The organism is Achromobacter sp. Root83, from assembly GCF_001428845.1.
GTDB lineage: Bacteria > Pseudomonadota > Gammaproteobacteria > Burkholderiales > Burkholderiaceae_B > Achromobacter.
In genome coordinates, this window is the sequence record NZ_LMIU01000022.1 from 515,091 (window position 1) to 570,374 (window position 55,284).

The following is a 55,284-nucleotide window of genomic DNA, read 5'->3' on the forward strand; positions in this document are numbered from 1 at the left end:
ATCGCGTCGCGGGCGTTGGACAGCAGGTTGTGTATCACCTGCCGCAACTGGGTCGGGTCGCCTTCGATGTCGGGCAGGTCGGCCCCCAGGCTCACGTCCAGATTCAAGGCTTTTTCGGTCAGGCGCGGCGAGCCGCCGTCGGGTTCCCAGCCATACAGCGAGAGCACGTCCGCCACCAGGGCGTTGAAATCGATGCGCTGCATGACGGCCGGCGGCGTACGCGCATACTCGCGGAAGTCGTCCACCATCTGCTTCAACGACGCCACCTGATTGACGATGGTGTTGGTGGAGCGCTCGACGATCTGGGCCTCGGCCGGCGGCAGCTTGCCTTCCAGCTTCATGGCCAGGCGTTCGGCGGAGAGCTGGATCGGGGTCAGCGGGTTCTTGATCTCGTGGGCCAGGCGGCGCGCCACCTCGCCCCAGGCCACCGTCCGGTTGGCCGAGATCACTTCGGTGATGTCGTCGAACACCACCAGGTAGCCGTTGCCGCGCCCGTCCACCCGCAGATGGGTGCCGCGCGCCAGCAGCGTGAGCGGCTGCGGCGCGATGAGCCCATCGCCTTGGACCGGGCCGATCTCGAACTGCTGCTGCCAGTGCTGGCGTTCAGAGCCGACCGCCGCGTGGGTGGAAAAGGCCTGCCGCACGATATTGGCGAACTCCAGCATCCCGTCCACGGTCTCGAGCGGACGGCCGATGACCGAGCGCAGGTCCGCCCCAAGGATGGTCTGGGCGCCCTGGTTGACGGTGGTGACGCGGAACGACTCGTCGAACACCAGCACCCCGGAGGACAAGTTGGAGAGCACGCTTTCCAGGTAGACGTTGGAGCGTTCCAGCTGCTGGCGATTGCTTTCGACCATGCGCCGCGCCTCGTCGAGCTGGCGCGTCATGGCATTGAACGAGCGGGTGAGCTGGCCCACTTCGTCGCGCTCGGGGGGTTCGGGCAGCGGCCGGTAGTCGCCCACGCCCACGGCCTGCGTGCCGCCCGCCAGGCTGAGCAGCGGACGCACCAGACGCTTGGACAGCGACAGCGCCACCGCGATGGCCCCGAAGGCGGCCAGCAGCAGGGCCAGCGTCAGGGTGATGCCATAGAGCTTGCGCAGGCCCAGCCGCGACAGCGCCAGTTCCTGGTAGTCGCGAAAGCCCTGCTGCACGAGGTTGGCGTTGTGCGCGATCTGCTCGGGCACCGGCTGCAGCAACTGCAGCCAACGGGGCTCCGAGGCCGGCCCCAGCAGATTGTCGTACCGGTCCGGCCCGTTGAGCGGAATCACCACGCGCAGGTGCAGGCCGCCTTCGGCGCCCGCCGTCACGGGATCATCGGCCTCGGCCGCGGAATATCCGCGCGACAACCGCAACTGGTTCATGACGGTGGAAGGGGGCATGGCGGGCAGAAGCTGGCCGTATTGGCTGGTCGAAAACGCCACCATGCGGCCGCTGCCGGTGAACACCATGGCTTCCTGCACGCCATTGGCCTCGCGCAGGCGCGTCAGGGCAAGCATCACGCCGCTGTCGGTGCTGCGATTGAGCTCCATGGCCATGGACCGCGCGCGCACGTCCAGGTCCGCCAGCAGCGAATCGAGCGCGGCGCGGCCCAGGTTCAAGCCGGCTTCGAGGGCCGTGTCCACGCGCACGTTGAACCAGGATTCGATCGACCGCGACATGAACTGCACCGACACGGTGTAGATCAGCGCGCCGGGCACCACGCCGATCAGCGCGAACGCAAGCGAAAAGCGCGCGGTCAGCCTGGCGCCGAACTGCCGGCGGCGAATCTGCCGGGCCAGCCGCACCGTCAACGCCACCACCCAGATGAAGAGCGCCAGCGCAAAAATGCCGTTCAGAACCAGCAGCGTGTCGTAATAGCGGGCAAAGCGCGAGGCGTTTCCGGTGGACCATGCCAACAGGCCCAGCAGCGCCAGGCCGCTCACGGCGCCAACCATCAGGGCCAGCCGAAGCAAGAGCCTCATTTGGGATTCTTCTCCTTGTCGCCAAGCCTGAACGAGAAGTCCATCCACGGGGTGCCCTGCGCCCAGGAACTGCTGTTCAAGGCATTGACCTGGAACGGCCGGGGCAGCAGCGAGGTGTCCAGGCGCAGGCGCAATTGCCCGCCGTAAACCACCCCTTCGTCGAAATCGGCCGCATCCGCCACCCGCCAATTGCGGATATGGCGGATCACGCTCATGGCGTCATCCAGCGAGGCTACCGGGAAAGACAGTTCACCCACGCCGGCGCGCCACTGGCGAGTCAGCGCGTTGTACACCACGCGCCAGGTCCGGGACGTGTCCACCAGGGATGCATCGAACCAGTACCAACGTTCGCGGGTAATGGTCAGGTCGGCGGTGAAATACAGCGGCACACCGCGTTGGGCGGCGTCCCGCAACTGCTGATTCAGTTCAAATTCGATGTCCGCGTCGATTTCGAGATTGCCCTCGCGAATCACCGGCTCCACCCTGGCGACCCGGGGTTCGGACGCATGAGCTGCGCCACCCGGCGCTATGGAAACCAAGGCAGATACCAGCAACAACCCAAGAATTAAGCGCGAAATAATGGACATACGGCACCGGAACTACGTCATGCCCCTATTCTTGGCGATTCAGGACTGCTTGGCAAACAAGGCGTAGAAAAACCCGTCGTGTTGCGCCGCGGGTGTTGCATCGACCGCAACTGGCAGCAATTGACCGGGTGCATCCAGCCGTGTCGCCTCGGGGTGGCGCTGCAGGAATTCCAGGGCCTGGCGCGCGCCTTCGATCGGGAAAACCGAGCAGGTCACATAGAGCAGGCGGCCGCCGGGTGCCACCGTCGACCACAGCGAATCAAGAATCCGGGCCTGCAAGGTGGCCGTGCGGCGCACGTCGTTTTCCCGGCGCAGCCAGCGGATGTCCGGATGCCGGCGCACGATGCCCGAGGCCGTGCAGGGCACGTCCGCCAGCACTGCGTCGAAGGGCTTGCCGTCCCACCAGGCGTCCAGGTCGGCGGCGTCGGCCGCTTTCATCTGGACGCGCTTGCTTGCCAGCCCCAGACGCTCCAGGTTCTGCTCCACGCGGACCAGCCGGTCGGCATCGGCGTCCAGCGCCAGCAGGTCGATATCGGCCAGTTCCAGCAGATGCGCCGTCTTGCCGCCCGGCGCCGAGCAGGCGTCCAGGACCCGCATGCCGTCGGCGGGCGCCAGCAGCTCGGCCGCCAATTGCGCGCCCGCGTCCTGGACCGACCACCAGCCTTCGGCGAAGCCGGGCAATTGCATCACGGGTTTGGGCGTGCCGAGCACCACGCCGGCCTGGCCCACGGGTTCGGCCGCCAGGCCCGCGTCCTGAAACGCGGCCAGCACCTGCTCGCGGCTGGCGCGCCGGCGGTTGACGCGCAGGGTCAGCGGCGCCGGCAGGTTGGCCGAGGCCAGGATCTCGCGCCATTGCTGCGGATAGGCCACGGTCAGTTGCTTGACCCACCAGCCGGGATGGTTCCATTGCGCCTCGGGGCTGTCGGCCACCGCGGCCTCCAGCGCCGCGCGCTCGCGCAGGAAACGGCGCAGGCAGGCGTTGAGCATGCCCTTGAAGGACGCCAGGCTGCGCGTATTGGACGCCGCCGTCACTGCCTGATCCACCACCGTGTGCGGCGCGTATACGGGCATGCCCGGCAAGGCCGCGGCGGCGTCGCCTTCTTCCTTCAGCAGGGTCAGCGACACCAGCAGCAGGGATTCGAAGAGGACGCTCGGGTAACGCTGCACCAGCTCGCGGCCCACGGCGTCGGCCCAGCCCAGGTAGCGCATCGCGTGGAACGACACGGCCTGGGTGGCGGGGCGCAGGGCGGATTCGACATCGGTCAAGGCGTCCGTCAGGGAACGGCCATCCAGCACGCCCTCGACCACCCCCGCGCTGGAAAGAAGAACGGAGGAAAGCGGAGGGGCCAGATGGGGGGAGTCGGAACGCGTGGACATGGTGCGAAATCAAAGGATAAGACCGCTATGGTAGCCGGACCTGGACGAACGGCGGCGGCCACGGCAAACTGGCCGCCTGCCACGGAGTGCCGTCATGACCCTTGCCACGCTGCTGCTCTTCATCCTGGCCTCGGCCGTGACGATCATCACGCCCGGCCCCACGGTCCTGCTCGCCATGAGCAACGGCTCGCGCCACGGCGTACGGGCAGCCTGCTGGGGCATGGGCGGGGCGGTGCTGGCGGACCTGATCCTCATCGGCGCGGTGGCCTCCGGCCTGGGCGTGGTGCTGGCGGCCTCCGAAATCGCCTTCCAGATCATCAAGTGGGCAGGCGCCGCCTACCTGGCGTGGCTGGGCTGGAAGATGTTGCGCTCCGACGCCGCGCTGGTGCTGCCGTCCGCGCAGCCCGGCGCCGCCCGGCCGAAGGGGCCGGCCCTGGGGCTGCGCAGCTTCGTCGTCGCCCTGACCAACCCGAAGGCGCTGCTCTTCATGTCCGCCTTCCTGCCGCAGTTCATCAACCCCGCCGCGCCGCTGCCGGCGCAGTACGCCATTCTGGCCGGCGTCATGGCGCTGATGAATGTCGCGGTGATGCTGGCCTACGCGGCGCTGGGCGCGCAGATGGTGCGCGCATTTCAGGCCGGGGGCCTGCGCTGGCTGAACCGCGTCTGCGGCGGATTGCTGATCGGGCTCGCGGGTACGCTGGCGCTGTACCGCCGCGCGGGGCCCTGAGCGGCAAGGCGCCCAACCGTGAAACGGGGACGCACCATCCGCGGGCGATGCGCCGCGTTACCGTCAAAATAACGGCCCCCCGCCCTGCCGCTAAAATTGCGCACGTTTTGATCACTGGCGCCGACACACGCGCCCACCGAGGTATTCCATGTCTTCCCCCAAAGTCGGCTTCGTCAGCCTGGGCTGCCCGTAAGCCAGCGAAGATACCCGAGGTCAGTTCACGACGGCGGCGGTCGGACTGATTCTGAATCTGACGAATCGGCCTCATTATGTTGGACAAAGGCGGTTGCAGGACGCCTGAAGCAGGCCGAGGCCGCGGAGATCCTGATGGTGTCTAGGCCGCGCGTGTCCGACGTGGTGAACAAGAAGACAGCAAAGTTCACCATCGACGCGCTGGTGGAGATGTTGAGTCGGGTCGGGAAACCGGTCCGGCTGGCGATTGGATGAGCGCCTCCCCCTCTTGCCCTACGGCAATGCCGTATAATTTAAAATTAGCCTTCGCCATCATCGTGGCACGACGGCCTACCCCCTGGGACGCCACATACAGGCCCACCCGACTTTTGAAGAACTATGAAGAATGCAGCTGCCCCGACAGCGCGCAGCGCAGGATGGCAGGCGTCGCATATCAGCGAAGCACGCAGCCGCGTGGGCCTGCCGCAGACGGATTTCGCTGAACTGCTGGGCGTGAGCGTACGCACTCTGCAAGATTGGGAACAAGGACGCCGCACCCCCTCGGGCGCGGCGAAGACCCTGCTGCAGGTGGCGATGCTTCACCCCGAGACCCTGCGAGAGCTGCCCCCGTGGCGCGCTAACGAGCACGCTGAATCTTGAAGCCTGCCGCCCCGGCTTCACCCGACACGAACAACACATCCGCCACGCAACACGCTTGCCGCGCGATTTTTTGGTGAACGACATTGGAAATCCTCGAAACCTCCCGGCCTGGCAAGGGCCCCGGCAAAACCAACAGCGCTGACGCGAACGCGTCCGTCGCCGCCCCCCTGGCCGACACCATCGCCGCCGCCAACGCCGCCGGCCGAACCCCACGCGTGGGGTTCGTTTCCCTGGGCTGTCCTAAAGCCCTGGTCGATTCCGAACGCATCCTGACCCAACTGCGCACCGAAGGGTACGAAGTCACGCCCGACTACAACGACGCCGACGTCGTCGTGGTCAATACCTGTGGTTTCATCGACAGCGCCAAGGCCGAATCGCTGGAAGCGATCGGCGAGGCCATCGCCGAAAACGGCAAGGTCATCGTCACCGGCTGCATGGGCGTCGAGGAATCGGTGATACGCAACGTCCACCCCAGCGTGCTGTCGGTGACCGGTCCGCAGCAATATGAAGAAGTGGTGCGCGCCGTGCATAGCGCCGCGCCACCCAAGAAGGACCACAATCCCTACCTGGACCTGGTGCCGCCGCAAGGCGTCAAGCTCACGCCGCGCCACTACGCCTACCTGAAAATTTCGGAAGGCTGTAATCATCGCTGCAGCTTCTGCATCATCCCCTCGATGCGCGGCGACCTGGTCAGCCGCCCGGTGGGCGACGTGCTGAGCGAAGCCGAACGCCTGGTGAAAGCCGGCGTGAAGGAACTGCTGGTGATCTCGCAAGACACCAGCGCCTATGGCGTGGACATGAAGTACCGCAGCGGCTTCTGGAACGGCCGGCCGGTCAAGACCCGCATGACCGAGCTCTGCGTGGCCTTGTCCGAAATGGGCGTCTGGACGCGCCTGCATTACGTGTATCCCTATCCGCACGTGGACGAGGTGATTCCGCTGATGGCCGAAGGCAAGATCCTGCCGTACCTGGACATCCCGTTCCAGCATGCCAGCCCGCGCATCCTGAAGGCCATGAAGCGTCCGGCCTTCGAAGACAAGACGCTGGCGCGCATCAAGCGCTGGCGCGAGATCTGTCCGGACCTGACGATCCGGTCGACCTTCATCGTCGGCTTTCCCGGCGAAACCGAAGAAGACTTCCAGTACCTGCTGGACTGGATGCAGGAAGCGCAGCTCGACCGCGTCGGCTGTTTCCAGTATTCGCCGGTGGAAGGCGCGCCCGCGAATCTGCTGGACGACCCGGTGCCCGACGACGTCAAGCAAGACCGCTGGGAACGCTTCATGGCCTTGCAGCAGTCCATCTCGACCGCGCGCCTGGCCCTGAAGGTAGGCCGCGAGATCGATGTGCTGATCGACGAAGTGGACGAGGACGGCGCCGTGGGCCGCAGCGCCGGCGACGCTCCGGAAATCGACGGCTGTGTCTACGTCAGTTCGGAAACGCCGCTCAAGGCGGGCGACATGGTGCGCGTGCGCGTCACGGACTCGGACGAGTACGACCTCTGGGCCGACGCGCTGTAAGCGTCGTTCAAACAAGCGCCGTTCAAACCAGCGCCGGCATGCGGAATTCCCGCATGCCGGCGCTGGATCCTCACCTGCCGCCGTCTTGCGGCGCTCAGGTCTTGGCCAGGAAGTCCGACATGTCGTCGGCGTGCTCTTCTTCCACCGCCAATATCTCTTCAAGCATGCGGCGCGTCGTGGAATCCTGCTCGCCCAGATATTCGATCATCTGCCGATAGCTGTCGATGGCGATGCGCTCGGCGATCAGGTTCTCCTTGATCATGTCTTCCAGCGAATTGCCTTCGACGTACTCGGAGTGGCTGCGTTCCAGCAACCCCTTGGGCGACAGGTTCGGCTCGCCGCCCAGCTGGACGATGCGTTCGGCCAGCATGTCGGCGTGCTCCTGTTCCTGCGTGGCATGCGCGGCGAACTCGGCGGCGACGGGCTCCGCATTCAGGCCGCGCGCCATGAAGTGGTGGCGCTTGTAGCGCAGCACACAGACGATCTCGGTGGCGAGCGCTTCGTTAAGCAGCTTCAGCACCGTTTCCCGGTCGGCGCGATAGGTGTCGGTGACGGCGCCGGACTCGATGTCCTGGCGCGCCTTGGCACGGATCGCCTTCACATCCATCTCGAACGGGCGGCTCGCTTGCTGCGGGGTGCGCGTTGCTTGTTCCATATCGTTAGCTCCTCTTGGTCAGTGAAAGCAGGACGACGCTGGACTTCCAGTCGTTTTCGCAAAGTTCAGTCTACCGATCATGGCGGAACATGCTGTGTCCAAACATTGCCCATGACCCCGAATCGCCTGCGATGGCGGCCGTCCGAAGGCCCTCTCAAACCTTGCGTAAACTAACGGCTTCCCGAAAGACCCGTGACGCATTCTGTAACGGGACCGGCAACCTTCCACCCTGTCATGACTCTGAAGAACATCTGCGTGTACTGCGGTTCCAACCCCGGAACCCGGCCCGAGTACATCGAACAAGCCCGCGTGCTGGCTCGCGAACTCGTCAAGCGCGACCTCGGCCTGGTGTATGGCGGTTCGGTGGTCGGCATCATGGGCGTGGTGGCCAATGAAGTGCTGGCCGGCGGCGGCCGCGTGATCGGCGTGATCCCGGAGCTTCTGCTGAAGAAGGAACAGGCGCACCTCGGGCTGACCGAATTGCACATGGTGCAGAATATGCATGAACGCAAGGCCATGATGATGGAAAAGGCCGACGGGTTCGTCGCCTTGCCCGGCGGCGCCGGCACGCTCGAAGAGTTCTTCGAGGTCTGGACCTGGGCGCAACTGAACATGCACCAGAAGCCCTGCGGGCTGCTGAACGTCGCGGGGTATTACGATGCGCTGATGCAATTCGTGGACCACTCCGTCGAAGAAGCCTTCATCCGCCCCCAGCATCGCGACATGCTGGTGGTGGAAGAAGACCCCGCCCTGCTGCTGGACCGCTTTGCCATCTACGAGCCGCCCAACGTCTCGAAGTGGTTTGACCCGGTCAAAGCCTGACCTTTCTCGAGCCCCTAACGGAAGCCCCCGCAATGCCCACCGATTCGTTGTTCCCTTCCTGCACCGAGTCCGTATTGCGCGACTATTTTCACGCCAAGGACGAGAACCGCCCGCATTACATGGCGCGCGCGTTCGCACCCGACGCGGTGCTGAAGATGGCGCTGCGCACGCAGGCCATCGCCTTTCCGCCCGAATCGCACGGCCTGGCCGCCATCGCGGACACGCTCGTGCGCAAATTCGGCCAGACCTACGACAACGTCTACACCTTCTATCTGTCGCGCCCCGACGCCCGCGCATGTCTTCCCGCCTACCAGTGCGACTGGCTGGTGGGCATGACGGAAAAGGCCACCGGCAACGTGCGGGTGGGCTGTGGCCGCTATGACTGGACGTTCCAGCCCGAGCCCTACCGGGCCACGCGCCTGACCATCACCATCGAGACCATGGTGACCCTGCCCGCCCACGACATGGCGGCAGTGTTCGGGTGGCTGCTGGCATTGGACTACCCCTGGACCAGCGCGGCGCGCGTCGTCGCCAGCGCCCCGCCGCTTGAAGGCTTGGCGCCCGTCGTGCAATATCTGCTGCACCCGCACGGCATGTAGCCGGCGAGCCGGCATTGGATTCCTTACTTGAAATACGACATTGCAGCATTTGACTTCGACGGGACCTTGGCCGACACCATGCCCTGGTTCAACTCCATCTTGAACACGGTGGCCGACAAATACGGCTTCCGCAAGATCGACGCATCCGAACGCGAGCAGCTCCGCAGCCGCGAAGCATCAGAGATCCTGAAGTTCCTGAACATCCCGCTGTGGAAGCTGCCGGCGATCATGGCGCATGTGCGGTCCCTGATGCAGGAAATCGACCCCAGCGTCCAATTGTTCGACGGCATTCCCGACGCGCTGGCCCGCCTGAAGGCGGGCGGCATGCGGCTGGCTGTGGTCAGTTCCAATTCCATCGAGAACGTGCGCCGCGTGCTGGGAGACTCGACCGCCGCGCTGTTCGACGACTATGAATGCGGCACCGACCTGTTCGGCAAGGCCGCCAAGATCGATCGCCTGCTCCGGCAGCACGGCACCGCGCCCGAGCGTTTCCTGCTGGTGGGCGACGAAATGCGCGACATCGACGCCGCCCGCAAGGCCGGGGTGCGCGTCGGCTCGGTCGCCTGGGGCTACAACCACCTTGAAGCCCTGCGCGGCCGCGGCCCCGATGAGTTATTCCTGACCGTCTCCGATCTGCCCAATCTGACCTGAACCGGATCCCCGCCATGCACATCGATCCCGCCCACCTCATTGCCGACGCGCACGTTCTGCAAGCGCTTTACGGTTCGTCCGGCGAAGCGTCTCTCAAGAAGGAAGTGGACCACGTGCATCCGCACTACCGCGCGTTCATCGAGGCCGCGCCCTTCGCCGTGCTGGCGACGGCGGGACCGGGCGGACTGGACGCCTCGCCGCGCGGCGACCCGGCGGGATTCGTGACGGTGGAAGACGAAAAGACACTACTGCTGCCGGACCGCCGCGGCAACAACCGCCTCGACAGCCTGCTGAACATTCTTGCGGATCCGCGCGTGGCTATGCTGTTTCTCGTGCCGGGCGTGGGCGAGACCCTGCGGGTCAACGGCACGGCGCGCATCAGCGTGGATCCCGCCCTGCTTTCGCGCTTCGAGATGGACGGCAAGCTGCCGCGCTCGGTGCTGGTCGTCGACGTGCAGAAGGTTTACTTCCAGTGCTCGCGCGCGCTGCTGCGCTCCCGGCTCTGGGATCCGGAAACGCAAGTGCCGCGCAGCGCGCTGCCCAGCGTCGGCCGCATTCTCTCCGACCTGACCGCCGGCACCTTCGACGGCGCCGCCTACGACCGCGACCTGCCCGCCCGCGTGGCGGGTACGTTGTATTGATCCCGCAAACTGATTCAGGACGACGCACATGGCACGCAACGTTGAAATCAAGGCCCAGGTCGACAGCCTGGCCGCCATCGAACCCCTGGCGGCGGCCCTGTCGGGGCAGGAACCCGTCGTTATCGCGCAGGACGACACGTTCTTCGCGTGCGCCAGCGGCCGCCTCAAGCTGCGCGCTTTCGCCGACGGCTCGGGCGAACTGATCTTCTATCGCCGCGCCGACGACACCGGCCCCAAGGAAAGCTTCTACATCGTCTCGCCCACGAATTCGCCGGACACGCTGCGCGAGGCGCTGATCCTGGCCTACGGCGCGACCGGCCGCGTGAAGAAGCACCGGACGGTATTCATGGCCGGCCGCACCCGCATCCATCTGGACCGGGTGGAAGACCTGGGCGAGTTCCTGGAACTTGAAGTGGTGCTGCGCGAGGATGAAAGCGCGCAAGCGGGCATGGAAGAGGCCCATACGCTGATGGCAGGGCTGGGGATCGCGCCCGGACAGCTATTGTCGGGCGCCTACGTGGATCTGCTGGCCGAACGGCGCAAGCCCTGAACGTTCAGGACGGCTGCCAGCCGCGCACGAACACATCCACCGGCTGGCGCTTGCCGCCCGCTTTCTGCAGCTCCAGCAGCCGCAACACGCCACGGCCGGTGGCGATATCGATGCCTGTGCTGTCCACGCGCAATACGCTACCCGGCGTGGCCGCCGTGGCTTCGTCCAGCGCCTGCGCGCGCCAGACCTTCACCGCATCGGGTAGGCCGGGCAGGCGGATGCTGGCGCCGGGAACGGGATTGAACGCCCGCACGCGGCGCGCCAGCAGTTCGGCCGGCTGGGCACAATCCAGCGCGGCCTCGGCCTTGTCCAGCTTGGCGGCGTAGGTCACGCCCTCTTCCGGCTGCTTGCGTGGCGTCAACCCGCCCTGCGCCAGGGCCTCCAGCGCGGCGACGATGGCCTCGCCGCCCGCAAGCGCCAGCGCGTCGTGCAACTGGGCCGCGTTGGTCTCGCCGGTGATCGGCACCACCCGCTCCAGCAGCATGTCCCCCGTGTCCAGGCCCTGATCCATCTGCATGATGGTCACGCCCGTCCGGTCATCGCCGGCTTCGATGGCGCGCTGGATCGGCGCCGCGCCGCGCCAGCGCGGCAGCAGGCTTGCGTGGATGTTCAGGCAGCCCAGGCGCGGCAGGTCCAGCACCCATTGCGGCAGGATCAGGCCGTAGGCGGCCACCACCATGACATCGGGCGCCACGCTTTCCAGCAGCGCGCGGGCCTCCGCGGCCTCTTCAGGATAGCGGCCGTCCAGCCGCAGGCTGCGCGGCTGGGCGACTTCAATGCCCGCGTCCAGCGCCGCCTGCTTCACGGGGCTGGGCGTCAGCTTCAACCCCCGCCCCGCGGGACGGTCGGGCTGCGTCATGACCAAGGGAATGTCGTGACCGGCGGCCCGCAGGGCGTCGAACGCGATACGGGCAAATTCCGGCGTACCGGCAAAAACGATGCGCATGGGATGAAGACCAAAAAATGAGATGGAAGCTCAAAGGACACCGAAGATCCACCAACAGAAGCTCCGCCAATCGCGGACGCCGCGGATCCGGCTCCGCCGGTCCGCAGGCGTCGCCCCCTTGAGGGGGCCCGCGCAGCGGGCAGGGGGTGGGCTCTTCTAGACGCGCAACGCTTCGCGTTCGGCCTTTTTCAGCCGGGTCTTGATGCGGTTCTGCTTCAGGTTGGACAGGTATTCCACGAACACCTTGCCTTCCAGGTGATCCAGTTCATGCTGCACGCACACGGCCAGCAGGCCGTCGGCTTCGAACTCGAACGGCTGGCCGTCGATGTCGAGCGCCTTGCAGCGGATGCGCGACGCGCGTTCGACCTCGTCGTACACGCCCGGTACCGACAGACAGCCTTCTTCGTAGATCTTGTAGTCGTCGCTGCGCCACGTGATCTCGGGGTTGATCAAGGTCAGCAATTGATTGCTGTCCTCGGACACGTCGATCACGACCACGCGTTCATGCACGTCGACCTGGGTCGCGGCCAGGCCGACACCCGGCGCGTCGTACATGGTTTCGGCCATGTCGCGCACCAGTTGACGAATGCGGTCATCGACCTCGGCGACCGGCTTGGCCTTTTTGTGCAAGCGCGGATCCGGGTAACGGAGGATGGGAAGTAAAGCCATTGAAAGGGAATCGCCAGTAGTGATGCTTAGCAATGAGTTTAATTCATTAGAGTCTTGATTTCTAATAGTTTTCGGCTAACTCCGGGATTGCGGGCATTGCTGTGCGCCCGCATTTTTCCGCACCAGCGCGGCCGCGCATAACGGTCCACCCGCCCCCGCGCGGACGGTCCGCGCATGCGACACTCTTGCACCCCCGACGCCTCTTCCGCGCCTGCTCCATGCCGCTTACGCAAACCTCCGCCGAACTGTCCGCCTGGCTGCGGCTGTCCCTGGAGCCGAATATCGGCTCCGCCACCGCCTGCACGCTCCTGAGCGCGCTGGGGCTGCCCGACCAGATCTATGCGCAACGCGCGACCGCGCTGTCGCGCCACGTGCCCGAGGCGCTGGCGCGGCAATTGGCCGCGCCCATGCCGGCCGACATGGCGGCCCACGTGGAAAGCGCTTTGGAATGGGTCGAGGCCCCTGGCCGCCACATCCTGACGCTGGCCGACCCCACCTATCCCCAGAGCCTGCTGACGATCGCCGACCCGCCGATCCTGCTCTACGTGGCAGGCGACCCCGCTTTCCTGCAGGGTCCGTCGCTGGCCGTGGTGGGCGCCCGCAATGCCACGCCCGGCGGGCAGGAAAACGCGCGCGCCTTCGCCCGTCATCTGGCCGCGCACGGCTGGCGAGTCGTCAGTGGACTGGCGCTGGGCATAGACGCGGCGGCGCACGAAGGCGCCCTGGACGCCGGCCCCGAAGGCGCGGGCACCGTGGCGGTCATGGGCACCGGCATCGACCGCATCTACCCGGCCCGCCACCGCGATCTGGCCCACCGCATCGCCGCGCACGGCGCCCTGGTGTCCGAACTTCCGCTGGGCACCGGGGCCCTGCCGCAACATTTCCCCAAGCGCAACCGCATCGTGGCCGGGCTGGCGCGGGGCGTGCTGGTGGTGGAAGCCGCCAGACAGAGCGGCTCGCTCATCACGGCCAGGCTGGCCGGCGAAAGCGGGCGCGAGGTCTTCGCCATCCCCGGTTCCATCCATTCCCCCCTGTCCCGCGGCTGCCATGCGCTGATCCGCCAGGGCGCCAAGCTGGTGGAAACCGCCAAGGACATCACCGACGAGCTGGGCGGCGGCCCGATTCCGGCGGCAGCGGTCCGCCCCGAGGTTGCCGCGCCGCCGCCCGGCCATCCCGTGCTGGATGCCCTGGGCTTTGATCCGCTGCACCTGGATGCCATCCAGGCCCGCTGCGGCCTGGACACCGCCCATCTGCAGACGCAGCTTGTCGAGCTGGAACTGCAGGGCCGCATCGCCCGCCTGGACGATGGCCGCTACCAGCGTTTGAACTAGGGACCGTTCGCGGCTCCTTCTTTCGGTGCGAGCCGGCCGCCGGCCACGCTCGAGTATCCCGCCAAGCAGCGCGCCATGCGATGGCGCTAATATTGTCGGTAGCGCGGCAGTCTTGTTGCGCCGGTCATCCCATACCGATACAGGAAGAGACATGGCATTGCCCTCCCGCGTGAAGATCGTCGAGGTGTCGCCTCGCGACGGTCTGCAGAACGAAAAAGAATTTGTCCCCACCGACATCAAGGTGGAACTGATCAATCGCCTGACCGCCGCGGGCTTTCCCAATGTGGAAGCCGCGTCGTTCGTGTCGCCCAAGTGGGTGCCGCAAATGGCTGATGGCGCCGACGTGATGGCGCGCATCGAACGCCGCCCGGGCACGATCTACTCCGTGCTCACGCCCAACATGAAGGGCTTCGAGGGCGCGCTGGCCGCCGGCGCGGACGAAATCGTGATCTTCGGCGCCGCCAGTGAAGCGTTCTCGCAAAAGAACATCAACTGCTCCATCGCCGAATCCATCGCGCGCTTCGAACCCGTAGTGCAGGCCGCCCGCGAGGCCGGTATCCGCGTGCGCGGCAGCATCAGCTGCGCGCTGGGCTGTCCTTACCAAGGCGAAGTTCCCGTCGAGTCCGTGGTGGACGTGGCCCAACGCTACCTGGCGATGCAGGTCGACGAGATCGACGTTGCCGACACCATCGGCGTGGGCACGCCCAAGCGCGTGCGCGAAGTGATGGCCGCCGTGACCCGCGTGGTGGATCCGGCGCGCATCTCCGGCCACTTCCACGACACCTACGGCCAGGCGTTGGCCAACATCCTGGCGGCGCTGGAAACGGACATCTCCATTTTCCACACCTCGGTGGCCGGACTGGGCGGCTGCCCCTACGCCAAGGGCGCCACCGGCAACGTCGCGACCGAAGACGTGCTGTACATGCTGCGCGGCCTGGACATCGATACCGGCGTGGACTTCGACGCCGTGGTCGATATCGGCCAATGGATGTCGGCGCATCTGAACCGCAAGGGTTCGAGCCGCGCCGGCAACGCGATCGCCGCCAAACGGGCCGCATGACAACTACCCCCGGCACTCCCCCGCCCGAAGACCACGCGGAGCTGCTGCGCGTCATCGGCCCCCTGCCCCTGGCGGGCCAGGCGTGGCCCGACTGGGTGCGCATCCTGACCTGGGTGATCCTGGCCATCCTGGGTGTGCAGGTCGTGACCACCGCGATCCGCGCCCCCTCGCAGCCGTTCGATACCGTCCTGGCCGTGGTGGTGGTGCTGTGTTTCGTCGGATTGCTGTTCGTGTCCTGGCACATGCAGACGTCCATCACCACCATAGACGAACGCGGCCTGCGGCAGACCTGGTTCACGCGGCGCGAGGTGGCCTGGGAGGACGTGCGCTATGCGCGCTTTGTGCCGATGCTTTTTTCGAAGCGCCTGGTGGTGTTCACGCATCGCGGAAAGCCGGTGATTTTCCAGGGAGGCACGCGTGAACTGCGTGCCGCCTTCGTGAAGATCGCGCAAGTCTACCGGCGCGGATAGCCAAAGAAAAAGCCCCCTCGGGGGCTTTTCTATTTTCCGGACTGGCCGAAGACGGCCAGGGCCGTCCCGGCTCAGCGGATCGGCAAGGCGTACAGCAACCCGCCCTGCGTCCATTGCGCATTCAGGCCGCGCTTGATCTTCAGCGGACTGCCCTCGCCCACGTTGCGCTCGAAGCTCTCGCCGTAGTTGCCCACCTGCTTGACGATGTTGTAGGCCCACTTCTCGTCCAGCCCCAGGTTGGCGCCGCTGCCGGGCGTGACGCCGAGGATGCGCTTGATGTTGGGGTTGGCGCTCTCGGCCTGCTCGTCCACGTTCTTGGACGACACGCCGTATTCTTCGGCTTCGATCATCGCCGACAGCGACCAGCGCACGATGTTCAGCCAGGCATCGTCGCCCTGGCGCACGAACGGACCCAGCGGCTCCTTGGAAATGATCTCGGGCAGCACGACGTAATCGTCGGGGTTCTGCAGCTTGGAGATGCGAATCGAAGCCAGGCCCGACGCGTCCGTCGAAAAGACGTCGCAGCGGCCGGACGCGAACGCATTGACCACTTCGTTGAAGGTCTCGATCACGACGGGCTTGTAGCTCACGTTGTTGGCGCGCGCCCAATCGGCCAGCGTGTTCTCGTTCGAGGTGCCGGTCTGGAGGCAGATCGTGGCGCCGTTGATTTCCTTGGCGCTCTTCACGCCCAGCGACTTCGGCACCAGGAAGCCCTGGCCGTCATAGAAGTTGATGCCCGCATGGATGATGCCCAGCGCCGTGTCGCGCTGCTGCGTCACAGTGGTGTTGCGCGTCAGCACGTCCACTTCGCCGGATTGCAGCGCGGTGAAACGCTGCTGCGAATTGAGCGGCACCACCTTGATCTTGTTGGCGTCGCCGAAGACCGCCGCGGCAACGGCGCGGCACAGGTCCACATCCAGGCCCTGCCACTTGCCTTGCGCATCGGGCGCGGAAAAGCCCGCGAAGCCCGTGGTCGTGCCGCAAGCCACCGCGCCGCGCTGGCGCACGACGTCCAACGTTGCCGCCTGCGCACCCTGCGCCGCCGCCATCAATAGCGCCGCGCCCGCCAACCCTTTTGCAATGTTCATGACCTGGTTTCCTGTTCTGCTACCGGGCGCGAAGACGCGCCGAGGCAAGAAGCTTATAGACATGAAGCGCCCGCGCCAAATAACAAGCGCTTATTTAGGTATGTCCGCCGGCAAGGCCAGCGGACACCGGGCAAGGATAGCAATACGCGACGCGCGCGCGGATGCGCGCCGTCAAGCCGCCAGCGAAATCGAGACCGGTTCGTTGGCCTGGCACGCGTCCAGCGCACGCCCCAGCCGGACCATGCCTTGCGCGATCTGGCCTTCGTTCATGGTGGCGAAGGACATCCGCATAGCGAACAGGTCGGCCTGCGCCGCGTCGGCGTAGAAAGCCTTGCCCGGCACGTAGACCACTTCGTGTTCGATGGCGTAGGGCAGGAGGCGCGTGGCATCGATGTCGCCCGTCAGGCGCGCCCAGAAGAACATGCCGCCCTCGGGCTTGCTGAAGGTGACGCGGCCGTTGAGTTCCCGGGCCAATGATTCGGCCATGGCGTCGCAGCGCAAGCCATAGGCGGCGCGGATGCGCGGCACGTGTTCGCCGTAGCGCCCGTTGGCCAGGTACTGCGCCACTACTTCCTGGATCCAGGCCGACGAAGCCATGTCGTCGGCGGCCTTCGCGCTGACGCAGCGGCGGCGGATTTCGGGCGGAGCGATCAGCCAGCCGATGCGCAGCGCGGGCGCCATGGTCTTGGACATGCTGGCCAGGTACACCGCCCAATGGCGGGCTTCGCCTTCGGCCAGGGCCGCGATGGGCGGCACGGCCTCGCCGGCGAAGCGCAGTTCGCTGTAGGGATCGTCTTCCACGATCAGGAACCGGTGCTTGACCGCCAACTCCAGCAGGCGCAAGCGGCGCTGGCGCGTAATGGTGGCGCCGCAGGGATTCGAGAACGAGGCGACGACGCAGACGATCTTGGGCTTGACGCGGGTGGCCAGCGCATCCAGCGCATCCACGTCGATGCCGTCGGGCCCGGAGGGCACGGTATGCACCGTGGCGCCCGTGTAGCGCAAGGCCTGCACGGAATTGGGGAAGGCGGGCGATTCGATGACGGCGTGGTCGCCGGGCTGCAGCATGACCCGGGTCAGGAGCGCCAGCGCCTGCTGCGATCCGCCCGTCACGACGAGTTCGGTGTCGGCGTTGCAGTGCAGGCCGCGCGCCGCGGACAGGGCCGCCAGTTGATGGCGCAGGCTGGCCTGGCCGTCGATATTGGAATACTGCAGACAGGCGCCCAGACGGGCCATGACCTGCGTCGACGCGATGGACAGCCCGTCCACATCGAAAAGTTCCTGCGCGGGATACCCGCCCGCCAGCGAAATGGTGCCCGGGCGCATGGCGTAGGGCATGAGCGATCGGATCGGCGAAGCGGGGGGATTCAGGAAGGGCGTGGCAAAGGCGTATTCGGGCGCTGCACTGGACATGGCGGAGGGACTGGGAAGGGAGTAAACCGTGTCGCCCCGAGGGCGGCGCCGGACGGTATAGAACTTTGAAATATAAACAAATCCCTTCAAATTCTAAGCCTGCCGATTATGCAGGGTCAACGCTGGACGCGGGCAATGTGGTGAAACGATCCTGGCGCGTCCTACACTATGGGACACCCTGTTCCTGCAAGAGAGCTGCATGACCGCCGTAGACACCATGGCCGGGCGCCTTGCCCAGATCCAGCAACGCATCACCCAGGCCTGCGAACGCGCGGGCCGGCATCCCGACAGCGTGACGTTGCTGCCCGTCAGCAAGACGTTCGATGTGGAGTCCATTCGCGAGGCCATGTCGCTGGGGCTGACCCGCTTTGGCGAGAACAAGACCCAGGAGATCCGCCAGAAGGCGGCCGCGCTGGCCGGCCAGGGGCTGCAATGGGTGCTGATCGGCCATCTGCAGACCAACAAGGCCAAGGATGCCGCCCGCGACGCCACCGAGGTCCAGTCGCTGGACCGCCCTGACCTGGCCGAAGCCCTGCATCGCCGGCTGCAAAACGAGGGCCGGACCCTGGACGTGCTGGTGCAGGTCAAGACCTCGTCCGAACCCAGCAAATATGGGATGGCGCCGGAAGACGTGTCCGCCTTCCTTCGCCGGATCGCCACGGAATTCCCGACCTTGCGCGTTCGGGGACTGATGACGCTGGCCGTGAACTCCCCCGATCCCGCCGAAGTGCGGGCCTGCTTTCGCGCGCTGCGCGAATTGCGCGACCGGCTGGTCCAGGAGAACATCGCCGGCGTTTCGCTGGACCGCCTGTCGATGGGCATGAGCGGGGATTTCGAGCTGGCCATCGAGGAAGGCTCGACGGAAGTACGCATCGGCACGGCCATCTTCGGTGCGCGTACCTATCCCGATCCGCAGTGACGCGGGGGGTGCGGACATTGAGAGGGGTCCAATCGACGGACCCCTTTTTGCGTAAGCGCAAGGCATAATAGCGACGCAAAAAAATCGCGGCGCAAGTTGACGTCGATCAACGACGCAAGCGCCGCACTCACTATATCCCGCACGAGGAGACACTCCATGCACAAGCACGCAAAGCGCTTGCTGGCGCTTGCCGCCCTGTCGCTGGCCGCCACCGCGGCTTCCGCCCAATCCTGGCCCACGCAGCCGGTCCGCTGGATCGTTCCCTACCCCGCCGGCGGCGGAACCGACGTGGTGGCGCGCACCGTGGCCAGCAGCCTTGAAAAGACGCTGGGCCAGACCATCGTGGTCGAGAACCGTCCCGGCGCCGGCACCATCATCGGCGCCACCGCCATCGCACAGGCGGAACCCAACGGCTACATGGTCGGGACGGCGGACTCGGGCACGCTCGCGTTCAATTCCTCGCTGTACGCCAAGCTGTCCTACGATCCGTCCAAGTTCACCTACATCGGCGGCATCGCCAAGTTCCCGCTGCTGCTGGCCGTGAACGTCAACTCGCCCTACAAGACGGTGGACGACGTGCTGGCCGCCGCCAAGAAAGAGCCCGGCAAGCTGTCGGCCGCCTCCGCCGGCGCGGGTTCGCCCCATCACCTGGCCCTGGAGCTCTTCAAGCAGCGCACGGGCGCCAACCTGCTGCACGTGCCGTACAAGGGCGCCGCGCCCGCCATCCAGGATCTGCTGGGTGGCCAGGTGGACCTGATGTTCATCGACCTGGCTTCGGGCCTGCCCAACGTCAAGGCCGGCAAGCTGCGCGTGCTGGCCGCCGCCACGCCCGAGCGCGTCTCGGTGCTGCCGGACACGCCCACCATGGCCGAACAAGGCGTCGCCAACTTCACCGCCTATGCCTGGCAGGGCCTGGTCGGCCCGGCCGGCGTGCCGGAAGCGGTGGTCAAGAAGCTGTCGGCCGACCTGGACGCCACCTTGAAGACCCCGGCCGTCTCGCAGAAGATGCTGGACATGGGCGTCTTCCCCATGCCGATGTCGGCCCAGGATTTCAAGTCCTACGCCGAGCAGGAACGCGACGCCTGGGCGAAGGTGATCAAGCAGGCGAACATCAAGCTGGAATGACCGTTCCGCAAGACCTCGCGGTCGGCAAAAAAGCCGCGGTCGGCATGACCGCGGCTTTTTTCATGGCCGCCGCCGCGGGGCGACGGACCCGGCTCAGCCGGCCACGACGGGGATCTGCCGCGGCTGCGCTTCGCGCGCGCGCGGGATGCGCAGCGTCAGCAGGCCCTGCTTCAGGGTGGCGTTGATCTGCGAGCGGTCAAACTCCTGCCCCAGCTTGAAGGCCCGCCGGAACAAGGGCGCACGCATCTCGCCAAGCACCAGCCGGAAATCGGCCGGCGTGGCGACCGAGGCCTCGCCTTCGATCAGCAGCACATCGCCTTCCACGTTGATGCGCAGCCTGTCCTTGGACACCCCGGGCAGGTCGGCGATCAGGCTGATCCCTTCCTTGTCCTCGAAGATATCCACGGCGGGCAGGGTGACGCCCCGCGTGTCGCGCTTGTCGGAGACCGCCGCTTCCGCGGGCACGGTCAGGTCTTTGCGTTCATTCATGATCGATACTCCTTATGCGGTTGCGGGGAAACGTCACTGCACGGTGACGACGCGAGGCTTGGCCGATTCCTTGCGCTTGATGGAAATGGCCAGGCAGCCGTCCGTGTAGCGCGCCTGCACGTTGTCGGGGTCCGCATCGGCGGGCAGCTCGACCACCCGCGTGTAGCGGCCTTCCGCGCGCTCTCGCGCGTAGTACCGGGCATTTTCAGGAAGCTCCGGCGCCTTGCGTTCGCCGCTGATCGTCAACAGCCGCTTTTCGATCGATACGTTCAAGGCATCGGGTTCCATGCCGGGCACGAAGGCGACGACCTCGATCGAATCCGAGGACACGCCGACATTGACCGGCGGGAAATACGCCCGGGGCGTTGCGCGCAAGGTGGCGGGAACACCGGCGCCGCGCAGCGCGTGGTTCATGTGTTCCTGGATGGCGTCGAACGCGGCGGCCAAGCCGCTGTCGCTGAAGGAAACGTTGCTCATAAGGATCTCCCGAGTAAAAAAGGGACCGACCTAGACCCGCCGCCATCGCCAGAGCCGTGACTGAGGTCTGATCGCTTCGATACGAACATGGGCGCTGTTTTTCCGGTTTCAAGGGGGGTAGAAACGGGCCGGTTCCGGCGGCGCGGCCGTGAAAAGAAAAAGCCGCGGTCATTGCCGACCGCGGCTTTCTTTCAATAGCGATACCGGATTGCCCGGGGCCGGCGGCCCCAGGCGGGCTGCCGAGGCGCCCCTTTAGACCAGCACCCGCTCGATCCCGCCCGCATTGGCGCGGCGGACGTAGTCTTCCATCCAGCCTTCGCCCAGGATGTGGCGCGCCATCTCGACCACGATGTAGTCCGCTTCCATCCCGGTGTCGCCTTCATAGCGCGACAGGCCTTGCAGGCACGACGGGCACGAAGTCAGGACCTTCACGTCGCCCGTGAAGCCGTCGCTGCGCATCGCGGCATCGCCCTTCAGCAGCTCTTCCTGCTTGCGGAAGCGCACCTGCGTGGAGATGTCCGGACGGCTGACCGCGAGCGTGCCCGATTCGCCGCAGCAGCGGTCGCTCTTGACGGCATCGTCGCCCACCAGCGCGCGCACGGTCTTCATGGGTTCCTGCAGCTTCATGGGCGTATGGCAGGGGTCGTGATACATGTACCGCACGCCCGTGGCGCCCTCCAGCTTGATGCCCTTTTCCAGCAGGTATTCGTGAATATCGATCAGGCGGCAGCCCGGGAAGATCTTCTCGAATTCATAGCCGGCAAGCTGGTCATAGCAGGTGCCGCAACTGACCACCACCGTCTTGATATCCAGGTAGTTCAGCGTGTTGGCCACGCGATGGAACAGCACCCGGTTGTCGGTGATGATCTGTTCGGCCTTGTCCGTCATGCCGTTGCCGCGCTGGGGATAGCCGCAGCACAGATAGCCCGGCGGCAGCACGGTCTGCACGCCCGCATGCCAGAGCATGGCCTGCGTGGCCAGGCCCACCTGCGAAAACAGGCGCTCGGAACCGCAGCCGGGGAAGTAGAACACCGCTTCCGTGTCGGCCGTGGTGGCCTTGGGATCGCGAATGATCGGCACGTAGTTCGCGTCTTCGATGTCCAGCAGCTTGCGCGCGGCCTGCTTGGGCAGCCCGCCGGGCATTTTCTTGTTCACGAAATGCACCACCTGCTCGCGCAGTGGCGGCTTGCCCACCGTGGCCGGCGGCTTGGCGGTCTGCTTCTTCACCAGGCCAGAAAACAGGTCGTGCGCGGCGCGCTGCACCTTGTATCCCACGCCCACCATCGCCTTGCGGGTGGCGTTGATCGTGGCCGGATCCTTCGCGTTCAGGAAGAACATCGCGCTGGCCGTGCCCGGATTGAACGATTTGCGGCCCATGCGGCGCAGCACGGCGCGCATGTTCATGGACACGTCGCCGAAGTCGATATCGACCGGACAGGGGTTGTAGCACTTGTGGCAGACGGTGCAGTGGTCGGCCACGTCCTCGAATTCTTCCCAGTGCTTCAGGCTGACGCCGCGCCGGGTCTGCTCCTCGTACAGGAAGGCTTCCACCAGCAGGGACGTCGCCAGGATCTTGTTGCGCGGCGAATACAGCAGGTTCGCGCGCGGCACATGGGTGGCGCACACCGGCTTGCACTTGCCGCAGCGCAGGCAGTCCTTGATGGATTCCGAGATGGCGCCGATATCGCTTTGCTGCATGATCAGCGATTCGTGGCCCATCAGGTTGAAGCTGGGCGTCCACGCGTGGCGCAGGTCCGCGCCCGGCATGAGCTTGCCGGCATTGAAGTGGCCGTTGGGGTCCACGCGGCGCTTGTAGTCCTGGAAGGGGGCCAGCTCGGCCTCGGTCAGGAACTCGTATTTGGTCAGGCCGATACCGTGCTCGCCCGAGATCACGCCATCCAGGTCGCGGGCGATCTGCATGATGCGTTCGACGGCCGCGTGGGCCTCGCCCAGCATTTCGTAGTCGTCCGAGTTGACCGGGATATTGGTATGGACGTTGCCGTCGCCCGCGTGCATGTGCAGCGCCACGAACACCCGGCTCTTGAGCACGCGGCCATGGATGGCCACCAGCTCATCGACGATCTTCTTGTAGGCGGCGCCCGAGAACGTGCGCTGCAGGGCGGCCAGCACCTCGGTCTTCCAGGACACGCGGATCGTGCGGTCCTGCACCACGTCGAACACGCGCGCGCCCGGTTGCGCGGCAAGGCGCTCCGACAGCGCGGCGCGCAGATCGCCCAGGCCCAGGCCTTCCAGTTGCGGCAGCGCCTGCGGCAGGGGCAGGTCCAGGTTGTCCAGCAGCCATTGCCAGCGCTGGCGCGCGCCGCCCAGCAGTTCCAGCGCCTGGCGCGTGCGGTCGGCCAGCACCTCGGCGCGCGAGGTCTCGACGTCGGCCTCGTCCGCCTTGCCCACTTGCAGCGGCGTGCACAGATAGGCGTCCAGCTCACCCAGCAGCTTGAGCTTGTTGCGGGTCGACAGTTCGATATTGATGCGCTCGATGTGATCCGTGTATTCGCCCATGCGGGGCAACGGGATCACGACGTCTTCGTTGATCTTGAAGGCGTTGGTGTGGCGCGCGATGGCGGCGGTGCGCGAGCGGTCCAGCCAGAATTTCTTGCGCGCCTCGGGGCTGACGGCCACGAAGCCCTCGCCGTGGCGGGTGTTGGCCAGGCGCACGACCTCGCTGGCGGCCGCGGCCACCGCGTCGTCGTCATCGCCGACGATGTCGCCGATCAGGACCATCTTGGGCAGCACGCCGCGCTTGCTCTTGGTGGCGTAGCCCACCGCGCGCAGGTAGCGTTCGTCCAGGTGCTCAAGGCCGGCCAGGATGGCACCTCGTTCGCGGCCCTCGCCGTCCAGGTAATCCTTGACCTCGACAATCGACGGGATGGCGTCGCGCGCCTGTCCGAAGAACTCCATGCAGACGGTGCGCGTGTGGCGCGGCATGCGATGCAGCACCCAGCGCGCCGACGTGATCAGGCCGTCGCAGCCTTCTTTCTGGATGCCCGGCAGGCCGGCCAGGAATTTGTCGGTGACGTCCTTGCCCAGGCCTTCCTTGCGAAAGACGCGGCCGTGGATCTCCAGCGTTTCGGTCTTGAGCAGGCGTTCGCCGGGCTTGCCCTTGCCGTCGAACCATTTGAGTTCGAAGCGCGCCAGTTCCACGTCATGGATCTTGCCCATGTTGTGGTCCAGGCGCGTCACTTCGAGCCAGTTGCCGTCGGGGTCGACCATGCGCCACCAGGCCAGGTTGTCCAGCGCGGTGCCCCACAGCACGGCCTTCTTGCCGCCCGCGTTCATGGCGATGTTGCCGCCCACGCAGGAAGCCTCGGCCGATGTCGGATCCACGGCGAACACGAAGCCCGCGGCCTCGGCCGCTTCGGACACGCGCTTGGTCACCACGCCGGCGCCGGCATGGATCACCGCCACGGGCTCGGTGAGCCCGGGCAAGATACAGGACTCGACCTTGCCCAGCTTGTCGAACTTTTCAGTGTTGATGACCGCCGACTTCCAGGTCAGCGGAATCGCGCCGCCGGTGTACCCGGTGCCGCCGCCGCGCGGGACGATGGTCAGTCCCAGTTCGATACAGGCGGTGACCAGCGCGGCGATCTCGTCCTCGGTGTCGGGCGTCAGCACGACGAAGGGATACTCGACGCGCCAGTCAGTCGCGTCCGTGACGTGCGACACGCGCGACAGGCCGTCGAACTTGATGTTGTCTCGCGCCGTGATGCGGCCCAGCACCTTCTGAGCCTGCTTGCGCATCATGGTGGTCTGGTCGAATTCCCCTTCGAATGCAGCGATGGCGGAACGCGCCCGCGCCAGCAGGCCGACGACCTTCTCGTCGCGATGCGGATCGTGGCCTTCGGCGGCGGGAACGCCCGGCTCGCGGCGGCGGTCGATTTCGCCCAGCCTGTGATGCAGGGCGTCGATCAGTTGCTTGCGGCGCTTGGGGTTGTCGAGCAGGTCGTCCTGCAGATACGGATTGCGGCGCACGACCCAGATATCGCCCAGCACTTCATACAGCATCCGGGCGGAACGCCCCGTGCGGCGCTCGCCGCGCAGATCGGTCAGCAGGCTCCAGGCGTCTTCGCCTAGCAGACGGCCAACGATCTCGCGATCGGAGAACGAGGTGTAGTTGTAGGGGATTTCGCGCAAGCGCGCGGGTGCTGCGGGCGGCATCGCCCCGTTCAAGATGTGGCTAGCGAGTGGGGCGTTCATGGCGGCAAGAGGGGGCCCTTAAAAAAGTATTTTATGCCATAGTCCCGAGTTGACCCCTAATACCCCCGGAAAGCCGGTCCAAAGCGCGGGGAAAACGTGTCAATACGTCCCCTTTTTTACCGGTGCCGGCGCTACACCTGCCCGGGAAAGAACCAGAGCAGACCGGCGGTCATGAACAGATAGCGCATGAATTTGCCGATGGCCATATAGAACACGCATGGCCAGAAAGACAGCCGCAGCCACCCGGCCACCGCGCAAAGGGGGTCGCCCACCGCGGGCAGCCAGGACAAAAGCAGGGCCGGCGGCCCCATCCGGTGCAGCCAATCATGGGCGCGTTCGTTCCAGCGCCCGCGCATGCGTCCGCGTTCGGTCGCCTTCGGATGCGGATGCGGGTGTTTTTCCTTCCAGCGCTCAACGGCCTTTTCCGCGCCCAGACCCATGGCGTAGCTGATGGCGCCGCCTACCGTGTTACCCGCCGTCGCCACCAGGATGGCGGGCCAGAACATGTCCGGCGCCAGCTTGATGTAGCCGAACACCGCGGGTTCGGAACCCAGGGGAAGCAAGGTGGCGGACACGAGCGACACCGTGAAGATTGCCGACAAGCCGACCGAGGGCAGTGCAAGCACGCCCAGCAGCCAATGAACCGCGGTGAGGAGACTTTCTTCCATAGTTGCGGCAGTGTAGCCGCGAGAAACCTGGAAGGCGACACGACTTTCCCTGTAATAATCTGCCCCACGTCTTCACTCTTGCCCCTGCGCGCGGTCCATGTCCACTGATTATCTGAAACGCATCCTGACTTCCAAGGTCTATGACGTCGCGGTCGAATCGCCGCTTGAAACGGCGCCCCTGCTGTCTCAGCGGATGTCGAACACGATCATGCTCAAGCGTGAAGATACCCAGGCGGTGTTCAGCTTCAAGCTGCGCGGCGCGTACAACAAGATGGCCAATCTGACCCCCGCAGCCCGCAATCGCGGCGTCATCGCGGCATCGGCCGGCAATCACGCCCAGGGCGTCGCGCTGGCGGCCAGCCGTCTGGGCTGCCGCGCGGTCATCGTCATGCCCACCACCAGCCCCCAGGTGAAGATCGACGCGGTCCGGCGCCTGGGCGGCGAGGTCGTGCTGGCCGGCGAGAGTTTTTCGGACGCCTACGCGCATGCGCAGATCCTGGAAAAGAAAGAAAAGCTGACCTTCGTCCATCCCTTCGACGACCCCGACGTGATCGCCGGCCAGGGCACGGTGGGCATGGAGATCCTGCGCCAGCATCCCGGCCCGATCGACGCCATCTTCGTCGCCATCGGCGGTGGCGGCCTGATCGCGGGGGTGGCTGCCTACATCAAGCAATTGCGGCCCGAGATCAAGATCATCGGCGTGCAGACCGAAGACTCCGACGCCATGCTGCGCAGCGTGCGCGCCGGCCGGCGCGTCCAATTGAATGACGTGGGCCTGTTCTCGGACGGCACGGCGGTCAAGATGGTGGGCGCGGAAACCTTCAAGCTCGCGCGCAAGTATGTCGACGACTTCGTGGTGGTCAACACCGATGCGATCTGCGCCGCCATCAAGGATGTCTTCCAGGACACGCGCAGCGTGCTGGAGCCCGCGGGCGCGATGGCGGTGGCGGGCGCCAAACAGTACGCGGCCGAGCACCACCTGAAAGGCAAGACGCTGGTGGCCATCGCCTGCGGCGCCAACATGAACTTCGACCGCCTGCGCTTCGTGGCGGAACGCGCCGAGGTCGGCGAAATGCGCGAGGCCGTGTTCGCGGTCACGATGCCCGAGCAGCGGGGCAGTTTCCGCCGCTTCTGCGAACTGGTAGGCGAGCGCAGCGTCACCGAGTTCAACTACCGGATCTCGGACGCGGACCGCGCCCATGTCTTCGTCGGCATCCAGGTGTCGTCGGCAGCCGAGCCGGACAAGATCGCCGCGAACTTCCGCCGCCACGGCTTCGATACGCTGGACCTGACCCACGATGAAATGGCCAAGACCCACTTGCGCCACATGGTGGGCGGCCGGTCGGCGCTGGCGCGCAACGAGCTGCTGTACCGTTTCGAATTCCCGGAACGTCCGGGCGCGCTGATGCGGTTCCTGAACGCAATGAATCCCGACTGGAACATCAGCCTGTTCCATTACCGCAACCAGGGCGCGGACTATGGCCGCATCCTGATCGGCATCCAGGTGCCGCCCGCGGACAAAAAGCAGTTCCGCAATTTCGTGGCCGAACTCGGTTACCCGCATTGGAACGAAACCGACAACCCGGCCTACAAACTGTTCCTGTAGAAACGCCGGCGGAAAAACGAGAGGGCCTCCTTGCGGAGGCCCTTCCCTTCTGCGCTCAATATGCGCCTGGCTGAACCCAGTTAGGGGGGTTCGCTGTCACTCGGCGGCTCACGGAGAATGGGCCGCGCATTCAGCAAGGTTCAGCCAGACGTTCAGTCGCTTAGAAACGGTGACGCACGCCAACCGCGACCGCGGTGTCGGTGGCATCGTGCTGGAACGCGTAGTTGTCGCCATAGGAGGCGTAGGCGTACAGGTTGGTGCGCTTGGTAAAGTCGTACGTGTAGCCCAGGCTGTAGACGTTGAACGTCGCGTCGTCGCCGGTCAGCTTGTCGTTGTTGGCGGTCGCGCGCTGCCAGGAACCGAACACGGCGTGGCGGCCCAACGGCACGGTGGCGCCGATCATGTACGAATTGGCGCGAAAGCCGTCAGCCAGCTTGAACGTGCCCAGGTTGGTCATGCCCTCCGGCGTGGTGCCCATGTTCTGGCCCAGGAACCAACCGTCACGGGTCTGGCCAAACGCCGCAGCCAGCTTCACGACTTCAAAGTCATAGGTGCCGCCAACGATGTATTCCTGGATACGCGCGGCATCCTTGCCGCCCGCGCGGTCATTGGACGGATTGAAGCGGTCGTACGAGGCGGCCAGGTTCAGCGGACCGTTTACGTACTGCACACCGGCAGTCAGCACGCGGTTGTTGTTACCCGTCTGGAAACCCGTCTGCTTCGTGTCGCTGACGCTGTCGTCGGCGCTGAACGAGTAGCCGATGCCGGCCTTGAAGCCGCTCATGCTGGGGGTTTGATACAGGACCATGTTGTCCAGGCGCAGCGTGTTGGCGCTACCGAACGTGGTGCCCATGTTGGCGGTGTTGTAGCTGGTCGAGAACGGGTCGATCGAACCGAAGTACTTGGAAGCCAGATTCGTCTGGCGGCCGAATTCCAGGCGCCCCCACGAATCGCTGTCCAGGCCGACCGTGGCCTGGCGGCCGAACAGGCGGTTGCTTTGCAGCGACTTGCCGTTCATCGGACCGAAGCCCCCTTCCAGGGTGAACACGGCACGCAGGCCATCGCCCAGGTCTTCGGTGCCGCGCAGGCCAAAACGCGAGCCGCTGCTCACGCCCTGCACGCCGCCGAAGCGGCTTTGCGAATCACCCTTGAACTTCACTTTTTCGTAGCCGACACCGGCATCTATCAAGCCGTACAGCGTAACGGAGTCGGCGGCCTGCGCTGCCCCGGCAAAGCCGGCCAGCAACGTCACGGCCAAAAGCGTCTTCTTCATATAAATCCCCAAAATGGCGAGATGAAAGGCACATTGCGGATATGCCGCGCGAATGACGGATACCTGCGTGCCGCTGCATACAGGCGAGCGGCCCATGCATTGGAGCTAGTGTCCGGTTTGTAGCCATTTGTAGTAACCAGGATTTCGAGGAACTACTTTCCACTAGCGGGACAATGACCTTTTTCTTACATCCCGCCCGCCCTGGAGAGTCACGATAATGTCTTGATAATTAACGTGAATGCCATGCAAATCCAGGAGGGACCCCGAGGGAAATCATCCTCCTGCCCCATTCGGATCGACAAGAGTTATTGGGCTGCCGGGATAATCTTTGCGGCGTAAATGCCACACTTCAGGGAGGTTCCAACAAAAAACCCCTCGGCGTTGCAAGGGGTTTTCCATGTTGTTCCCGGCTGCCGGGGAACCGGTCCTGCGATTCACCGGCCCGTGGGCGGGTAGTCCAATTCGCCAAACGTGTATTCCCCGCGCGCCTTGGCATCCGCAAGTTCCTGGCGGACCTGATCGCGGCTCTTGCCTGCCGATTGCGCCACGGTCTTGGGCGGGTAGTCCAGTTCGGCGGACGTCACCTGGCCGGCGGCCTTGGCGCTCTGCAGTTCCTGCTGGACTTGTTCACGCGACAGGGTGGTGCGCGGCGCGGCGGCGGGCGGGTAATCCAGCTCGCCGAACGTGACCTGGCCGGCGGCCTTGGCGGCCTGCAGTTCCTGTTGAACCTGTTCACGCGTCTTGCCATCGGCGTGTGCGGCGGACATTCCCACCAGCGTGGCGGTAACCATAAGTGCGGTAGCTAGGGCTTTCATTTCGATGACTCCATCCTAAACCTTGCACATCGTCCTCTGCCAGGCTGGCAGGTGCGACATGTCGGTTGATTGCTGGGGACGAAGTATCTGGCGATTGGAGCTTAGTAAAAACCCTTATTTTGGTGAACATATTTGCACCGATGGGACAATTGCAGCATGTATCGGGTAACGCATGCGCGCACCTTGACCAGTCCCGGCGTCGATCACCCCGCTGCAAGCCCCGGCGGCGTTCAGCCTTCAGCAAGCTAGGTAACGCAGCGTGAAATCGCCACGCCAGAAGGCTGCTGTCCGGGATGGGGAAATAGACATTTCTGCTGGCGGGACAATAAATCCATTTATGATATGAATCTGCCAGAAATGGAATTTTGAGTCTCGAGGGCCACATGGATATCCAGCTTAACGACATCGCGCTCTTCGTCGAGGTCGCCAAGCGCAAGAATTTCAGCCACGCCGCCGAAGCCTTGAACATTCCGACCTCCACCCTTTCGCGCCGCGTGAGCGAACTGGAACGCAGCGTCGGCATGCGGCTGCTCAACCGCAGCACCCGCAAGATCGATCTGACCGAAGCGGGCGCCATCTACTTTGAGCGCTGCCGGCACATCGTGGAAGAAGCGCGTATCGCGCACGATCAGCTCCTGGACATGGCGGTGCAGCCCAAAGGGCGCCTGCGCATTTCCCTGCCGACCAGCCTTGCACAGTTGTTCCTGCCCGCCGTCATCAGCGAATTCCGCGAACAGCATCCGGACATCGAATGCGACTTCGATCTGAGCATGCGCCCGATCGACCCCATCAGCAATCCGTTCGACCTGATCCTGCGATTTGGCCAGCAGCCCGATTCCAGCCTGATTTCGCGCAAGATCGTGCTGATGGCGCACCAGTTGTATGCGTCGCCCCAGTACCTGGCGCGCCACGGAGAGCCGCGCGTGCCCGCGGACCTTGCCCATCACGAATGCTTGCGCCCGACGATGCGCGAAGAGTCATCCTTCTGGATGCTTCATTCGGCCGACAAGGTCGAGCGCGTGCAGGTGTCGGGACGCCTGTCCGCGAACAACGTCGGCATGCTGGGACGTCTGGCCGGACAGGGCCTGGGCATTACGCCGCTGCTGGTCTTTGACGCGATGGAACGCGCCATCGAGCAGGCGGGCCTCGTGCGCGTGCTGCCCGAATGGAGCCTCACGCCCCTGCCGCTGTTCGCGCTGCTGCCGTCACGCATGCTGCCCGCCAAGACCAAGGCCTTCCTGGATTTCATCCAGCCCCGGCTATCGGACGCCTGAGCCCGCTACGGTGCGGGGTCGGTTCCGTACTGACAGACGGTATAGAGCGGCGTGCCCGTGGCCGCGACCTTGGCGGATCCGCCCAGGTCCGGCAGGTCGATGATGGCGGCGGCTTCCACCACGTTGGCGCCCAGGCGCTGCAACAGCTTGATCGCGGCCAGCATGGTCCCGCCCGTGGCGATCAGGTCGTCCACGAGCAAAACGCGCTGCCCGGTGCGGACGGAATCGGTATGCATCTCGACCGCCGCGTTGCCGTACTCGAGCGAGTATTCCTCGGCAACGGTGCGGTAGGGCAGTTTGCCCTTTTTACGCACCGGCACGAAACCCAGGTTGAGCTCGTAGGCAAGCACGCTGCCCACGATGAAGCCGCGCGCGTCGACGCCCGCCACCAGATCCAGGCGCTGGCGCATATAGCGATAGACGAAGAGATCGATCAGGACCCGGAACGCACGGGGATCCTGCAGCACCGGCGTGATGTCGCGGAAGATGACACCGGGTTGGGGCCAGTCCGGAACGCTGCGGATGGTGCGCCGGATGAACTCGGCGTTGTCGGTCTGCATGGAAGACGGCCCTGAAGAATTGAAGCAAGGCGAACTATAACCTTGCAACCGCGCTTAAGCCAGGATCGCGGGCTGCGATGACAAGTCATGCAGCCGTCCGCCGCGCAATGCAAGGCAACGATGGACTGCGCCCTCGGGCAAGGCCGCGTGGGTCGCCAGCACCACCGTGCGTCCCCGCACCGCGCCGGCCAGGTCCGCGAAGAACGCCGCCTCGGCCTCGGCGTCCAGCCCCGAGGTGGGCTCGTCGAGCACGATGATGGCCGCCGGCGCCAGCAGCGCCCGCGCCAGGCACAGGCGGCGCGCTTGCCCCGCCGACAACCGCGACCCGGTTTCGCCCGCCCAGGTATCCAGTCCGTCGGGCAGGCCGCGCACGAAATCGCCCAACCTGGCCGCGTCCAGGGCCGCCCACAACGCGGCATCGCTGGCGTCGGGATCGCCGATCAGCAGATTGGTGCGCAAGGTGCCCAGGAACATCGGCGCATCCTGCGATAGCAGGGCGATGCGGCGGTGCCAATCGGCCTGCGCGCATTCGCGCGCATCGCACCCGCCAAACCGCACGTGCCCCGCCTGCGGATCTTCCAGGCGCAGAAGCAGGTGCAGCAAGGTGGACTTGCCCGCCCCGCTGGTGCCGACGATCGCGATCCGTTCGCCGGGCTCGACCCGCAGGCTGATGTCATCCAGCACCAGCGGGCTGCCGTCCGCGGTACGGGCGGGATACGAGAAGTGGACGCGCTCCATTTCCAGCACTCCGCTGCGGGGCAACGCGCGGGGCGTCGCCGGATCCTGCATGTCGGGTCCGCATTGCGTCACCTCGCGGATGCGCGCGGCAGCCGACATCGCGGATCCCATTCGGGACGCGCCGCGCATGATCGGCCCGGCCACCTCGAAGATGCCGATGACCGCCAGCAGCAGGCCGGCCAGCACCGGCCCCGTCATATGGCCGGTCTCGAGCCTGGCCAGGCCGAACCACAGCATTGCCAGCACGGCCAGCCCCGCGGCGACTTGGAGGAACCACTGCCCTCTTACCGCCACCCGCGCCTGGCTGCGGCGCGCCAGCGCGCTGGCCTCGCACAGGCGTTCGAAATGCGCCAGGGTCTGCGCCTGCGCATGCAAGGCGGCCATGTCCGCGTGACCATCCACCGCGTCCAGCGTGGCGGCGCGCAAGCCCGCCGCGCTTTCCTGGGCGGCGGCGCCCGGCTTGCGCGCCGCGCGCAATAGCCAGAAGGGCACCGCCACGCAGGCCGTCAGCAGGGCCAGCGCGAACACCAGCGCGGCGGCGGGCACCCATTGCCCCAGCACGGCGGTCAGCACCGCGCCCGCCAGGATGGCGGTCGCCAGCGGCGCCAGCACAAAGAGAAAAACCGTGTCGAGCGCATCGACGTCGCCCGTCATGCGCGCGACCAGGTCACCGCTGCGATAACGCGCGAGTTGACGCGGCGTCAGCCGGATCAACGCCGAGAACACCGTGGCGCGCAGATCGGCCAGCAGGCGCAGGGTCGCGGAATGCCCGACCACCCTATCCGCGTAGCGCGACACGATCCGCAGGAAAGAAAGCCCGCGCACCAGCGCGGAAGGCGCGAACAGGTTGAAGACGCTCCCCGCGCCGGCCAGCGCCGCGCCGGTCAGGAACCAGCCGGACACGCCCAGCAGCCCGACGCCGGCGGCAACCGTCGCCAGCGCACAGAACAATGCGAGCAAAAGCCCGCTTTTTCGGCGCGCATAGAGCGGCAGGAGCAGCAACAGGTTCTTCATGCTTCTTCCAGATTGCCACGCGCCACGCGCACGACCCGGCCAAACCGGGCGGCAACGGCGGGCGCATGCGTCGCCAGCAGCAAGCTGCGGCCCTGGGAAAATTCCAGGATGGCGTCCAGCACCCGGGCCTGCGTGGCTTCGTCCAGATGCGCCGTGGGCTCGTCGAGCAGGATCAGGCCCGGATCGCGCAGGAACAGCCGGGCCAGCGCCACGCGCTGCGCCTGCCCGCCGGACAGGCCGTGGCCCCGGCTGCCCAGCGGCGTATCCAGCCCCTGCGGCAGCAAGGCCGAGAACTCCAGCACGCAGGCGCGCCTGGCCGCGTCCTGGACCTGTTCGTCCGAGGCATCGGGACGGCCCAGACGGATGTTGTCGGCGATCGAACCCGCCAGCAATTGAGGCCTCTGGCCGATCAGCGCGACCCGCTGCCGCAGCGCGGGCTCGCTCCATTCGGCGAGCGGCACGCCGTCGATGCGGATGTCGCCATCGGCGGGGCGCAATCGCGCCATGGCTTCGATCAGCGTCGTTTTTCCGATACCGCTCGGGCCCATCAGCGCCACATGCTCCCCGGGCGACAGTATCAACGATGCATCCTCCAGCACCGCCTGGTTGCGTCCGGGCGCATCCACGCGCAGGGCGGTGATGGCGATGCCGGCGCTCTTTCCCGCGTGCGCTCGCGCCCTGCCCTGTTGGGTTGCCTGTTGGGTCGTCTGTTGGGTCGTCTGTTGGGTCGTCTGTTGGGTCGTCTGTTCTGCCGCCTGTTCGGCGGCTTCTTGCGGAAGGCCGTCGAACAGCACCGCGATCTGCGTGACGGCGGCAAGCGCCGTGGCCCGATCGTGATAGTGCGCCGCGAACTGGCGCAGCGGCGCATAGACCTCCGGCGCCATCAGCAGACAGAACAGGCCGGCCTGCAAGGTCAGCGGCGTCCAGCGCAGATCCAGGAAGCCCAGATAGGTCAGGCCGATATAAACCGCCACCCCCGCCACGCCCAGCGCCGCGAAGAACTCCAAAATGGCGGATGACAGGAAGGCAATGCGCAGCACCGACATCGTGCGCTGACGCAGCGCATCGCTGGCGGCCACGACGGATGCGGCTTCGGCCTGCGCGCGGCCATAGAGCTTCAGGGTGGAGAGCCCGCGCAGCCGGTCGGCGAAGAATCCCGACAAGCGGGCGAAGGCGCGCAGGTGGCGGCGGCTGGCGCCTTGCGCGCCCCATCCCACCAGGGCCATGAACAGCGGAATCAAGGGCGCCGTGATCAGCAGCACCAGGCCGGCGATCACGTCCACCGGAAATAACAGCACCGAGAAGGCGACCGGCAGCATCGCGGCAGCGGCCATCGCAGGCAGGTATTTGGCAAAGAAGCCGTCCAGCGCTTCCACCTGGTCCACCACGGCGCTGGCCAGTTCGCCCGACGCCTTTCCCCGGCTCCAGTGAGGCCCCTTGTTCACGAGCCGCTGGAACAAAGACTGGCGCACATGACGCTTGATGCGTTCGGAAGCGTCCGCGCCCGCGCGCTCACCTGCCCAGCCGATGCAGGCGCGCAGCAGCATCAACCCCGCGATACCCAGAATGCCGCCCAGCAGTTCCTGCCGGGGTATTTGGCCGACGATCGCCGAATCCAGCACGCTGGCAAGCAGCCATGCCTGCACGACCAGCAAGGCGCCGCTGACCAGGGGCGCGGCGCCCGCCAGGATCAGCGGATAACGCGCCTCTTTGGCAAGCGCCATCAACCACCGCGACTGTTCGCGCGGCGGCTTCTGGAGGGTTGCCGACGGATCGTGCTCGAGGCTGCTGGCGCCGCTGCTCACTCGTCGCCGCGGCTGGCGCGCGGGTCATGGGACTGACCCTCGCGCAGCTCGAACCACATTGCATTGAGGATGGCGAACGCACACGCCAGGCCCAGGCCGAGTATCCACGAGAAATACCACATGGTGGAGGCTCCTTGATTAGTATGAATTGGGCGTGTCGCCCACCGAGTCGTGGGTGACCTTGCCGCGCATGACGCGATATACCCAACCGGTGTAGACCGTCACGATGGGCAGGAAGATGGCGACCGCGATGACCATGATCCACAGTGTCAGATGGCTGGAAGATCCGTCCCAGATGGTCAGGCCCGCCTTCGGATTCGTCGACGAGGGCATGATGAACGGGAACAGCGAAAAGCCCACCGTCAGGATCACGCCTGTGATCGACGCCGCGGACGACAGGAACGCCAGCATGTTCGCGCGCACCGTCAGCAGCAGGGCCGCCAGCAAGGCACCCGCCACGCCCAGCGCCGGCGCGATCCACATCAACGGCCACTTCGCGTAGTTGGCCATCCACGCGCCGGTCTGCACCGCCACCGTCTTGAGCATCGGATCGGATGGAGCCGCCACGTCCACCACGCTGGTGATCGTGTGGCCGCCGACGCCGCCCGCTACCCAGAACCCCCCCGCCGCGAACAACGCAGCGGTCAGCACGGCGGAGAGCCGCCCCCAGTTGCGCGCCCGCGACGAAATGGGATCTTCCGTGCGCCACGCCAGCAGGACGGCGCCGTGCATGGCCAGCATCGCCACGCTGAGCACGCCCGCCAGCAACGCGAATGGCATGAAAAGCTGGAAGAAATGCCCTTCATACATGGGCCGCAGCGTCTGGGGGTCGAAGGTGAAGGGCACGCCCAGGATGATGTTGCCCATGGCCACGCCGAACACCAGCGAAGCCACTACGCCCGAAAAGCACAGCACGCCATCCCAACTGTTACGCCAGCGCGTGCCTTCCATCTTGCTTCGGTACTTGAACCCCACCGGACGCAGGATCAACGCGACCAGGACGAGCATCATCGCCAGGTAGAACCCGGAGAACGACGCGGCATACAGCAGGGGCCATGCGGCGAAGATGGCGCCGCCCGCTGTGATGAGCCAGACCTGGTTGCCCTCCCAGACCGGCCCCACCACGTTGATCACCACCCGCCGTTCGGCGTCGGTCTTGGCGACCACCGGCAACAGCGCGGCGACGCCCAGGTCAAAGCCGTCCATGACGGCAAAGCCGATGAGCAGGACGCCCAGCAGCACCCACCACACCACGCGCAACGTGCCGTAGTCGAAAGGAATAAGGGTATCCATCTGCGTCTCTCCTTAAGCGCGCACGGCGGCGCGCACTGGATCGGCGGCAACGTCGCCCGGCGCCGGCCCATCGGATTTCGGTCCGGCCTTGATGGCATGCAGCATCACCTTCACGCCGATGATCAGCAGCACCGTGTACAGCACCAGGTAGATCGAAAGACTGATGACCAGGTCGGTCATGGTCAGGCCCGATGCCGCGTAGTACGTGGGCAGCACGCCTTCGATCACCCAGGGCTGGCGGCCGTATTCGGCCACGAACCAGCCGCTTTCAATGGCAATCCATGGCAGGGGCAGGCTCCATACAGCCACCTTGAGCAGGCCGCGCCGGCTGTCCAGGCGCCCGCGCGATGCCAGCCAGAAGGCGACGCCGAAGAACAGGATCAGGTACATGCCCACCGCCACCATGATGCGGAACGCCCAGAACAGCGGCGCCACGGTGGGCACGGTGTCGATCGCGGCCTGCTTGATGTCGGCCTCGGTGACCTTGCTCATGTCGGTCTGGTGGCGCTTGACCAGCAGGGCATAGCCCAGGTCCGGCCAGGTCTTGTCGAACACCATGCGCGCATCCACGTCCTTCGGGTTGGCGCGGATCTTTTGCAGGGCCTCGTAGGCCACCATGCCGTCGCGGATACGATTCTCGGCGCGCAGGATCAGGTCGTTGATGCCCAGCAGCGGCGTCGTCAGCGAACGCGTGCCGATGATGCCCATTACATAGGGAATCTCCAGCGCGAAGTCGTTTCTGCGCTCTGCCTGGTTGGGAATCGCGATCAGGTTGAAGGACGCGGGCGGGGGCTCGGTGTGCCACATGGACTCGATGGCCGCGATCTTCATCTTCTGGTGTTCAGTGGTGAGGTAACCGCTTTCGTCGCCCAGCACCACGACGGACAGCGCGCCGGCCAGGCCGAAGCTGGCCGCCACTGCCATGGAGCGCTTGGCCAGATCGGTGTGACGGCCTTTCAGCAGATACCAGGCGCTGATCGACATGACGAACATGGCGCCTGTCACGTAGCCGGCGCTGACCGTATGCACGAACTTGGCCTGGGCCACGGGGTTGAAGATCACCGCGGCGAAGTCCGTCATCTCCATGCGCATGGTGTCGGGATTGAAGATCGAGCCGACCGGATTCTGCATCCAGCCGTTGGCGATCAGGATCCACAGCGCCGAGAAGTTGGTGCCGAACGCCACCAGCCAGGTCACGGCCAGATGGCTGACCTTCGACATGCGGTTCCAGCCGAAGAAGAACAGGCCGACGAAGGTGGCTTCCAGGAAGAAGGCCATCAGCCCTTCGAGCGCCAGCGGCGCGCCGAAGACGTCGCCGACGTAGTGGCTGTAATAGGACCAGTTCATGCCGAACTGGAATTCCATCACCACGCCGGTGGCAACGCCCAGGGCGAAGTTGATGCCGAAGAGCGTGCCCCAGAATATGGTCATCCGCTTCCAGATGGGGCGCCCCGTCATCACGTACACGCTTTCCATGATGGCCAGGATGAACGACAGGCCAAGCGTGAGAGGAACGAACAGGAAGTGATAGAGAACAGTCGCGGCGAACTGGAATCGCGACAGGTTCACGACGTCGAGATCAATCATTGGGCAGCTCCCAAAGCGTTGAAGTGCCGTGGCAACCGGCATGGTTCCCAGGCCGTCTCTCGCGCCATGTTAGGGGCGTTGCATACGACTTCATAGAGGTTTCCTGAAAAGATCGAGGCGGAACATGTCAGCCCTTGCCTCGCAATTTGCCGGCGAAACCCAGCACCTTCTGCACTTTCGAACCCATTTTCATCAGGCTCTGCAAGGTTTCTGGCGGCAGTCGTTGAACCTCATCGAACCATCCGGTGGACAGTTCGATGAGCTCCAGCATTTCGGTCATGCGTTGTTGCGCGTAGGCCTCGTCGGGGCCGGCCGGCGCCTCGAGCAGCGTGTCGCGCAACAGGGTGAGCGTGGGATCGATCTCGCGCTTGCGCTTTTCTTCCATCAGGATGCGGAAGATTTCCCACACGTCCTTCGGAGTCTCGAAATAATCGCGGCGGTCGCCTACCTGGTGAATCAGCTTGACCAGGCGCCAGGACTGCAGCTCTTTCAGGCCAAGGCTGACGTTCGAGCGCGAAAAGCCCAGGGCTTCGGCAATGTCGTCCGCGTTCAGGGGCTGCGGCGCCAGGAACAGCAAGGCGTAGATCTGGCCGACGGTGCGGTTCACGCCCCAACGGCTGCCCATTTCACCGAAGTGCAGGACGAAGCGTTCGTTTTGCGGGGATAGCGCCATGGGGGTCAGTCAGCCAAGGAAACTGCGAGGTGCACTGCAAGACACAAGCAGTTACTCCGCTTTCAGAAATTACTGAAATTATCGAACAAACACTGAGAAAGCGCAAACCTCACTGGCAGCAGGGGCGAAAGCGCAAGCGGAAGCGATTGCGCGGGTCGACAGCGCAAAATACCGGCCGGACGTGACAATCACGCAACAAAAAACCCCCGCTCACGGCGGCTGGCTGCCCCGGCAGGCATTTTTGTCAGGATGGCTGGGAAATAAAAATCGCCACCGGCCCGGAGGTCGGTGGCGATTCTTGGGGAAAAAACTTGCGGGTCAGCCCGCGGACGGTCCGCCCGCGATCGCGGGAAGGGATTCGGGAACGGATTCCGGGACGGCCGTCAGCCTGCCTTGACGGTCACGGCAGCGGACACGCGCTTGGCCTTGGCGCGCGCGGCGGCGACGTCCTCGGCCACCGCCAGGCCCACGCCCATGCGGCGCTTGACGAAGGATTCCGGCTTGCCGAAAAGCCGAATGTCCGTGCCCGGCTCGGCCAGGGCTTCGGCCACATTGTGGAAAGAGACCGCGGCGCATTCAACGCCGCCATAGATGACACTGCTGGCCCCGGCTTGGCGCAGGGTGGTGTCCACCGGCAGCCCCAGCAGGGCGCGGGCGTGCAGTTCGAATTCGTTCTGCGTCTGGGTGATCATGGTGACCATGCCGGTGTCGTGCGGACGCGGGCTGACTTCCGAGAACCAGACCTGATCGCCGGCCACGAAGAGCTCGACGCCGAAGATGCCCAGCCCGCCCAGGTCGGACGTGACGGCCAGCGCGATCTCGCGGGCGCGCTCCAGCGCGGCGGGCGACATCGGGTGCGGCTGCCAGCTTTCTACGTAGTCGCCATCGACCTGTTTGTGGCCGATGGGTTCGCAGTAGCGGGTTTCGACCTGGCCGTCGGCGCCCCGGGCGCGCACGGTCAGCAGGGTGATCTCGTAGTCGAAGCGGATGAATCCTTCGACAATGGCGCGCCCGCCGCCCACCCGGCCGCCTTCCTGGGCGTAGCGCCAGGCAGAGACCAGATCGTCGGCGCTTTTGATCACGGATTGGCCCTTGCCCGACGAAGACATGACCGGCTTGATGACGCAGGGATAGCCAATGCCGCCGTCGATGGCCTGGCGCAGTTCGTCCTCGGTGTCGACAAAACAGTAGGGCGAAGTCGGCAGCCCGAGGGTTTCGGCCGCCAGGCGCCGGATGCCCTCGCGGTTCATGGTCAGTTGGGCCGCGCGAGCCGTCGGCGTCACCCGCGCCACGCCCGCCGCTTCCAGTTCCACCAGCAAACTGGTGGCAATGGCCTCGATTTCGGGGACAATAACGTGCGGCCGCTCTTGTTCGATGATTTTTCGCAGGGCCTGCGGGTCCGTCATGGAGACCACATGCGCCCGATGCGCCACCTGGTGGCCCGGGGCGTCCGCATACCGGTCCACCGCGATCACTTCCACGCCCAGCCGTTGCAGGGCAATGATGACCTCTTTGCCCAGTTCCCCGGACCCGAGCAACATGACGCGGGTAGCCAGGGGGGACAGTGGCGTGCCAAGGACGGGGCTGGGAATGCTGGACATGGAGCGGGCCTGGAAGGAAAGTTTGAAAGCCGTTGAATGACCCGCCAGCATGCCATACCCCCCTGCCCGGGGCAAACTAGCACACTGATATTAAAATCCCTGCATGACTGACCATCCCACCACAACGTCCGGCACCGCGCTGGCATCTGCGCGCAGAACGCTGCGAATCGAAAGCCAGGGCCTGCTCGACCTGTCCGCCCGGCTGGACGACAGCTTCGAGCGGGTCGTGGATCTGCTGCTGGCATGCCGCGGCCGGGTGGTCGTGAGCGGCATCGGCAAGACGGGGCACATCGCCCGCAAGATCGCCGCGACGCTGGCCTCGACCGGCACCCCCGCTTTCTTCGTTCATGCCGCCGAGGCCGTCCACGGCGATCTGGGCATGATCACCCGGGACGACGTGCTCATCGCCATCTCCTATTCCGGCTCCGGCACCGAACTGCTGACCATCCTGCCGGTGGTCCGCCGCATGGGCGCGGGGCTGGTCGCCATTACCGGCAATCCGCATTCGGAACTGGCCCAGCAGGCGGACATCCACCTGGACGCCAGCGTGGCCCAAGAGGCCTGCCCGCTGAACCTGGCGCCCACCGCCAGCACCACGGCGGCCCTGGCCCTGGGCGACGCCCTGGCCGTCGCCTGTCTGGAAGCGCGCGGCTTCGGCCCGCAGGATTTCGCCCGTTCCCACCCGGGCGGAGCGCTTGGCCGCCGGCTGCTGACCCACGTGCGCGACGTCATGCGCCAGGGCGACGCGCTGCCTATCGTCCTGACCGGGACCCCGGTGTCGCAAGCGCTGGAAGTCATGTCGGCCAAGGGCATGGGCATGACTGTCGTGACAGACGCGCAGCACCGGCCCCTGGGTATATTCACCGACGGCGACCTGCGCCGCCTGATCGCGCGGCACGGCGATATCCGCAGCCTGACAGTCGAATCCGGCATGACGCGGTCCCCGCGCAGCATCAATCCCGACGCGCTCGCCGTCGAGGCCGCCCGGCAGATGGACGAGCAACGGCTCAATCACATGCTGGTGATGGACAATGACGGCGCACTGCTCGGCGCCTTGCATATGCATGATCTGATGGCCGCTAAAGTGGTATGACTATGACTCTTCCTGCTTCCGTGACTCACCCGGCCGACGCGCTGGTGCTTGCCCGTATCCCTTCGACCGTGCGCGAACGCGCCGCCGCCGTGCGCCTGATGGTGTTCGACGTGGACGGCGTTCTTACCGACGGCAGCCTCTATTACGGCGAAAGCGGTGAACTGCAAAAGCGCTTCAACGCGCTGGACGGCCACGGGCTGCGGCTGCTGATGGAGGGCGGACTGAAGGTGGCGCTGATGACGGGCCGATCCGGCCCCATCGTCGCGCGGCGCGCCGCCGAACTGGGCATCGCCGAGGTCATCCAGGGCGTGCGCGACAAAGGTGGCGCTTTGGCAGAACTTGCGCAGCGCACCGGTGTCCAACTGAACCAGACCGGTTACATGGGCGATGACATCATCGACCTGCCGGCCATGCAGCGCGCGGGCTTCGCGGCCAGCGTGCCAAATGCGCCCGGCTACGTCAGCCAGGCGGCGCACTGGGTCTCTGCCCACCCCGGCGGCAGCGGCGCCGTGCGCGAATGCTGCGACCTCCTGCTGGCCGCCCAGGGACGCCTGGGCGCGTTCCTGGCGGCGCCCGGGCTGCTAGGCCCCGGCGCCATCCAATGATCGCCCCGTCAACGAATACGCCCTTGCGGCGAACCTGATGAAAGAACGTTTTCCCTCATTGATCGCGCTGTTCCTGCTGCTGGTGCTGGTTTCCAGCTCGTGGTGGGCGGCCGATTACGCGCAGCGGGCCATCCAGGTGGACCCGCCGCGCCGCATCACGCATGAAATGGACGCGTGGTCCCGCAATTTCGTCATGCTGCGCACCGACCCGACCGGCAAGCCCATCAACCGGCTCGAAGGTGAGTACGCCGAGCATTTCCCCGACGACGATTCGTATCACATCACCGCGCCCCGGGCCGTCGGCCAACGCGAAACCAATCCCGTTACGGTCGCCGTGTCCAAGACGGCCGTCATGGAGCAAGGCGGCAAGCGCATCGTCATGGACGGCGACGCCCACGTGCTGCGCCAACCCGACGCCGACAACGACATGCTGGACGTGCGCAGCCAGCAACTGATCATCCTGCCCGACGACGACGTCGTCTTCACCGACCTGCCCGCGGTGGTCCTGAAGGGCCGCTCGCGCATGACGGGCAAGGGCATGCACTACAACAACAGAACGCGCCAATTGCAGGTTTCGGCATCGACCGATGTGGAAATTTCCGGTTCGGAAGGCAAACAGCAGCGCCGCACCGAAATTCCAGCCAACAACACTGACCAGAAGAAACCATGACCGACCTCCGGATTCTCCTTGCCCCGACGACTCGCCTGATCGGCGCCGTTCTGTTGACGGCCTCGGCCCTTGCGCCGGCTTATGCGGCGGACCCGGCCCCGAAGGCGGCAGCGCCGGCCGAAGAGCCCAGCACGCTGATCCTGTCGGACACCCTGCACTACGACGACATCAAGAAGCAAAGCGTCTTCACGGGCAACGTCAATCTAACGCGCGGCCTCATGACGCTGTCCTCCGACACGCTGCAAATGACCGAGGACGCGCAGGGCAACCAGTACGGCACGGCCACCGCCGACAAGGGCAAGGTCGTCACCATCCGCCAGGAACGCCCCGACACCTTCGAACTCATCGAGGGCAAGGGCCTGCGCGCCGAATACGACGGCACCAAGAGCACTTTCGACCTGATCGGCCAGGCCGTGGTGGTCCGTTACGTCTGTGGGAAACCCTTCGATACCATTCGGGGCGAACGGGTACGCTACAACGAGAAGACCGGCACCTACGAAGCCCAGGGCGGCCCCAACTCCGCCGCGGCGGGGGGACGGGTACGTTCCGTGGCCGAACCGCGCGCCAAGGCGGACGCAGCCGTCGCCGAATGCCGCAAGCAGCAGGCAGCCAAGAAAGGGCGCTGAAGCGCTTCCCATGCAACACCACTCGCAGCCACGATGAACCAACCCTCAGTGCCGACACCCGTGACCTCCGCCCCTTCGGGCGTCAAGCAGGGCAGCCTGCGCGCAACCGGATTGCGCAAAACCTATAACGGCCGGACCGTGGTGCAGGACGTGTCCCTGTCCGTGGTCAGCGGCGAAGTCGTCGGCCTGCTGGGCCCCAACGGCGCGGGCAAGACCACCAGCTTCTACATGATCGTGGGCCTGGTGCCCGCGGACGCCGGCCGCATCGAGATCGATGGCGCCGTCATCACCGCGATGCCGATCCACAAGCGCGCGCGCATGGGCCTGTCGTACCTGCCCCAGGATGCCTCGGTGTTCAGGCGCCTGACGGTCGAGCAGAACATCCGCGCCGTGCTGGAACTGCAGCTTGGGCCGGATGGCCGTCCCTTGTCCACGCCCCGGATCAACGAGCAGATGGAATCGCTGCTCGAAGAGCTGCAGATCGGCCACATCCGCAGCAATGCCGCGATTTCGCTGTCGGGCGGCGAACGCCGCCGCGTGGAAATCGCGCGCGCGCTGGCCACCAGCCCGCGCTTCATCTTGCTGGACGAACCCTTCGCCGGCGTGGATCCCATCGCCGTCATCGAGATCCAGCGCATCGTGCGCTTCCTGAAGGGCCGCGGCATCGGCGTTCTGATCACCGATCACAACGTGCGCGAAACGCTGGGCATCTGCGACCGCGCCTACATCATCAGCGAGGGCAAGGTGCTGACCGACGGCCATCCCGACGAAATCGTGGGCGATCCCGCCGTGCGCCGCGTCTATCTGGGCGAACACTTCCGCATGTAACCGTGGCTCGGGAAGACCCTTAGGCGCCCCCTTGGACGGGGCTTCCCTACCCCCTAGGGGTTCAGCCATAAAAATGCCATGTTCTTGCGCTAGGTCAGCTTGTTTTATCGGCCCGAGTCTATACACTAGTACTAAACGAACCTGCTTATTGAAGGAGAACGCCTAACGAATCCATCGCGCCTTTTGCGCAACCTTTTTCCTCTTTTAGAAGGAGAGCACACTATGAACCTGAGCATCTGCGGTCGTCACCTCGACGTCACCCCGGCAATCCGGGAATATGTCATGAACAAATTGGCGCGAGTGCTGCGGCATTTCGATCACGTCATCGATACCCAGGTCATGCTCTCGGTAGAGCCCCTGCGGCATAGAGCCGAAATCACCATGCGTCTAAGCGGTAAAGACATTCATTGTGAAGCAACCGATGAAAACCTCTATGCAGCGATAGACCTTCTTGCCGACAAAGTCGACCGTCAGGTCATCAAGCACAAGGACAAGGTGAGAAGTCACTCAGCGGAGTCCGTGAAGCGGCAAGCGGCGAGCCTTTCGCCACCCCAGCAGTAACGCGCTTCATGACCGCTCACCCTGAGCGACGAGCTATACAGCGATCCTAGGATCCTGCCCAAGTCCCGGTGTCCCGCTAGACTTCGCGTCCAGTTGGGGCATCGGCAAACTCCCTCCCGCAGCACCCCATCCCCCATCTGCCCCTAATTCCCGGTTTTTGCCGGCGGATCTGCGTTGCCCCGCAATTCCCCCCGTTTGGCCAGCCACTGGCCGCCCCCCGGCCAGCGAATGCCCACAATCGGGCGCTATCGGTCTATGCTGTCGCTCTTGCCGCTCCGTTGGCGCCCCGTTACGGGTCCGCCTCGGAGCCTAATTATTGCAGTGCGTCATATAACCATATAATGATCCGATGAATCATTTGTCGCGCATCCTCCCCGCCGGCAACGTCGTGCTCGATATGCTCGCCACGAGCAAGAAACGTGCGTTCGAACAAGCCGGCCTGCTTTTTGAAAACAACCATGGCCTGGCGCGCGCGCTCGTGTTCGACAGCCTGTTTGCCCGGGAACGCCTGGGCTCGACTGCCCTCGGGCAGGGCGTGGCCGTTCCGCACGGCCGCGTGAAAGGACTGGAGCAGGCGTTGGCGGCATTCATCCGCCTGGCCCAGCCCATCACCTTCGACGCCCCCGATGGACAGCCCGTGTCGATGCTGCTGTGCCTGCTGGTGCCGGAAACGGCAACCCAGCAGCACCTGGACATCCTGGCCGAACTCGCTCAGCTCATGTCCAACAAGGCATTGCGCGAGGCCCTGGCTACGGAGCCCGATCCGGCCATCGTCCACAAGATGCTCACCACCGGCCAACTCTGATCCCACGCGGAAACGCTGCCATGCTCACGGTGCAGGAACTCGTCGACGACAACGCCGACAAAATCCCTTTCAACTGGATATCGGGTCAAGGCGCCGCGGACCGCGCGATCCCCGATGATGGCATGGCGGCCGCCGATCTCGTCGGCCACTTGAACCTGATCCATCCGTCCCGCATCCAGGTGTTCGGCCAGGAAGAGCTTGCGTACTACACGCGCTTCGACCTGCGCCGCCGCATGCACCACATGGACGAACTGCTGATTGGCGGCGTGCCCGCCATTCTGCTGGCGGACGGCCTGACCCCGCCTCAGGACCTGATCGACCAATGCGACCAGCACCAGGTGCCGCTCCTGTCCACGCCGGTAGCCGCCGCGCAGCTCATCGACCTGCTGCGCATCTATCTGGGCAAGAAGCTCGCGCCCACCACCACCGTGCACGGCGTCTTCCTGGACGTGCTGGGACTGGGCGTGCTGATCACCGGCGAATCGGGCCTGGGCAAGAGCGAACTGGCGCTGGAACTGATCTCGCGCGGTCACGGCCTGGTGGCCGACGACGCCGTGGAATTCTCGCGCACCGCGCCCAACATGATCGAAGGCCACTGTCCGCAGCTTCTGCAGAACCTGCTGGAAGTCCGCGGCCTGGGCCTGCTCGACATCCGCACCATCTTCGGCGAGACCTCGGTGCGCCGGAAGATGCGGCTCAAGCTCATCGTGCACCTGGTGCGGGCCACCGCGCAGGACAAGTTCGAACGTCTGCCATTGCAGGACATCACCCAGGACATGCTGGGCCTGCCCGTGCGCAAGGTGATGCTGCAAGTGGCTGCGGGCCGCAACCTGGCGGTGCTGGTCGAGGCCGCCGTGCGCAACACGATACTCAAGCTGCGCGGCATCGATACGCTGGGCGAATTCATGGAACGCCAAGCCATGGCGATCCTCCAAAGCAGCAAATGAAAACGCGTCGTCGCCCTGCGGCATCGTGAGCCTTTACGAGACCCTGGCCGACGAGATCGCCACATCGATCGCGGCCGGCGTTCTTCGCGCTGGCGACAAGCTGCCCTCGGTGCGCGACGCTTGCGCGGCGCGGGGCGTCAGCCCCTCCACGGTGTTCCAGGCCTACTATCTGCTCGAGGCGCGCGGCCTGATCCGCGCGCAGCCACGCTCGGGCTACTACATCAACGCGCCCGCGGAGTCGCTGCCGCCCGAGCCCGGCGCCTCGTGCCCGGACGGCGAATCGACCGAGCTCGCGATCAGCGAGCGGATCTTCGACATCCTGGGTTCGGTGCGCAACCGCGACGTCATTCCGCTGGGTTCCGCGTTCCCCTCCCCCTTGCTGTTTCCGCTGCCCCGGCTGGCGCAGGCCATGGCCGCGCATCTCAAGCGCCAGGATCCGCGCGACACCGTGGAAGACCTGGCCCCGGGCAATCCCCGGCTGCGCAGGCAGATCGCGCTGCGTTATCTGATCGGCGGCATCAATCTTCCCGCCAACGACATCGTCGTCACCAACGGCGCGCTCGAGGCGCTGAACCTCTGTCTGCAGGCGGTCACGCAGCCGGGCGATACCGTCATCGTGGAGGCGCCCACGTTCTACGGCGCCCTGCAGGCCCTGGAAAGACTGGGCCTGAAGGCACTGGAAGTCCCTACCCACCCGCGCACCGGTATCGATCTTGACGCGATGGAAGCGGCCATCGAACGCCACGCTCCCCGCGCGTGCTGGCTGATGACCCAGTTCCAGAATCCGCTGGGCTGCCTGATGCCGGACGAAAGAAAGCGCCAGCTTGTCCAGCTTCTGGGCCGGTACGGCATTCCGTTGATCGAGGACGACGTCTACGGAGAGCTGTACTTCGGATCGGCGCGGCCCGTGCCGGCCAAGGCCTACGACACGCAGGGGCTGGTGCTGCATTGTTCGTCGTTTTCAAAGTGCCTGGCGCCGGGCTACCGCATCGGCTGGGCCAGCGCGGGACGCTACGCGCAGCGCGTCCAGCGCCTGAAGCTGTCGTCGACGCTGTCCGCGTCCGGCCCCGCGCAGGGCGCGATCGCCGAGTATCTGGAACAGGGCGGCTATGACCGCCACCTGCGCCGGCTGCGCGAGACCTTGCAGGCGCAGCAGGAACGCATGGCCGATGCGATCGCGCATGAGTTTCCCGCCGGCACGCGGGTGACCCGGCCGCAAGGCGGTTTCTTCCTGTGGCTGGAACTGCCCGCGGGCGCGGATGCGCTGGCGCTGCACCGCGAAGCGCTGGCCCGCGGCATCAGCGTGGCGCCTGGCCCTGTCTTCTCAGCCAGCGGCCAATTCGGCCGCGCGCTACGCCTGAATTACGGACACCCCTGGGATGCCGGCACCGAGGCCGCTGTCCGCATACTGGGTGAACTGGCGCGGAAGGCCTGTTCCCAGTCATCACGGGCGGGTTAGGCCCGCCTGGCAAGGGCCGCGCGGGCCCTAATTCAGCGTCGACGAGGCGCGCGCGCGCTTGACGTCCAGCGGCGTCACGCCGCCCGCTTCGTTGCCCCAGCTATTACGGATGTAGGTCACCAGCATCGCGATGTCATTGTCATTGAGCACCTGTCCGAATGGCGGCATGCCGTGCGGCCGGGGATTGGCGCTGGTGGCGGGCGCATAGCCTCCATCGAGCACCATGCGGATCGCGTTTACCGGCGACGGCGCCGTCACGGTGGGATTGCCGGCCAGCGCGGGCCATGCCGGTCCGCTGCCCTCGCCTTTGGACTGATGGCATTGCACGCATTGCTGGCTGTAGAGCTTGCCGCCCAGCTCCATGGCGGCAGCCGAGGCGCCGGCCGGCGGCCGGTCACCGGTAGCCGGCGTGGCGGGCAGCGACTTGATATAGACGCCGATCGCCAGCGCGTCCTCGTCGGTCAGGTGCTGCGTGCTGCCCAGCACGACTTCGGCCATCGGCCCGCTGACCGTTGAGTGCTTGGAGATGCCGGTCTTGAGCAGCGTGGCGATATCCTGCGCCGTCCAGCGTCCCATGCCCGTCCGCATATCGTTGGTGAGCGGCGGGGCATACCAGTCCAGCACCGGGATGAGACCGCCGGTCAGCGCGTCGGCCGAGCGCGTGGCGCCCAGGCTGTTGCGCGGCGTGTGGCAGGCGGCGCAATGCCCCAGGCCTTCGACCAGGTAGCGGCCGCGATTCCATTGCACCGACTGGCCGGCGTCGGGTTCCTGCACCCCCGGCTTGAAATACAACGCGCGCCACGCGGCCAGCAGGACCCGCTGATCGTAGGGAAATTCCAGTTCCGGCGGCCGGTTGGGCTGGCTGACGGGCGAGACGCTGCGCAGGTAGGCGAACAGGGCGTCGGAATCGGCCCGCGTGACGCGGGTGTATTCGGTGTAGGGAAAGGCCGGATAGAGCAGCGTGCCGTCCTTGGACTTGCCGTTATGCAGCGCCTGCCAGAAATCATCGGCGGTCCAGGCGCCGATGCCGGTCTTGTCATCGGGCGTGATATTGGGCCCGTAGACCGTCCCGAACGGGGTGGGAATGGGCGTGCCGCCCGCCAGCGCCTTGCCGCCGCGGCTGGTGTGGCAGGCCATGCAATTGCCGGCCAGCGCCAGGTAGCGTCCGCGTTCGATCAACGTGGCGCCATCGGCCGCCTCCGCGGCAGGGCCTGTGGTGGCGTCGTCGCGCGTACCCAGCCAGTACAGGCTGCCCGCCACCACGGCCGCCAACAGGAGCAGGACGCATAGCACTTTCTTCATGAGTTTCATCCGGACCCCCGCTTACCGTTGCGCCTGGCTGCCGCATTCCGCGGGCAGCCTGACCGAATCCGCAGCGTCGGGCGCATAGGATTCGGCGACGGGTTGCGACGACAGCCACGCCGCCAGGGCGCCGATGTCGGTAGGGGTGAGCTTGTTGGAGATGTCCGCCATGCAGTCTGGCGCGGCGGCGCGGCGCAGGCCGTTCTTCCAGCTGCCGATCTGCGCGCCGATGTAGTCTCGGGGCAGACCCAGCAGGCCCGGGATGGCCGGAAGCATGCCGCCCAAGGCGGCGCCGTGACAGGAGGCGCAAGCGGGCAGGCCGCGCGCGGCGTCGCCCTGCATGGCCAGCTTGCGCCCGGCCTCCAGCGTGGCGGCGGACACGTCCGCGCGCGCCGGCGCCGGGTAGGGCACGTGCTGTCCGGCAAAATGCGCGGCCATTTCGCGCAGGTAGTCATCCGGCAGGCCGGCCAGCAGATGTGTCATCGGCCGGTACTGCCGCCGGCCATCGCGAAAATTCAGAAGCTGGTGATAAAGATAGTCCTGGGGCTTGCCGGCCAGGCGCGGGTAATAACCGTCGGCCCCCGCCTTGCCCTGCGCGCCGTGACAGGCCGTACAGGCCGCCACGCGTGCCGCCATGGTGTCGGGCCGCAAGGTCTCTTGCGGTTGCTGGGCCAGTGCTGGCGAGGCCATGAAGACCAGGGCCACGGCAGTTGACCATCGCGGAATCGCCCGAAACCACGCCAGTGAAACACTACGAAAGGAAATGAGGGCTAACATCTAGGTCGAATTCCAATCCCCCGCATCGCATGACGGCGGGGCGCGTAAAGTGAATCTGCTGAGTATCCGGGCCCAAGCTTACGCCAGGCCACGCAACGGGGTACAGGCGCAGATACCGAGTTTATGGCCATATCAGATGCTATCCCGCCGGCATCGTCCTGGAAAAGCGTGCCACAATCATGTCCATGTTGAAAGTCGTCCTCGTCACCGGTATTTCTGGCTCGGGCAAATCCGTCGCTCTGCGCATGCTCGAGGACGCCAGCTACACCTGCGTCGACAATCTTCCGGTCCGGTTCCTGACCGAATTCATCGCCAATGCGCGCGATGACGGCATGGAGCGGGTCGCCGTCGCCATCGACGTCCGGTCCCCCGGCGAACTGGCCGAACTGCCCGACGTGGTGACCGCGCTGCGCGCGATGGGCACCAGCCTGCGCGTGGTCTTCCTGGACGCCAGCACCGCAACCCTGGTGCAGCGCTATTCCGAATCCCGGCGCCGCCATCCGCTGACCGACCGCCTGCAACGCGGCGGCACGGCCCCGTCGCTGGCCGACTGCATCGCCCTGGAACGCGAACTGCTGGCGCCGCTGCGCGAGCAGGAACATGTCATCGACACCTCGGACCTGACCCCTGGCCAGTTGCGCGCCTGGATCCGCGACCTGATCAAGGCCGATCGCGCGCCGCTGGTGCTGACCTTCGAGTCATTCGCCTACAAGCGCGGCGTGCCCGGTGACGCCGATCTGGTGTTCGACGTGCGCTGCCTGCCCAACCCTCACTACGACCGCAACCTGCGCCCACTGACGGGGCGCGATGAACCCGTGGCCACATGGCTGGCCGGGTACGAGCAAGTGGGCCAGATGATCGACGACATCGCTGGTTTCCTGAACCGCTGGCTGCCGCAATACACGCAAGACACCCGCAACTACCTCACGGTGGCCATTGGCTGCACCGGCGGCCAGCACCGTTCGGTCTATGTGGTCGAGCAGCTGGCGCTGCGCTTTGCCGACCACGACCCCCTGCTGGTCCGCCACCGCACCCAACTCCCCGACGAATCCGCATGACGTTGTCCCGCCCTCTACACCTGCTACTCGTTCTGCTGCTGGCCATTGCCGTGGCGGGCTGCTCTTCCACCGGCGGGCGCAAGAAAGGCGGGGGCTACTACAAGGACGACGGGCCGGACGACAACCCTCCGTCCAATCTGGATCAGGTTCCGGATGCGGTGCCCAGGCTCGAGCCCTACGCCAGCGGCGCTAACCGTCCGTACGTTGTCTTCGGCCAGCGTTACGTGCCCGACACCAGCGGCCAGCCGTACAAAAAGCGCGGCACTGCCTCCTGGTATGGCAAGAAATTCCATGGCAATTCCACGTCGATCGGCGAGTCCTACGACATGTACGCCATGACGGCCGCCCACACCACGCTGCCGATTCCCAGCTACGCGCGCGTCACCAGCATGGTCAACGGCAAGACGGTCATCGTGCGCGTGAACGACCGCGGCCCTTTCCACAGCGACCGGATCATGGACCTGTCCTATGTCGCGGCCTACAAGCTGGGCATCATCGGTCCGGGCAGTGGCCAGGTCGTCGTGGAAGCCATACCGCAAGATGAGATCCGCCGACTGGCCTCGCAGGGCGCGCCCGCTGCGTCTGAGCCGGAGCCGGCATCGGCGACGGGATCCGCGCCTGTCCTGGCGCCCGTGGCCGCTGCGCCCGTGGCGCTCTTGGCCGACCCACCCACGGCTCCCGCGCCCGGCTCCGCACCGGTACGCCAGATGCCGGCCGGCGCTGGCGGCAGCGTCTATCTGCAGGTGGGTGCGTTCAGCCAGCCCGCCAATGCGCAGTCGCTGGTCAGCCGCATCAACACGCAGCTAGGCGCCGAAGGCGCGCCGCCCGCATCCGTCGAGCAGGCCAACAACCTGTACCGCGTCAGGATCGGCCCCTATCCCGACCGGCAAAGCGCATTGAATGCCGTGCCGCTGGTATCGGACCGCATCGGCATCCTGCCCAGCATTGCTTCTCAGTAGTCAGGGATAAAACCCTACAAAGGCAGTTCGGTCTGGCCGTCGCAAACGCGGCGCGCGCGCGCGTTGCGGCTCAGGTAGCGGTTGCCTTCGTGCGCCAGTAGCGCCTGTTTGCGCGGCAGGCCGCCCCCAAAGCCGGTCAACGAAGTATCGGCGCCGATCACCCGGTGGCAGGGAATGATGATGCTGATGGGATTGCGGCCAACCGCGCCGCCCACCGCCTGAGCGCCCTTGGGCCGCTCCACGATACGCGCCAGCTCGCCATAGCTGGTCAGCACGCCGAAATCCAGCGCGCACAGCGCGTGCCAGACCCTGTGCTGAAAGGTAGTGCCCACGGGGTCCAGCGCCACGTCGAAGGTTCGGCGCGTTCCGGCGAACCACTCGTCCAGTTCGCGGCGCGCCTGTTCAAGAATGGGATCGGATTCCGTGCGCGTCCAGCCTTCTGCCGGCGGCAGCAGTTCCTGATCGGTGAACCAGGCGCCGCGCAAGCCCTTGGGGCTGGCGACCAGGCGCATCTCGCCCAGCGGCGTGGGCATGTCGCGGTAGACGATCGGCTCTTGCGGATCGGCGGGCTTGTTGGACACGACGGTTGCATAAGCCATGTCTTATTCCAGCGATTTCTTGCGGGCCAGAGCCCGGTTGTACAACACGTCGCGCGGCTGGCCGGAGACCTTCGCGGCGACGCGCGCGGCGTCGCGCACGGACAGCGACTCCAGCAAGGCGTCCAGCAGGACATCGGTGCGCGGGTCCGCGTCGTCGTCCTCGTCCTGTTCCTCCTGGGCATGGGCGATCAGCACAAATTCGCCCTGCTCGCGGTGCGAGTCCGCCGCCAGCCACGCAGCCCCCTCGCCCATCGCAAAGGTGGCGATTTCCTCGAAGCGCTTGGTCAGCTCGCGAGCCACCGTCAGTTGGCGGCCGGGTCCGCAGACTTCCAGCAGGTCCGCCAGGGTGGCGGCCAGCCGGTGCGGCGACTCGAACATCACGACGGGTGCCGGCAAGGCGCACCACTTGCGCAGCCAGCGCTGGCGCGCCACCGCCTTCGGGGGCGGAAAGCCGGCAAACGCATAGGCAGGGTTCTCGTCCGTGGTGACGCCGCTGCCCATCAGGGCCGCGATCACCGCGCTCGGCCCGGGGACCGGCACCACCGCGAACCCCGCGGCGCGCACCGCCCGCACCACCCGCGCGCCGGGGTCGCTGACTGCTGGCGCGCCCGCATCGGACACCAGCGCCACCCGCTGGCCCTGGGCCAGGCGCTCGCAGATGGCCTGCGCCGCCGTCGCCTCGTTGTGGCGGTGGGCGGCCATCAGGGGCGTGCTCACGCCCCACGCATCCAGCAGCGTGCGGCTGGCGCGCGTGTCTTCGGCGGCGATGACATCGGCCCGCTGCAAGGCATGCCAGGCCCGCAGTCCCAGATCGCCCAGGTTGCCGATGGGCGTTGCCACGACGTACAGCGTCGAGGCGGGCCAATGCTGCCCCGCCACGCGTTCGGCAACGCGGGACCAGGCATCGCCGGCCATCGGGGAAGAGACATTTTGATTCATTGCAGCCTGCCGACACGGAAAACCATGTCAGTGTAGCCGCCTATGCCCGTTGCCTTTCCGGAGCCCCATGACGGACGACACCTTGCGCCTTGCCTGCGAACTGGCCCTGGCGGCCCGGCGCCGCGCCGCCAAACGCCGGCGGCGCGCAAGCCGCGGCACGGCGCCCGACCGCCCGCCCCCGCGGCGCTCGCCCATGCAGCGCCGCGGCGACCATCACGAAGCGGCGGCGCTGCGCCTGCTGGTGGCGCAAGGCCTGACGCTGCTGGCGCGCAACCTGTGGTGCCGCGCGGGCGAAATCGACCTGGTCATGCGCGAGGGCGACACCCTGGTCTTTGTCGAGGTCCGGGCACGCGCCCAGACCCGCTTCGGCGGCGCCGCCGCCAGCATCGGCCGCGAAAAACAGGCGCGGCTTGCCCGCGCCGCGGCGCACTGGCTGCCCGAATTGGCCCGCCGGCATTGGCGTGGCGCCCCCCCGGCCGCCCGCTTCGACGCCGTCGTCTTCGACGCCGGCCATCCCCAGTGGCTGCGCGGGGCTTTCTGGCTGCCGTGACTGGCACGGCCCCGGGCCGCCCGCCCGGCGGCGTCTCGCGGCACTGTCGTTACGCATCGACAGAACGGCAGCGCTGCCCCGTGAGATAATCGCGCCCATGGATATGACCTCTCGTATGACGTCGCACTTTCGCGACGCCATGGCCGCTTGCGAACAAAGCATGAACGTCCTGGCCGAACCGCTGGCAGTGGCGGTGGACGTGCTATTCGGCGCCCTGGCGAACAACGGCAAGATTCTGGCTTGCGGCAATGGCGGCTCGGCTGCCGATGCGCAGCATTTCATCGCCGAACTGGTGGGCCGCTTCGAACGCGAGCGCCTGCCGCTGGCGGGCATCGCGCTCAATACCGACACCTCGATCCTCACGGCGGTCGGCAACGACTACGGCTTTGACGAGATCTTCGAACGGCAGGTCAACGCCTTCGGGCAGGCCGGCGACGTGCTCGTGGCCATTTCCACCAGCGGCAATTCGCCCAACGTGGTCCGCGCCATGGAAGCCGCCAGCGCACGCGAAATGCACGTGCTGGCCCTGACCGGCAAGGGCGGCGGCGTCATGGGGGAACTCATTACGCCCATGGACGTCCATCTATGTGTTCCCAGCGATCGCACAATGCGCATCCAGGAAGTCCACATTCTGCTGCTGCACGCGCTGTGCGACGGCATTGACGCTCTTCTGCTTGGAGACACCGAATGATTTCTGACGTCAGAACCGCAGTCCGCCCGCTGATGCTCGCCGCCGCGCTGTCCACCGCGGCGCTCTCGCTGTCGGCCTGCGCGCCCCTGATCGTGGGTGGCGCCGCCGCCACCACCGCGGTCGTCGTGACGGACCGCCGCACGTCCGGCGTCCAGCTCGAAGACCAGAACATGGCGTTCAAGGCGCAGAGCCAGATCTCGCAGAAGCTGGGCGACACCGCCCGCGTCAACGCCATGGCCTATGGCGGCCACCTGCTGCTGACCGGCGATGTGCCCACCGAAGAGGCCAAGAGCCAGGCCACCGCCATCGCCCAGGGCATCGAGAACGTCAAACAGGTCATCAACCAGTTGAACGTGGGGCCCATCGCCTCGTTCGGCGTGCGCTCCAACGACACCTGGCTGACCTCCAAGGTCAAGACGACCCTGATCAACACCAAGTACGTGCCCTCGGGCACCATCGCGCTGACGACGGACCACAGCGTCGTCTACCTGATGGGCAAAGTCACGCAAGCCGAAGGCGAATACGCCGCCAACGCCACCGCGGATGTCGGCGGCGTGGTCAAGGTCGTCAAGCTCTTCGAGACCATCAGCCGCGAAGAAGCCATCCGGCTGTCGGGTAGCGGCTCCAAATCCGACTCCACCACGGAAACCAAAGCGCCCATCGAAAGCGGCGCCGGCGCGGCAAGCGACAGCGCGACCGGCACCGGCGGCGGCGTAGAGGCCATGCCCATCAAATGAAGAAAGCCATCGTAGCCCTGGCCGTCCTGGTGGCGGTCGGCATCGGCGCCTGGT

General features: G+C 65.9%; 56 protein-coding genes and 1 pseudogene (2 of these 57 running past the window's edge). 31 read left to right on the forward strand and 26 right to left on the reverse strand.

From position 1 onward, the window contains the following. The 3 genes in view from ASE30_RS18135 to rsmB are tightly spaced (at most 39 nt apart) and all read right to left on the reverse strand, a layout consistent with a single transcriptional unit that may run on beyond the window. Nucleotides 1-1,961: the 5' portion of an ATP-binding protein gene (locus tag ASE30_RS18135; protein ID WP_057285658.1), read on the reverse strand. 355 nt of this gene lie to the left of the window's left edge; the window shows 1,961 of its 2,316 coding nt (coding positions 1-1,961); the start codon lies at nt 1,959-1,961; its stop codon lies beyond the left edge, outside the window. Further along, a complete protein-coding gene (locus tag ASE30_RS18140; protein WP_082601628.1) occupies nt 1,958-2,548 on the reverse strand; it encodes a DUF4390 domain-containing protein in 591 nt (196 codons plus the stop codon). The genes ASE30_RS18135 and ASE30_RS18140 overlap by 4 nt, the downstream gene beginning before the upstream one ends. A gap of 39 nt (nt 2,549-2,587) precedes the next feature. After that, nucleotides 2,588-3,925, reverse strand: coding sequence for a 16S rRNA (cytosine(967)-C(5))-methyltransferase RsmB (gene rsmB / locus ASE30_RS18145; protein ID WP_057285659.1), 1,338 nt, complete (start codon nt 3,923-3,925; stop codon nt 2,588-2,590). A 94-nt stretch (nt 3,926-4,019) separates the two neighbouring features. Between rsmB and ASE30_RS18150 the strand changes: the two genes are divergently transcribed. From ASE30_RS18150 to rimO, 4 genes and pseudogenes are all read left to right on the forward strand, one after another. Further along, nucleotides 4,020-4,652: a LysE family translocator gene (locus ASE30_RS18150; RefSeq protein ID WP_057285660.1), complete on the forward strand. Its 633-nt coding sequence runs from the start codon at nt 4,020-4,022 to the stop codon at nt 4,650-4,652. A gap of 297 nt (nt 4,653-4,949) precedes the next feature. Then, nucleotides 4,950-5,099 (forward strand): annotated as a pseudogene (locus tag ASE30_RS18155) (helix-turn-helix domain-containing protein); the annotation flags it as partial. Nucleotides 5,100-5,222: 123 nt separating this feature from the next. Beyond that, the gene (locus tag ASE30_RS18160; RefSeq protein WP_057285661.1) at nt 5,223-5,483 is read left to right on the forward strand and encodes a DNA-binding transcriptional regulator; all 261 of its coding nucleotides are present in this window, start codon (nt 5,223-5,225) and stop codon (nt 5,481-5,483) included. A 179-nt stretch (nt 5,484-5,662) separates the two neighbouring features. Beyond that, on the forward strand, nt 5,663-7,000 hold the full coding sequence (gene rimO / locus ASE30_RS18165) for a 30S ribosomal protein S12 methylthiotransferase RimO (protein ID WP_057285932.1): 1,338 nt from the start codon (nt 5,663-5,665) through the stop codon (nt 6,998-7,000). A gap of 94 nt (nt 7,001-7,094) precedes the next feature. Here rimO and ASE30_RS18170 read toward each other — a convergent pair whose 3' ends face one another. After that, complete coding sequence (locus tag ASE30_RS18170; protein ID WP_057285662.1) at nt 7,095-7,655, reverse strand: bacterioferritin; 561 nt, start codon at nt 7,653-7,655, stop codon at nt 7,095-7,097. A 234-nt stretch (nt 7,656-7,889) separates the two neighbouring features. On the opposite strand from ASE30_RS18170, the gene ASE30_RS18175 reads away from it, so the two are divergent. From ASE30_RS18175 to ASE30_RS18195, 5 genes are read left to right on the forward strand one after another with little or no spacing between them, the layout of a single operon-like run. Continuing rightward, complete coding sequence (locus ASE30_RS18175) at nt 7,890-8,477, forward strand: TIGR00730 family Rossman fold protein (protein WP_057285663.1); 588 nt, start codon at nt 7,890-7,892, stop codon at nt 8,475-8,477. 32 nt (nt 8,478-8,509) lie between these two features. After that, nucleotides 8,510-9,076 (forward strand): hypothetical protein, encoded by a 567-nt coding sequence (locus tag ASE30_RS18180; RefSeq protein ID WP_057285664.1) that lies wholly within the window; start codon nt 8,510-8,512, stop codon nt 9,074-9,076. Between the two features lie 27 nt (nt 9,077-9,103). Then, nucleotides 9,104-9,727, forward strand: coding sequence for an HAD hydrolase-like protein (locus tag ASE30_RS18185; RefSeq protein ID WP_057285665.1), 624 nt, complete (start codon nt 9,104-9,106; stop codon nt 9,725-9,727). A gap of 14 nt (nt 9,728-9,741) precedes the next feature. Next, nucleotides 9,742-10,368: a pyridoxamine 5'-phosphate oxidase family protein gene (locus ASE30_RS18190; protein ID WP_057285666.1), complete on the forward strand. Its 627-nt coding sequence runs from the start codon at nt 9,742-9,744 to the stop codon at nt 10,366-10,368. Between the two features lie 28 nt (nt 10,369-10,396). Continuing rightward, the gene (locus ASE30_RS18195; protein WP_057285667.1) at nt 10,397-10,918 is read left to right on the forward strand and encodes a class IV adenylate cyclase; all 522 of its coding nucleotides are present in this window, start codon (nt 10,397-10,399) and stop codon (nt 10,916-10,918) included. A gap of 4 nt (nt 10,919-10,922) precedes the next feature. Here the strand turns inward: ASE30_RS18195 and fmt are convergent, their stop codons facing one another. After that, nucleotides 10,923-11,864, reverse strand: a complete 942-nt coding sequence (gene fmt, locus ASE30_RS18200) for a methionyl-tRNA formyltransferase (RefSeq protein WP_057285668.1) — start codon at nt 11,862-11,864, stop codon at nt 10,923-10,925. A gap of 156 nt (nt 11,865-12,020) precedes the next feature. Further along, nucleotides 12,021-12,533 (reverse strand): peptide deformylase, encoded by a 513-nt coding sequence (def, locus tag ASE30_RS18205; RefSeq protein ID WP_057285669.1) that lies wholly within the window; start codon nt 12,531-12,533, stop codon nt 12,021-12,023. Between the two features lie 218 nt (nt 12,534-12,751). On the opposite strand from def, the gene dprA reads away from it, so the two are divergent. From dprA to ASE30_RS18220, 3 genes are all read left to right on the forward strand, one after another. Next, nucleotides 12,752-13,864, forward strand: a complete 1,113-nt coding sequence (gene dprA / locus ASE30_RS18210) for a DNA-processing protein DprA (RefSeq protein WP_057285670.1) — start codon at nt 12,752-12,754, stop codon at nt 13,862-13,864. Between the two features lie 151 nt (nt 13,865-14,015). Beyond that, nucleotides 14,016-14,924 carry a hydroxymethylglutaryl-CoA lyase gene (locus ASE30_RS18215; protein ID WP_057285671.1) on the forward strand — a complete coding sequence of 303 codons (909 nt, stop codon included), beginning with the start codon at nt 14,016-14,018 and terminating at the stop codon, nt 14,922-14,924. Next, nucleotides 14,921-15,394: a hypothetical protein gene (locus tag ASE30_RS18220; RefSeq protein ID WP_057285672.1), complete on the forward strand. Its 474-nt coding sequence runs from the start codon at nt 14,921-14,923 to the stop codon at nt 15,392-15,394. The genes ASE30_RS18215 and ASE30_RS18220 overlap by 4 nt, the downstream gene beginning before the upstream one ends. Nucleotides 15,395-15,465: 71 nt before the next feature. On the opposite strand, the gene ASE30_RS18225 is transcribed toward ASE30_RS18220, so the two are convergent. Both ASE30_RS18225 and ASE30_RS18230 read right to left on the reverse strand, forming a co-directional pair. Continuing rightward, nucleotides 15,466-16,482 (reverse strand): amino acid ABC transporter substrate-binding protein, encoded by a 1,017-nt coding sequence (locus tag ASE30_RS18225; RefSeq protein WP_057285673.1) that lies wholly within the window; start codon nt 16,480-16,482, stop codon nt 15,466-15,468. Nucleotides 16,483-16,653: 171 nt separating this feature from the next. Then, nucleotides 16,654-17,895 (reverse strand): PLP-dependent aminotransferase family protein, encoded by a 1,242-nt coding sequence (locus ASE30_RS18230; protein ID WP_057285674.1) that lies wholly within the window; start codon nt 17,893-17,895, stop codon nt 16,654-16,656. A 199-nt stretch (nt 17,896-18,094) separates the two neighbouring features. Here ASE30_RS18230 and ASE30_RS18235 point away from each other — a divergent pair, with 199 nt between their 5' ends. Then, nucleotides 18,095-18,814 (forward strand): YggS family pyridoxal phosphate-dependent enzyme, encoded by a 720-nt coding sequence (locus ASE30_RS18235; RefSeq protein ID WP_057285675.1) that lies wholly within the window; start codon nt 18,095-18,097, stop codon nt 18,812-18,814. A gap of 156 nt (nt 18,815-18,970) precedes the next feature. Further along, a complete protein-coding gene (locus ASE30_RS18240; RefSeq protein WP_057285676.1) occupies nt 18,971-19,939 on the forward strand; it encodes a tripartite tricarboxylate transporter substrate binding protein in 969 nt (322 codons plus the stop codon). Nucleotides 19,940-20,032: 93 nt separating this feature from the next. Here ASE30_RS18240 and ASE30_RS18245 read toward each other — a convergent pair whose 3' ends face one another. The 4 genes from ASE30_RS18245 to ASE30_RS18260 all read right to left on the reverse strand — a co-directional run bounded on the left by ASE30_RS18245 (nt 20,033) and on the right by ASE30_RS18260 (nt 25,785). Then, nucleotides 20,033-20,428, reverse strand: a complete 396-nt coding sequence (locus ASE30_RS18245; protein WP_057285677.1) for an Hsp20/alpha crystallin family protein — start codon at nt 20,426-20,428, stop codon at nt 20,033-20,035. Between the two features lie 33 nt (nt 20,429-20,461). After that, nucleotides 20,462-20,905, reverse strand: a complete 444-nt coding sequence (locus ASE30_RS18250; protein WP_057285678.1) for an Hsp20/alpha crystallin family protein — start codon at nt 20,903-20,905, stop codon at nt 20,462-20,464. Nucleotides 20,906-21,157: 252 nt separating this feature from the next. Next, nucleotides 21,158-25,117: an FAD/FMN-binding oxidoreductase gene (locus tag ASE30_RS18255; RefSeq protein WP_057285679.1), complete on the reverse strand. Its 3,960-nt coding sequence runs from the start codon at nt 25,115-25,117 to the stop codon at nt 21,158-21,160. A gap of 131 nt (nt 25,118-25,248) precedes the next feature. Beyond that, a complete protein-coding gene (locus ASE30_RS18260; protein WP_057285680.1) occupies nt 25,249-25,785 on the reverse strand; it encodes a YqaA family protein in 537 nt (178 codons plus the stop codon). Between the two features lie 97 nt (nt 25,786-25,882). Between ASE30_RS18260 and ilvA the strand changes: the two genes are divergently transcribed. After that, the gene (ilvA, locus tag ASE30_RS18265) at nt 25,883-27,391 is read left to right on the forward strand and encodes a threonine ammonia-lyase, biosynthetic (protein WP_057285681.1); all 1,509 of its coding nucleotides are present in this window, start codon (nt 25,883-25,885) and stop codon (nt 27,389-27,391) included. A gap of 160 nt (nt 27,392-27,551) precedes the next feature. Here the strand turns inward: ilvA and ASE30_RS18270 are convergent, their stop codons facing one another. Then, complete coding sequence (locus tag ASE30_RS18270) at nt 27,552-28,664, reverse strand: porin (RefSeq protein ID WP_057285682.1); 1,113 nt, start codon at nt 28,662-28,664, stop codon at nt 27,552-27,554. Between the two features lie 434 nt (nt 28,665-29,098). After that, nucleotides 29,099-29,479: a DUF4148 domain-containing protein gene (locus tag ASE30_RS18275; RefSeq protein ID WP_057285683.1), complete on the reverse strand. Its 381-nt coding sequence runs from the start codon at nt 29,477-29,479 to the stop codon at nt 29,099-29,101. A gap of 383 nt (nt 29,480-29,862) precedes the next feature. Between ASE30_RS18275 and ASE30_RS18280 the strand changes: the two genes are divergently transcribed. Further along, nucleotides 29,863-30,753, forward strand: coding sequence for a LysR family transcriptional regulator (locus ASE30_RS18280; RefSeq protein ID WP_057285684.1), 891 nt, complete (start codon nt 29,863-29,865; stop codon nt 30,751-30,753). Between the two features lie 5 nt (nt 30,754-30,758). Here ASE30_RS18280 and ASE30_RS18285 read toward each other — a convergent pair whose 3' ends face one another. From ASE30_RS18285 to purT, 8 genes are all read right to left on the reverse strand, one after another. Further along, on the reverse strand, nt 30,759-31,313 hold the full coding sequence (locus tag ASE30_RS18285) for an adenine phosphoribosyltransferase (protein WP_057285685.1): 555 nt from the start codon (nt 31,311-31,313) through the stop codon (nt 30,759-30,761). Nucleotides 31,314-31,367: 54 nt separating this feature from the next. Further along, nucleotides 31,368-33,065, reverse strand: a complete 1,698-nt coding sequence (gene cydC, locus ASE30_RS18290) for a thiol reductant ABC exporter subunit CydC (RefSeq protein ID WP_057285686.1) — start codon at nt 33,063-33,065, stop codon at nt 31,368-31,370. Next, a complete protein-coding gene (gene cydD / locus ASE30_RS18295; RefSeq protein ID WP_057285687.1) occupies nt 33,062-34,870 on the reverse strand; it encodes a thiol reductant ABC exporter subunit CydD in 1,809 nt (602 codons plus the stop codon). The genes cydC and cydD overlap by 4 nt, the downstream gene beginning before the upstream one ends. Further along, nucleotides 34,867-34,992, reverse strand: coding sequence for a cytochrome bd-I oxidase subunit CydX (gene cydX / locus ASE30_RS18300; protein WP_056560232.1), 126 nt, complete (start codon nt 34,990-34,992; stop codon nt 34,867-34,869). The genes cydD and cydX overlap by 4 nt, the downstream gene beginning before the upstream one ends. Before the next feature lie 16 nt (nt 34,993-35,008). Further along, on the reverse strand, nt 35,009-36,163 hold the full coding sequence (gene cydB / locus ASE30_RS18305) for a cytochrome d ubiquinol oxidase subunit II (RefSeq protein ID WP_057285688.1): 1,155 nt from the start codon (nt 36,161-36,163) through the stop codon (nt 35,009-35,011). A gap of 12 nt (nt 36,164-36,175) precedes the next feature. Further along, nucleotides 36,176-37,750, reverse strand: a complete 1,575-nt coding sequence (locus ASE30_RS18310; protein ID WP_057285689.1) for a cytochrome ubiquinol oxidase subunit I — start codon at nt 37,748-37,750, stop codon at nt 36,176-36,178. A 127-nt stretch (nt 37,751-37,877) separates the two neighbouring features. Further along, a complete protein-coding gene (locus ASE30_RS18315) occupies nt 37,878-38,423 on the reverse strand; it encodes a GbsR/MarR family transcriptional regulator (protein ID WP_057285690.1) in 546 nt (181 codons plus the stop codon). 383 nt (nt 38,424-38,806) lie between these two features. Further along, a complete protein-coding gene (gene purT, locus ASE30_RS18320) occupies nt 38,807-40,024 on the reverse strand; it encodes a formate-dependent phosphoribosylglycinamide formyltransferase (protein WP_057285933.1) in 1,218 nt (405 codons plus the stop codon). A gap of 103 nt (nt 40,025-40,127) precedes the next feature. Between purT and ASE30_RS18325 the strand changes: the two genes are divergently transcribed. The 9 genes from ASE30_RS18325 (at nt 40,128) to ASE30_RS18365 (ending at nt 47,618) form a co-directional block, all read left to right on the forward strand. After that, the gene (locus ASE30_RS18325; RefSeq protein WP_057285691.1) at nt 40,128-41,117 is read left to right on the forward strand and encodes an SIS domain-containing protein; all 990 of its coding nucleotides are present in this window, start codon (nt 40,128-40,130) and stop codon (nt 41,115-41,117) included. Beyond that, entirely contained in the window at nt 41,114-41,722 is a 609-nt protein-coding gene (locus tag ASE30_RS18330; RefSeq protein ID WP_082601629.1) for an HAD family hydrolase, read from the forward strand. The genes ASE30_RS18325 and ASE30_RS18330 overlap by 4 nt, the downstream gene beginning before the upstream one ends. A 37-nt stretch (nt 41,723-41,759) precedes the next feature. Further along, nucleotides 41,760-42,392, forward strand: coding sequence for an LPS export ABC transporter periplasmic protein LptC (gene lptC, locus ASE30_RS18335; RefSeq protein WP_057285693.1), 633 nt, complete (start codon nt 41,760-41,762; stop codon nt 42,390-42,392). After that, nucleotides 42,389-43,018 (forward strand): lipopolysaccharide transport periplasmic protein LptA, encoded by a 630-nt coding sequence (lptA, locus tag ASE30_RS18340; protein ID WP_057285694.1) that lies wholly within the window; start codon nt 42,389-42,391, stop codon nt 43,016-43,018. The genes lptC and lptA overlap by 4 nt, the downstream gene beginning before the upstream one ends. Nucleotides 43,019-43,051: 33 nt before the next feature. Beyond that, on the forward strand, nt 43,052-43,846 hold the full coding sequence (gene lptB / locus ASE30_RS18345; RefSeq protein WP_057285695.1) for an LPS export ABC transporter ATP-binding protein: 795 nt from the start codon (nt 43,052-43,054) through the stop codon (nt 43,844-43,846). Nucleotides 43,847-44,068: 222 nt separating this feature from the next. Further along, on the forward strand, nt 44,069-44,407 hold the full coding sequence (gene hpf / locus ASE30_RS18350) for a ribosome hibernation-promoting factor, HPF/YfiA family (RefSeq protein WP_006216296.1): 339 nt from the start codon (nt 44,069-44,071) through the stop codon (nt 44,405-44,407). Nucleotides 44,408-44,756: 349 nt separating this feature from the next. Further along, nucleotides 44,757-45,212, forward strand: a complete 456-nt coding sequence (locus tag ASE30_RS18355) for a PTS sugar transporter subunit IIA (protein ID WP_057285696.1) — start codon at nt 44,757-44,759, stop codon at nt 45,210-45,212. A 20-nt stretch (nt 45,213-45,232) separates the two neighbouring features. After that, on the forward strand, nt 45,233-46,159 hold the full coding sequence (gene hprK / locus ASE30_RS18360; protein ID WP_008166849.1) for an HPr(Ser) kinase/phosphatase: 927 nt from the start codon (nt 45,233-45,235) through the stop codon (nt 46,157-46,159). 25 nt (nt 46,160-46,184) lie between these two features. Then, nucleotides 46,185-47,618 (forward strand): PLP-dependent aminotransferase family protein, encoded by a 1,434-nt coding sequence (locus tag ASE30_RS18365; RefSeq protein WP_057285697.1) that lies wholly within the window; start codon nt 46,185-46,187, stop codon nt 47,616-47,618. A gap of 27 nt (nt 47,619-47,645) precedes the next feature. Here the strand turns inward: ASE30_RS18365 and ASE30_RS18370 are convergent, their stop codons facing one another. Together ASE30_RS18370 and ASE30_RS18375 are read right to left on the reverse strand one after the other, a co-directional pair. Beyond that, complete coding sequence (locus ASE30_RS18370) at nt 47,646-48,929, reverse strand: cytochrome c (RefSeq protein ID WP_057285698.1); 1,284 nt, start codon at nt 48,927-48,929, stop codon at nt 47,646-47,648. Nucleotides 48,930-48,941: 12 nt separating this feature from the next. Next, nucleotides 48,942-49,697: a c-type cytochrome gene (locus tag ASE30_RS18375; RefSeq protein WP_156407699.1), complete on the reverse strand. Its 756-nt coding sequence runs from the start codon at nt 49,695-49,697 to the stop codon at nt 48,942-48,944. Between the two features lie 185 nt (nt 49,698-49,882). Between ASE30_RS18375 and rapZ the strand changes: the two genes are divergently transcribed. Next, on the forward strand, nt 49,883-50,755 hold the full coding sequence (gene rapZ, locus ASE30_RS18380; protein ID WP_057285935.1) for an RNase adapter RapZ: 873 nt from the start codon (nt 49,883-49,885) through the stop codon (nt 50,753-50,755). Further along, the gene (locus ASE30_RS18385; RefSeq protein WP_057285699.1) at nt 50,752-51,714 is read left to right on the forward strand and encodes a septal ring lytic transglycosylase RlpA family protein; all 963 of its coding nucleotides are present in this window, start codon (nt 50,752-50,754) and stop codon (nt 51,712-51,714) included. The genes rapZ and ASE30_RS18385 overlap by 4 nt, the downstream gene beginning before the upstream one ends. Nucleotides 51,715-51,728: 14 nt before the next feature. Here ASE30_RS18385 and ASE30_RS18390 read toward each other — a convergent pair whose 3' ends face one another. Together ASE30_RS18390 and rsmI are read right to left on the reverse strand one after the other, a co-directional pair. Next, nucleotides 51,729-52,313 carry a methylated-DNA--[protein]-cysteine S-methyltransferase gene (locus ASE30_RS18390; RefSeq protein WP_057285700.1) on the reverse strand — a complete coding sequence of 195 codons (585 nt, stop codon included), beginning with the start codon at nt 52,311-52,313 and terminating at the stop codon, nt 51,729-51,731. 3 nt (nt 52,314-52,316) lie between these two features. Continuing rightward, on the reverse strand, nt 52,317-53,252 hold the full coding sequence (gene rsmI, locus ASE30_RS18395) for a 16S rRNA (cytidine(1402)-2'-O)-methyltransferase (RefSeq protein ID WP_057285701.1): 936 nt from the start codon (nt 53,250-53,252) through the stop codon (nt 52,317-52,319). 67 nt (nt 53,253-53,319) lie between these two features. Between rsmI and ASE30_RS18400 the strand changes: the two genes are divergently transcribed. From ASE30_RS18400 to ASE30_RS18415, 4 genes are all read left to right on the forward strand, one after another. Next, nucleotides 53,320-53,802, forward strand: a complete 483-nt coding sequence (locus tag ASE30_RS18400; RefSeq protein ID WP_057285702.1) for a YraN family protein — start codon at nt 53,320-53,322, stop codon at nt 53,800-53,802. A gap of 97 nt (nt 53,803-53,899) precedes the next feature. Continuing rightward, entirely contained in the window at nt 53,900-54,493 is a 594-nt protein-coding gene (locus ASE30_RS18405) for a phosphoheptose isomerase (protein WP_054457773.1), read from the forward strand. After that, nucleotides 54,490-55,230 carry a BON domain-containing protein gene (locus ASE30_RS18410; RefSeq protein ID WP_057285703.1) on the forward strand — a complete coding sequence of 247 codons (741 nt, stop codon included), beginning with the start codon at nt 54,490-54,492 and terminating at the stop codon, nt 55,228-55,230. The genes ASE30_RS18405 and ASE30_RS18410 overlap by 4 nt, the downstream gene beginning before the upstream one ends. Then, nucleotides 55,227-55,284 carry the 5' portion of a peroxiredoxin gene (locus ASE30_RS18415; RefSeq protein WP_057285704.1) on the forward strand. The gene runs 437 nt beyond the window's last position, so the window shows 58 of its 495 coding nt (coding positions 1-58); its start codon is at nt 55,227-55,229; its stop codon lies off the right edge, out of view. The genes ASE30_RS18410 and ASE30_RS18415 overlap by 4 nt, the downstream gene beginning before the upstream one ends.

Excerpts from the sequence above, each read along its gene's own strand:
- ASE30_RS18150 (WP_057285660.1), top strand. The coding sequence starts at position 4,020 with ATGACCCTTGCCACGCTGCTGCTCTTCATCCTGGCCTCGGCCGTGACG.
- ASE30_RS18405 (WP_054457773.1), top strand. The coding sequence starts at position 53,900 with ATGGATATGACCTCTCGTATGACGTCGCACTTTCGCGACGCCATGGCC.
- ASE30_RS18240 (WP_057285676.1), top strand. The coding sequence starts at position 18,971 with ATGCACAAGCACGCAAAGCGCTTGCTGGCGCTTGCCGCCCTGTCGCTG.
- ASE30_RS18400 (WP_057285702.1), top strand. The coding sequence starts at position 53,320 with ATGACGGACGACACCTTGCGCCTTGCCTGCGAACTGGCCCTGGCGGCC.
- rsmI (WP_057285701.1), bottom strand. The coding sequence starts at position 53,252 with ATGAATCAAAATGTCTCTTCCCCGATGGCCGGCGATGCCTGGTCCCGC.
- ASE30_RS18245 (WP_057285677.1), bottom strand. The coding sequence starts at position 20,428 with ATGAATGAACGCAAAGACCTGACCGTGCCCGCGGAAGCGGCGGTCTCC.
- ASE30_RS18260 (WP_057285680.1), bottom strand. The coding sequence starts at position 25,785 with ATGGAAGAAAGTCTCCTCACCGCGGTTCATTGGCTGCTGGGCGTGCTT.
- ASE30_RS18375 (WP_156407699.1), bottom strand. The coding sequence starts at position 49,697 with ATGTTAGCCCTCATTTCCTTTCGTAGTGTTTCACTGGCGTGGTTTCGG.
- ASE30_RS18180 (WP_057285664.1), top strand. The coding sequence starts at position 8,510 with ATGCCCACCGATTCGTTGTTCCCTTCCTGCACCGAGTCCGTATTGCGC.
- ASE30_RS18220 (WP_057285672.1), top strand. The coding sequence starts at position 14,921 with ATGACAACTACCCCCGGCACTCCCCCGCCCGAAGACCACGCGGAGCTG.
- lptB (WP_057285695.1), top strand. The coding sequence starts at position 43,052 with ATGAACCAACCCTCAGTGCCGACACCCGTGACCTCCGCCCCTTCGGGC.
- dprA (WP_057285670.1), top strand. The coding sequence starts at position 12,752 with ATGCCGCTTACGCAAACCTCCGCCGAACTGTCCGCCTGGCTGCGGCTG.
- ASE30_RS18140 (WP_082601628.1), bottom strand. The coding sequence starts at position 2,548 with ATGTCCATTATTTCGCGCTTAATTCTTGGGTTGTTGCTGGTATCTGCC.
- ASE30_RS18325 (WP_057285691.1), top strand. The coding sequence starts at position 40,128 with ATGACTGACCATCCCACCACAACGTCCGGCACCGCGCTGGCATCTGCG.
- ASE30_RS18275 (WP_057285683.1), bottom strand. The coding sequence starts at position 29,479 with ATGAAAGCCCTAGCTACCGCACTTATGGTTACCGCCACGCTGGTGGGA.
- ASE30_RS18370 (WP_057285698.1), bottom strand. The coding sequence starts at position 48,929 with ATGAAACTCATGAAGAAAGTGCTATGCGTCCTGCTCCTGTTGGCGGCC.
- purT (WP_057285933.1), bottom strand. The coding sequence starts at position 40,024 with ATGTCCAGCATTCCCAGCCCCGTCCTTGGCACGCCACTGTCCCCCCTG.
- ASE30_RS18160 (WP_057285661.1), top strand. The coding sequence starts at position 5,223 with ATGAAGAATGCAGCTGCCCCGACAGCGCGCAGCGCAGGATGGCAGGCG.
- ASE30_RS18215 (WP_057285671.1), top strand. The coding sequence starts at position 14,016 with ATGGCATTGCCCTCCCGCGTGAAGATCGTCGAGGTGTCGCCTCGCGAC.
- ASE30_RS18410 (WP_057285703.1), top strand. The coding sequence starts at position 54,490 with ATGATTTCTGACGTCAGAACCGCAGTCCGCCCGCTGATGCTCGCCGCC.
- ASE30_RS18170 (WP_057285662.1), bottom strand. The coding sequence starts at position 7,655 with ATGGAACAAGCAACGCGCACCCCGCAGCAAGCGAGCCGCCCGTTCGAG.
- ASE30_RS18235 (WP_057285675.1), top strand. The coding sequence starts at position 18,095 with ATGACCGCCGTAGACACCATGGCCGGGCGCCTTGCCCAGATCCAGCAA.
- ASE30_RS18230 (WP_057285674.1), bottom strand. The coding sequence starts at position 17,895 with ATGTCCAGTGCAGCGCCCGAATACGCCTTTGCCACGCCCTTCCTGAAT.
- ASE30_RS18385 (WP_057285699.1), top strand. The coding sequence starts at position 50,752 with ATGACGTTGTCCCGCCCTCTACACCTGCTACTCGTTCTGCTGCTGGCC.
- fmt (WP_057285668.1), bottom strand. The coding sequence starts at position 11,864 with ATGCGCATCGTTTTTGCCGGTACGCCGGAATTTGCCCGTATCGCGTTC.
- ASE30_RS18190 (WP_057285666.1), top strand. The coding sequence starts at position 9,742 with ATGCACATCGATCCCGCCCACCTCATTGCCGACGCGCACGTTCTGCAA.
- cydX (WP_056560232.1), bottom strand. The coding sequence starts at position 34,992 with ATGTGGTATTTCTCGTGGATACTCGGCCTGGGCCTGGCGTGTGCGTTC.
- cydC (WP_057285686.1), bottom strand. The coding sequence starts at position 33,065 with ATGAAGAACCTGTTGCTGCTCCTGCCGCTCTATGCGCGCCGAAAAAGC.
- lptA (WP_057285694.1), top strand. The coding sequence starts at position 42,389 with ATGACCGACCTCCGGATTCTCCTTGCCCCGACGACTCGCCTGATCGGC.
- ASE30_RS18270 (WP_057285682.1), bottom strand. The coding sequence starts at position 28,664 with ATGAAGAAGACGCTTTTGGCCGTGACGTTGCTGGCCGGCTTTGCCGGG.
- rsmB (WP_057285659.1), bottom strand. The coding sequence starts at position 3,925 with ATGTCCACGCGTTCCGACTCCCCCCATCTGGCCCCTCCGCTTTCCTCC.
- ASE30_RS18285 (WP_057285685.1), bottom strand. The coding sequence starts at position 31,313 with ATGCAGACCGACAACGCCGAGTTCATCCGGCGCACCATCCGCAGCGTT.
- ASE30_RS18225 (WP_057285673.1), bottom strand. The coding sequence starts at position 16,482 with ATGAACATTGCAAAAGGGTTGGCGGGCGCGGCGCTATTGATGGCGGCG.
- ASE30_RS18175 (WP_057285663.1), top strand. The coding sequence starts at position 7,890 with ATGACTCTGAAGAACATCTGCGTGTACTGCGGTTCCAACCCCGGAACC.
- rapZ (WP_057285935.1), top strand. The coding sequence starts at position 49,883 with ATGTTGAAAGTCGTCCTCGTCACCGGTATTTCTGGCTCGGGCAAATCC.
- ASE30_RS18255 (WP_057285679.1), bottom strand. The coding sequence starts at position 25,117 with ATGAACGCCCCACTCGCTAGCCACATCTTGAACGGGGCGATGCCGCCC.
- ASE30_RS18195 (WP_057285667.1), top strand. The coding sequence starts at position 10,397 with ATGGCACGCAACGTTGAAATCAAGGCCCAGGTCGACAGCCTGGCCGCC.
- ASE30_RS18310 (WP_057285689.1), bottom strand. The coding sequence starts at position 37,750 with ATGATTGATCTCGACGTCGTGAACCTGTCGCGATTCCAGTTCGCCGCG.
- ilvA (WP_057285681.1), top strand. The coding sequence starts at position 25,883 with ATGTCCACTGATTATCTGAAACGCATCCTGACTTCCAAGGTCTATGAC.
- hprK (WP_008166849.1), top strand. The coding sequence starts at position 45,233 with ATGCTCACGGTGCAGGAACTCGTCGACGACAACGCCGACAAAATCCCT.
- ASE30_RS18250 (WP_057285678.1), bottom strand. The coding sequence starts at position 20,905 with ATGAGCAACGTTTCCTTCAGCGACAGCGGCTTGGCCGCCGCGTTCGAC.
- ASE30_RS18280 (WP_057285684.1), top strand. The coding sequence starts at position 29,863 with ATGGATATCCAGCTTAACGACATCGCGCTCTTCGTCGAGGTCGCCAAG.
- ASE30_RS18315 (WP_057285690.1), bottom strand. The coding sequence starts at position 38,423 with ATGGCGCTATCCCCGCAAAACGAACGCTTCGTCCTGCACTTCGGTGAA.
- ASE30_RS18330 (WP_082601629.1), top strand. The coding sequence starts at position 41,114 with ATGACTATGACTCTTCCTGCTTCCGTGACTCACCCGGCCGACGCGCTG.
- lptC (WP_057285693.1), top strand. The coding sequence starts at position 41,760 with ATGAAAGAACGTTTTCCCTCATTGATCGCGCTGTTCCTGCTGCTGGTG.
- ASE30_RS18390 (WP_057285700.1), bottom strand. The coding sequence starts at position 52,313 with ATGGCTTATGCAACCGTCGTGTCCAACAAGCCCGCCGATCCGCAAGAG.
- def (WP_057285669.1), bottom strand. The coding sequence starts at position 12,533 with ATGGCTTTACTTCCCATCCTCCGTTACCCGGATCCGCGCTTGCACAAA.
- hpf (WP_006216296.1), top strand. The coding sequence starts at position 44,069 with ATGAACCTGAGCATCTGCGGTCGTCACCTCGACGTCACCCCGGCAATC.
- cydB (WP_057285688.1), bottom strand. The coding sequence starts at position 36,163 with ATGGATACCCTTATTCCTTTCGACTACGGCACGTTGCGCGTGGTGTGG.
- ASE30_RS18355 (WP_057285696.1), top strand. The coding sequence starts at position 44,757 with ATGAATCATTTGTCGCGCATCCTCCCCGCCGGCAACGTCGTGCTCGAT.